General features: G+C 52.5%; 51 protein-coding genes, 1 tRNA gene, 1 pseudogene and 1 riboswitch (1 of these 54 running past the window's edge). Of the genes and pseudogenes, 18 read left to right on the top strand and 35 right to left on the bottom strand.

Going from position 1 to position 52,729, the window contains the following annotated elements; genetic code table 11:
• Positions 1 to 162 (bottom strand): annotated as a pseudogene (locus tag WNY38_RS11980) (cupin domain-containing protein); the annotation flags it as partial.
• A gap of 117 nt (positions 163 to 279) precedes the next feature.
• Positions 280 to 957: a sugar transferase gene (locus WNY38_RS11975; protein WP_342857570.1), complete on the bottom strand. Its 678-nt coding sequence runs from the start codon at positions 955 to 957 to the stop codon at positions 280 to 282.
• A gap of 670 nt (positions 958 to 1,627) precedes the next feature.
• On the opposite strand from WNY38_RS11975, the gene WNY38_RS11970 reads away from it, so the two are divergent.
• Complete coding sequence (locus WNY38_RS11970) at positions 1,628 to 2,560, top strand: aldehyde dehydrogenase family protein (RefSeq protein ID WP_342857569.1); 933 nt, start codon at positions 1,628 to 1,630, stop codon at positions 2,558 to 2,560.
• 836 nt (positions 2,561 to 3,396) lie between these two features.
• Here WNY38_RS11970 and ychF read toward each other — a convergent pair.
• Positions 3,397 to 4,494 (bottom strand): redox-regulated ATPase YchF, encoded by a 1,098-nt coding sequence (gene ychF, locus WNY38_RS11965; protein WP_342857568.1) that lies wholly within the window; start codon positions 4,492 to 4,494, stop codon positions 3,397 to 3,399.
• A gap of 139 nt (positions 4,495 to 4,633) precedes the next feature.
• Here ychF and trpA point away from each other — a divergent pair, with 139 nt between their 5' ends.
• Positions 4,634 to 5,425 carry a tryptophan synthase subunit alpha gene (gene trpA / locus WNY38_RS11960; RefSeq protein ID WP_342857567.1) on the top strand — a complete coding sequence of 264 codons (792 nt, stop codon included), beginning with the start codon at positions 4,634 to 4,636 and terminating at the stop codon, positions 5,423 to 5,425.
• Between the two features lie 64 nt (positions 5,426 to 5,489).
• Here trpA and WNY38_RS11955 read toward each other — a convergent pair whose 3' ends face one another.
• Positions 5,490 to 6,395, bottom strand: coding sequence for an alpha/beta hydrolase fold domain-containing protein (locus tag WNY38_RS11955; protein WP_342857566.1), 906 nt, complete (start codon positions 6,393 to 6,395; stop codon positions 5,490 to 5,492).
• A 157-nt stretch (positions 6,396 to 6,552) separates the two neighbouring features.
• Between WNY38_RS11955 and WNY38_RS11950 the strand changes: the two genes are divergently transcribed.
• The 3 genes from WNY38_RS11950 to WNY38_RS11940 all read left to right on the top strand — a co-directional run bounded on the left by WNY38_RS11950 (position 6,553) and on the right by WNY38_RS11940 (position 10,278).
• Entirely contained in the window at positions 6,553 to 7,659 is a 1,107-nt protein-coding gene (locus WNY38_RS11950) for a carboxynorspermidine decarboxylase (RefSeq protein ID WP_342857574.1), read from the top strand.
• Between the two features lie 47 nt (positions 7,660 to 7,706).
• A complete protein-coding gene (locus tag WNY38_RS11945) occupies positions 7,707 to 8,954 on the top strand; it encodes a saccharopine dehydrogenase family protein (protein ID WP_342857565.1) in 1,248 nt (415 codons plus the stop codon).
• Between the two features lie 160 nt (positions 8,955 to 9,114).
• Positions 9,115 to 10,278: an alpha-hydroxy acid oxidase gene (locus WNY38_RS11940; RefSeq protein ID WP_342857564.1), complete on the top strand. Its 1,164-nt coding sequence runs from the start codon at positions 9,115 to 9,117 to the stop codon at positions 10,276 to 10,278.
• A 92-nt stretch (positions 10,279 to 10,370) separates the two neighbouring features.
• On the opposite strand, the gene WNY38_RS11935 is transcribed toward WNY38_RS11940, so the two are convergent.
• Positions 10,371 to 11,525 carry an MFS transporter gene (locus WNY38_RS11935; RefSeq protein WP_342857563.1) on the bottom strand — a complete coding sequence of 385 codons (1,155 nt, stop codon included), beginning with the start codon at positions 11,523 to 11,525 and terminating at the stop codon, positions 10,371 to 10,373.
• 249 nt (positions 11,526 to 11,774) lie between these two features.
• On the opposite strand from WNY38_RS11935, the gene WNY38_RS11930 reads away from it, so the two are divergent.
• The 3 genes from WNY38_RS11930 (at position 11,775) to WNY38_RS11920 (ending at position 13,617) form a co-directional block, all read left to right on the top strand.
• Positions 11,775 to 12,395 (top strand): 50S ribosomal protein L25/general stress protein Ctc, encoded by a 621-nt coding sequence (locus WNY38_RS11930; RefSeq protein WP_342857562.1) that lies wholly within the window; start codon positions 11,775 to 11,777, stop codon positions 12,393 to 12,395.
• Positions 12,396 to 12,523: 128 nt separating this feature from the next.
• Entirely contained in the window at positions 12,524 to 13,240 is a 717-nt protein-coding gene (gene pth, locus WNY38_RS11925) for an aminoacyl-tRNA hydrolase (RefSeq protein WP_342857561.1), read from the top strand.
• Complete coding sequence (locus WNY38_RS11920) at positions 13,237 to 13,617, top strand: DUF2237 domain-containing protein (RefSeq protein WP_342857560.1); 381 nt, start codon at positions 13,237 to 13,239, stop codon at positions 13,615 to 13,617. Before pth ends, WNY38_RS11920 begins: the two co-directional genes overlap by 4 nt.
• A gap of 91 nt (positions 13,618 to 13,708) precedes the next feature.
• Here the strand turns inward: WNY38_RS11920 and trpB are convergent, their stop codons facing one another.
• The 19 genes from trpB to miaB form a co-directional block, all read right to left on the bottom strand.
• On the bottom strand, positions 13,709 to 14,956 hold the full coding sequence (gene trpB, locus WNY38_RS11915; protein WP_342857559.1) for a tryptophan synthase subunit beta: 1,248 nt from the start codon (positions 14,954 to 14,956) through the stop codon (positions 13,709 to 13,711).
• Between the two features lies 1 nt (position 14,957).
• Positions 14,958 to 15,200, bottom strand: coding sequence for a hypothetical protein (locus tag WNY38_RS11910; protein WP_342857558.1), 243 nt, complete (start codon positions 15,198 to 15,200; stop codon positions 14,958 to 14,960).
• A gap of 112 nt (positions 15,201 to 15,312) precedes the next feature.
• Positions 15,313 to 15,954, bottom strand: coding sequence for a phosphoribosylanthranilate isomerase (locus WNY38_RS11905; protein WP_342857557.1), 642 nt, complete (start codon positions 15,952 to 15,954; stop codon positions 15,313 to 15,315).
• 11 nt (positions 15,955 to 15,965) lie between these two features.
• Positions 15,966 to 16,313, bottom strand: coding sequence for a LapA family protein (locus WNY38_RS11900; protein WP_342857556.1), 348 nt, complete (start codon positions 16,311 to 16,313; stop codon positions 15,966 to 15,968).
• Between the two features lie 10 nt (positions 16,314 to 16,323).
• Positions 16,324 to 16,605, bottom strand: a complete 282-nt coding sequence (gene ihfB / locus WNY38_RS11895; protein WP_085848881.1) for an integration host factor subunit beta — start codon at positions 16,603 to 16,605, stop codon at positions 16,324 to 16,326.
• 373 nt (positions 16,606 to 16,978) lie between these two features.
• Complete coding sequence (rpsA, locus tag WNY38_RS11890) at positions 16,979 to 18,655, bottom strand: 30S ribosomal protein S1 (protein WP_342857555.1); 1,677 nt, start codon at positions 18,653 to 18,655, stop codon at positions 16,979 to 16,981.
• Positions 18,656 to 18,911: 256 nt separating this feature from the next.
• Entirely contained in the window at positions 18,912 to 19,520 is a 609-nt protein-coding gene (locus tag WNY38_RS11885) for a d(CMP) kinase (protein ID WP_342857553.1), read from the bottom strand.
• A 67-nt stretch (positions 19,521 to 19,587) separates the two neighbouring features.
• Positions 19,588 to 20,937 carry a 3-phosphoshikimate 1-carboxyvinyltransferase gene (gene aroA, locus WNY38_RS11880; protein ID WP_342857552.1) on the bottom strand — a complete coding sequence of 450 codons (1,350 nt, stop codon included), beginning with the start codon at positions 20,935 to 20,937 and terminating at the stop codon, positions 19,588 to 19,590.
• A gap of 128 nt (positions 20,938 to 21,065) precedes the next feature.
• Positions 21,066 to 21,803 carry a tRNA (guanine(46)-N(7))-methyltransferase TrmB gene (locus WNY38_RS11875; protein WP_342857551.1) on the bottom strand — a complete coding sequence of 246 codons (738 nt, stop codon included), beginning with the start codon at positions 21,801 to 21,803 and terminating at the stop codon, positions 21,066 to 21,068.
• A gap of 73 nt (positions 21,804 to 21,876) precedes the next feature.
• Complete coding sequence (locus WNY38_RS11870; protein WP_342857550.1) at positions 21,877 to 22,323, bottom strand: DMT family transporter; 447 nt, start codon at positions 22,321 to 22,323, stop codon at positions 21,877 to 21,879.
• Positions 22,324 to 22,421: 98 nt separating this feature from the next.
• Positions 22,422 to 22,886, bottom strand: a complete 465-nt coding sequence (queF, locus tag WNY38_RS11865) for a preQ(1) synthase (protein ID WP_342857549.1) — start codon at positions 22,884 to 22,886, stop codon at positions 22,422 to 22,424.
• 99 nt (positions 22,887 to 22,985) lie between these two features.
• On the bottom strand, positions 22,986 to 24,167 hold the full coding sequence (gene metK / locus WNY38_RS11860; RefSeq protein WP_342857548.1) for a methionine adenosyltransferase: 1,182 nt from the start codon (positions 24,165 to 24,167) through the stop codon (positions 22,986 to 22,988).
• Between the two features lie 7 nt (positions 24,168 to 24,174).
• Positions 24,175 to 24,226, bottom strand: a riboswitch (SAM-SAH riboswitch).
• A gap of 37 nt (positions 24,227 to 24,263) precedes the next feature.
• Positions 24,264 to 25,763, bottom strand: a complete 1,500-nt coding sequence (lnt, locus tag WNY38_RS11855; RefSeq protein WP_342857547.1) for an apolipoprotein N-acyltransferase — start codon at positions 25,761 to 25,763, stop codon at positions 24,264 to 24,266.
• Position 25,764: 1 nt separating this feature from the next.
• Entirely contained in the window at positions 25,765 to 26,757 is a 993-nt protein-coding gene (locus WNY38_RS11850) for a transporter associated domain-containing protein (protein ID WP_342857546.1), read from the bottom strand.
• A 42-nt stretch (positions 26,758 to 26,799) separates the two neighbouring features.
• Positions 26,800 to 27,294, bottom strand: coding sequence for an rRNA maturation RNase YbeY (ybeY, locus tag WNY38_RS11845; RefSeq protein ID WP_342857545.1), 495 nt, complete (start codon positions 27,292 to 27,294; stop codon positions 26,800 to 26,802).
• 79 nt (positions 27,295 to 27,373) lie between these two features.
• Positions 27,374 to 28,417, bottom strand: a complete 1,044-nt coding sequence (locus tag WNY38_RS11840) for a PhoH family protein (protein ID WP_342857544.1) — start codon at positions 28,415 to 28,417, stop codon at positions 27,374 to 27,376.
• 199 nt (positions 28,418 to 28,616) lie between these two features.
• The gene (locus WNY38_RS11835) at positions 28,617 to 28,943 is read right to left on the bottom strand and encodes a hypothetical protein (protein ID WP_342857543.1); all 327 of its coding nucleotides are present in this window, start codon (positions 28,941 to 28,943) and stop codon (positions 28,617 to 28,619) included.
• Between the two features lie 11 nt (positions 28,944 to 28,954).
• Positions 28,955 to 29,527 (bottom strand): OmpA family protein, encoded by a 573-nt coding sequence (locus tag WNY38_RS11830; protein ID WP_342857542.1) that lies wholly within the window; start codon positions 29,525 to 29,527, stop codon positions 28,955 to 28,957.
• A gap of 258 nt (positions 29,528 to 29,785) precedes the next feature.
• Positions 29,786 to 31,147: a tRNA (N6-isopentenyl adenosine(37)-C2)-methylthiotransferase MiaB gene (miaB, locus tag WNY38_RS11825; protein WP_342857541.1), complete on the bottom strand. Its 1,362-nt coding sequence runs from the start codon at positions 31,145 to 31,147 to the stop codon at positions 29,786 to 29,788.
• A 238-nt stretch (positions 31,148 to 31,385) separates the two neighbouring features.
• Between miaB and WNY38_RS11820 the strand changes: the two genes are divergently transcribed.
• Positions 31,386 to 32,246 carry a hypothetical protein gene (locus WNY38_RS11820; RefSeq protein WP_342857573.1) on the top strand — a complete coding sequence of 287 codons (861 nt, stop codon included), beginning with the start codon at positions 31,386 to 31,388 and terminating at the stop codon, positions 32,244 to 32,246.
• A gap of 285 nt (positions 32,247 to 32,531) precedes the next feature.
• Here WNY38_RS11820 and WNY38_RS11815 read toward each other — a convergent pair.
• Together WNY38_RS11815 and WNY38_RS11810 are read right to left on the bottom strand one after the other, a co-directional pair.
• A tRNA-Arg gene (locus tag WNY38_RS11815) sits at positions 32,532 to 32,608 on the bottom strand.
• A gap of 197 nt (positions 32,609 to 32,805) precedes the next feature.
• Positions 32,806 to 33,117 carry an ETC complex I subunit gene (locus WNY38_RS11810; protein WP_342857540.1) on the bottom strand — a complete coding sequence of 104 codons (312 nt, stop codon included), beginning with the start codon at positions 33,115 to 33,117 and terminating at the stop codon, positions 32,806 to 32,808.
• A 538-nt stretch (positions 33,118 to 33,655) separates the two neighbouring features.
• On the opposite strand from WNY38_RS11810, the gene uvrB reads away from it, so the two are divergent.
• Both uvrB and WNY38_RS11800 read left to right on the top strand, forming a co-directional pair.
• Positions 33,656 to 35,869, top strand: coding sequence for an excinuclease ABC subunit UvrB (uvrB, locus tag WNY38_RS11805; protein ID WP_342857539.1), 2,214 nt, complete (start codon positions 33,656 to 33,658; stop codon positions 35,867 to 35,869).
• Positions 35,869 to 36,411 (top strand): hypothetical protein, encoded by a 543-nt coding sequence (locus WNY38_RS11800; RefSeq protein ID WP_342857538.1) that lies wholly within the window; start codon positions 35,869 to 35,871, stop codon positions 36,409 to 36,411. Before uvrB ends, WNY38_RS11800 begins: the two co-directional genes overlap by 1 nt.
• Before the next feature lie 15 nt (positions 36,412 to 36,426).
• On the opposite strand, the gene WNY38_RS11795 is transcribed toward WNY38_RS11800, so the two are convergent.
• Complete coding sequence (locus tag WNY38_RS11795) at positions 36,427 to 36,930, bottom strand: rhodanese-like domain-containing protein (protein WP_342857572.1); 504 nt, start codon at positions 36,928 to 36,930, stop codon at positions 36,427 to 36,429.
• Positions 36,931 to 37,500: 570 nt separating this feature from the next.
• On the opposite strand from WNY38_RS11795, the gene WNY38_RS11790 reads away from it, so the two are divergent.
• Together WNY38_RS11790 and WNY38_RS11785 are read left to right on the top strand one after the other, a co-directional pair.
• The gene (locus WNY38_RS11790; RefSeq protein WP_342857537.1) at positions 37,501 to 38,193 is read left to right on the top strand and encodes a response regulator transcription factor; all 693 of its coding nucleotides are present in this window, start codon (positions 37,501 to 37,503) and stop codon (positions 38,191 to 38,193) included.
• Between the two features lie 75 nt (positions 38,194 to 38,268).
• The gene (locus WNY38_RS11785; protein ID WP_342857536.1) at positions 38,269 to 38,766 is read left to right on the top strand and encodes a pyridoxamine 5'-phosphate oxidase family protein; all 498 of its coding nucleotides are present in this window, start codon (positions 38,269 to 38,271) and stop codon (positions 38,764 to 38,766) included.
• 53 nt (positions 38,767 to 38,819) lie between these two features.
• On the opposite strand, the gene WNY38_RS11780 is transcribed toward WNY38_RS11785, so the two are convergent.
• The 3 genes from WNY38_RS11780 to WNY38_RS11770 all read right to left on the bottom strand — a co-directional run bounded on the left by WNY38_RS11780 (position 38,820) and on the right by WNY38_RS11770 (position 43,443).
• A complete protein-coding gene (locus tag WNY38_RS11780; RefSeq protein WP_342857535.1) occupies positions 38,820 to 41,111 on the bottom strand; it encodes a glycosyl hydrolase family 28-related protein in 2,292 nt (763 codons plus the stop codon).
• Between the two features lie 212 nt (positions 41,112 to 41,323).
• The gene (locus tag WNY38_RS11775; RefSeq protein WP_342857534.1) at positions 41,324 to 41,722 is read right to left on the bottom strand and encodes a DUF4864 domain-containing protein; all 399 of its coding nucleotides are present in this window, start codon (positions 41,720 to 41,722) and stop codon (positions 41,324 to 41,326) included.
• A gap of 77 nt (positions 41,723 to 41,799) precedes the next feature.
• Positions 41,800 to 43,443, bottom strand: coding sequence for a lysine--tRNA ligase (locus tag WNY38_RS11770; RefSeq protein WP_342857533.1), 1,644 nt, complete (start codon positions 43,441 to 43,443; stop codon positions 41,800 to 41,802).
• Positions 43,444 to 43,649: 206 nt separating this feature from the next.
• Between WNY38_RS11770 and WNY38_RS11765 the strand changes: the two genes are divergently transcribed.
• On the top strand, positions 43,650 to 44,072 hold the full coding sequence (locus tag WNY38_RS11765) for a tellurite resistance TerB family protein (protein ID WP_342857532.1): 423 nt from the start codon (positions 43,650 to 43,652) through the stop codon (positions 44,070 to 44,072).
• A 12-nt stretch (positions 44,073 to 44,084) separates the two neighbouring features.
• On the opposite strand, the gene dacB is transcribed toward WNY38_RS11765, so the two are convergent.
• The 3 genes from dacB to WNY38_RS11750 form a co-directional block, all read right to left on the bottom strand.
• The gene (dacB, locus tag WNY38_RS11760; RefSeq protein ID WP_342857531.1) at positions 44,085 to 45,614 is read right to left on the bottom strand and encodes a D-alanyl-D-alanine carboxypeptidase/D-alanyl-D-alanine-endopeptidase; all 1,530 of its coding nucleotides are present in this window, start codon (positions 45,612 to 45,614) and stop codon (positions 44,085 to 44,087) included.
• Between the two features lie 106 nt (positions 45,615 to 45,720).
• Positions 45,721 to 46,326: a nicotinate-nucleotide adenylyltransferase gene (locus WNY38_RS11755; protein ID WP_342857530.1), complete on the bottom strand. Its 606-nt coding sequence runs from the start codon at positions 46,324 to 46,326 to the stop codon at positions 45,721 to 45,723.
• 471 nt (positions 46,327 to 46,797) lie between these two features.
• Positions 46,798 to 47,958: a HupE/UreJ family protein gene (locus WNY38_RS11750; RefSeq protein WP_342857529.1), complete on the bottom strand. Its 1,161-nt coding sequence runs from the start codon at positions 47,956 to 47,958 to the stop codon at positions 46,798 to 46,800.
• A gap of 377 nt (positions 47,959 to 48,335) precedes the next feature.
• Between WNY38_RS11750 and ettA the strand changes: the two genes are divergently transcribed.
• The 3 genes from ettA to WNY38_RS11735 all read left to right on the top strand — a co-directional run bounded on the left by ettA (position 48,336) and on the right by WNY38_RS11735 (position 50,896).
• A complete protein-coding gene (ettA, locus tag WNY38_RS11745) occupies positions 48,336 to 49,991 on the top strand; it encodes an energy-dependent translational throttle protein EttA (RefSeq protein WP_342857528.1) in 1,656 nt (551 codons plus the stop codon).
• Between the two features lie 183 nt (positions 49,992 to 50,174).
• The gene (locus WNY38_RS11740; RefSeq protein WP_342857527.1) at positions 50,175 to 50,687 is read left to right on the top strand and encodes a hypothetical protein; all 513 of its coding nucleotides are present in this window, start codon (positions 50,175 to 50,177) and stop codon (positions 50,685 to 50,687) included.
• A gap of 65 nt (positions 50,688 to 50,752) precedes the next feature.
• Complete coding sequence (locus WNY38_RS11735; RefSeq protein WP_342857526.1) at positions 50,753 to 50,896, top strand: hypothetical protein; 144 nt, start codon at positions 50,753 to 50,755, stop codon at positions 50,894 to 50,896.
• A 221-nt stretch (positions 50,897 to 51,117) separates the two neighbouring features.
• On the opposite strand, the gene WNY38_RS11730 is transcribed toward WNY38_RS11735, so the two are convergent.
• Positions 51,118 to 51,468: a hypothetical protein gene (locus WNY38_RS11730; RefSeq protein ID WP_342857525.1), complete on the bottom strand. Its 351-nt coding sequence runs from the start codon at positions 51,466 to 51,468 to the stop codon at positions 51,118 to 51,120.
• A 167-nt stretch (positions 51,469 to 51,635) separates the two neighbouring features.
• On the opposite strand from WNY38_RS11730, the gene WNY38_RS11725 reads away from it, so the two are divergent.
• Positions 51,636 to 52,019 (top strand): hypothetical protein, encoded by a 384-nt coding sequence (locus tag WNY38_RS11725; protein WP_342857524.1) that lies wholly within the window; start codon positions 51,636 to 51,638, stop codon positions 52,017 to 52,019.
• A gap of 2 nt (positions 52,020 to 52,021) precedes the next feature.
• Here WNY38_RS11725 and WNY38_RS11720 read toward each other — a convergent pair whose 3' ends face one another.
• Positions 52,022 to 52,729 carry the 3' portion of a DUF1353 domain-containing protein gene (locus tag WNY38_RS11720; protein ID WP_342857523.1) on the bottom strand. The gene runs 99 nt beyond the window's last position, so the window shows 708 of its 807 coding nt (coding positions 100-807); its start codon lies off the right edge, out of view — the gene reads right to left on this strand; it ends in the stop codon at positions 52,022 to 52,024.

The following is a 52,729-nucleotide window of genomic DNA, read 5'->3' as shown; positions in this document are numbered from 1 at the left end:
AACCATAGGCACTTTGCCTGGGTTCTCCATACGGTGCACGCAGCCCAAAGGCAGATAGACCGATTGGTTTTCTGTCATGAGACACAACTTGTCGTCCACTGTCATCTCTACCCTACCTTCAATCACAATCCAATCTGCCGAGCAGTGAAAATGGATTTTTAAAAGACCGCGATCAGCAAGTCATAGCAATGGACGGATCAAAAATAGACAGGTTCAAAACCTCCATAGACAAATGCTCTTTCAGGGAGCATTTGTCAGAACGCACCCTGCATGATCTGATCACTTACCTTTGCGTTGGATGACCACAGCGAAGGTTTTCCAAAGCAACGTAATGTCTGTCAAAAAGGACATTTCTTTGTAGTAGGCTTCGTCATACTCAACGCGTTCAATAAATGTAGATTCATTGCGCGTCGAAACTTGCCAAGCTCCAGAAATACCAGGGTTCATCTTAAAATATGCTTCGCCACCGGCGTTCAAATACAATGCACTTTGACTTGGAAGAAATGGGCGCGGACCAAAATAGCTCATATCGCCGAACAAAACGTTTAAAAACTGTGGAAGTTCATCAAGGCTTGTCTTGCGCAAAATGTTACCAATTTTGGTGATGCGCGGATCCTTATCAAGTTTTTGATAAAGCTCCCATTCTTTTCGAATTTCTGGGTCGATGCGACACATTTCGAGCAAGTATTCTTCAGCATCAACACGCATGGTACGCAACTTCAGACACTTAAAGTGCCGTCCATTCTTGCCGACACGTGTTTGGCTAAAAAATGCCGATCCGCCATCTTTGCGAATCAGAAGACCGATAATCGCAATCACCGGCAGCGCAATAGGCGCCAGCGCGAGGCAAATCAAAATATCGAAAAGACGCTTGCCGAATAAGCGGTAAACTAAGGCCTTACGCGGAGTGGCCTTGCTTCTAACGCTCGGCAGTACTTCTGTTGATGTATGCGTCATTTGATATCTCCTAAACTCACAAAGTCGCCTTGTCTAACATTCACAAAGAAGGATTGCGAACCTAAATTAAGATAGGCCTTAAATTCGCACCACTGTTAGCAAATTATTAACTTATGAAGTGTCTTTTTTTGCGAAACTTTTTTATGATTTACGTTAAGGCACTGAAAAATAACAACAGACAATCATTGCCGACCAACAACTAAAAGGCGAGTCGCTCAATTATTAGGCTCAATTGGAACTTTATCCTTTTATTAAACAAAGTTACCCTCGATTCGTTTTGACTTTATATCGCGCAGAGCGCTCTCTTCAGCTCTGGGAATCCCGCATTGACTGCGCAACTTATAGAAATCCTTAATACTTTTCGCCTAACCGACACGGACCTCAGCAAAATGCGCAGCGGCCCTAGATCACTTAATGCGTTTTCGATAAGTTCTATACAACTGCGCAGGCAGCCCCCAGAATAAAGTCAGATTTGATGAAGAGCGTTTCCCCGTCTCCCCCTAATCTGCGCGCAGTTTCAAACTCTTAAGGCCGCGAAAAATACATCACCCCCTGCAGATTTTGACACGCGACGCATGTTGCTAGATCGCTTAGAGGCTTTCCTCACGGATTTCGCGTCACAGTTGATTGCTGCAATGCAAACCGATTCCACCTATCGCAGTCGCGAAGAATGTTTGTCGCTCGATTTGGGCACGTCGATAAGCAATGTGCGATACCAAAAACGTCACCTGAAATATTGGATGCGAAAGCGTTACGTGCTTACACCTTTTACCTTGTAGCTTACCTTCTCGCCGGCGCGCGCCCATATATAGGCGCAACCACGCGGCGTTGTTGGCGCTATTTCGACGCCGAGGTTGTTCAAGTGGTTTTGGGCGACACAGAGGTGGCCGCCGCGTTTTCGAACCTGCCCTTTGATCATTTACTTTTCACCGACTCCACCGCCGTGGGGCGCAAAGTGGCCATGGCTGCGGCGCAAAATCTGACGCTCGTGACTTTAGAACTGGGGGGGCAAATCCCCAACCGTGGTCATGCCATCTGCAGATTTGGATCGGGCCGCGCGCCGGATCATCTGGGGCATTACAGCCAATCCGGGGCAAGTTTGCGTGGCCCCCGATTATGCCTTGGTGCCGCGTGCTCAGATGGAAACCTTCGTGACAATCAGCGCAAGTACGCGCCTGCACTGGTGATTGATCCGCCGCTGGATTGCGCGATTATGAGAGACGAAATCTTTGGGCCAGTTTTGCCAATCCTTCCTTATGACACGGCGGAACAGGCACTGAGTTTCGTGAACGAGCGAGACCGCCCGCTGGCGCTTTATGTCTTTGCCCAAGACAAAAGCGAACAAGACCTTTGGCTTGAGCGCTCGATGTCCGGCGGGGTGACAGTGAATGACACCGTGATCCATGTGGCTGTGGACAGCCTTCTCTTTGGCGGCGTTGGCGCGTCAGGCTATGGCGTCTATCACGGCAAGGCGGGTTTCGAGACCTTCAGCCATATGAAACCCGTGCTGCGCCAAGCCAAATGGAACGCTATGAGCCTGACAGAGCCGCCTATGACGGGGGTGAAAAAACGATTGATGAAACTGGTCCGTAAACTGATGTGATATTATGTCGACTGAAGGCGTTTATTCGCTCTGCGGACAAAAAATCCCAGCCGCACCTCTGCCGCTTCCCGGTGCAGGTGCGCGGCTTTCACATCATACCGAAATAAAAAGTGCACCCGCATGCGACGGAAATGCAAGCGCGCGCCGTTCACTAGAGTACGATCGTTTCAACAATCTCTCACCAGACTGGTCGCTTTTGGCATATTTTCGACCCGATTGCCGACTTATACGGCATCACTGCCAACACGCAGCTGCTCCCTCGGGTTTTCTGCATCTTGAAGCGATTTGGCGGCACAGTTTTGTGACGATTTAAATGGTACGCGCAACCACGCGCTATGAAAGTATGATCAAATGAATAGACTAAAGACCACAACGACTGCTGCTGCGATATTGGTATCGCTGGCTTCTCAATCTGTTGCACAAACACAAAGCAGACCAGAAAGCGCGCCCCGTGCAAACAACGGCGTGCAGTGCGGCGCACAGAGCAAATCGCAGAACTGCGTAAAGAGGAGCGCTGCAAGTGTTCTCCCGATTCTCCAAATACAAACAGATCTCCAACGTCATTGCAAAGGTCTGCCCGCGGGTTTCGCGGACGGTGTTTGGGGCCCTTTCACGCAGCAGACTTTTGTTCGCTTCCAGCGGGCTTACGGTCTTGTGCCAGATGGTGTGTATGGGCCCGCAAGCGCCCAAGCCCTTGCGGGCAGCCCAAATGGTCGCTGCTAGTTAGACTTACGACACCGCAGAACTGGGCGCGCAATCGACATGCGCGGCATTGCATAAACGAAACGCAAAAGGCCGCCCTCATGAGGCGGCCTTTTATGTGGTTTTTAAAAGGTTTACGTGTTGAACAAGAAGTGCATCACATCGCCGTCTTTGACGATATAGCCCTTGCCCTCGGCGCGCATTTTGCCGGTTTCTTTGGATTTAGTTTCGCCTTTGCATTCGATGTAATCATCATAGGCAATGGTCTCTGCACGGATAAAGCCGCGTTCGAAATCACCGTGAATAACCCCAGCCGCCGCCGGTGCGCTTGTGCCCGCTGGGATTGTCCAAGCGCGCGCTTCTTTTGGGCCGACTGTAAAGTAGGTTTCCAATTTCAACAGCTCGTAACCTTCGCGGATCAGGCGGTCAAGACCGGCCTCTTCCAAGCCCATCTCGCCCAAAAACATCTCGGCTTCCTCGGCATCAAGCTGGGAAATTTCTTCTTCGATCTTGGCGGAAATCACCACAGCGCCCGCACCTTGTGCAGCGGCCATTTCAGCAACAGCCGCAGAATGCGCGTTGCCTTTTGAGGCGTTTTCTTCTTCGACGTTACACACATACAAGATCGGCTTTTGCGACAAAAGCTGCAGCAAACGCCACGCTTTTGCATCGTCTTCGTCGACTTCGACGGTGCGCGCTGGTTTGTCGTTTTCAATCGCGTCTTGAGCGGCAGCCAAAAGACGCTCTTGTTGGATCGCGTCTTTGTCGTTGCCTTTGATTTTACGCACGAGACCGGAACGGCGTTTGATGATGCTTTCCAAGTCAGCCAGCATCAATTCGGTTTCGATCACGGAGGCATCATCAACGGGATCAACCCGGCCTTCAACGTGGGTCACATCGCCATCTTCAAAACAGCGCACCACATGGGCAATCGCGTCACATTCGCGGATGTTGGCCAAAAACTGATTGCCAAGGCCTTCGCCTTTGGACGCGCCTTTGACCAGACCCGCGATATCGACAAATGTCATGCGTGTTGGGATGATCTGCTTAGAGCCTGCGATATCTGCCAAAGCGTCAAGGCGCGCGTCTGGCACGGCCACCTCGCCCACATTGGGCTCAATGGTACAAAACGGAAAGTTCGCGGCCTGCGCGGCAGCGGTCTTCGTCAAAGCGTTAAAAAGCGTCGACTTGCCTACGTTTGGCAGTCCAACGATACCCATCTTAAAACCCATGTCGCGTCCTTTTCCGTGTCGATTCCACGCGTGTCTATGCGGCAATTCGCAATCGCGCAAGACCAACAGGCACGCTTGCCCATTGCACTTGGGCCAAAGATCGGCGAAACCTGAGCGCAAACGCAGAACGGAGCCTGATATGACACGGATCGACGATAAATTTGCCGCGCTGAAAGCCGCAGGGAAAAAAGCCTTCGTGGCCTATGTTATGGCGGGCGATCCCGACGAGGAAAAAGCGCTCGACATCATCAAGGCGCTGCCTGCTGCTGGTGTCGATATTATCGAACTGGGCATACCGTTCACTGATCCGATGGCCGATGGATCTACTATCCAACTTGCAGGCCAACGTGCGCTTGCTGCGGGTATGACCTTGCAAAAGACGCTGGATATGGCTGCAGCTTTTCGCGCATTTGACGATACGACACCGATTGTGATGATGGGCTATTACAACCCGATCTATTCGCGTGGCGTGGATAAGTTTTTGGTCGATGCAAAAGCGGCGGGCGTTGACGGCTTGATCGTTGTCGATCTGCCCCCTGAAGAAGACGACGAACTGTGCATTCCGGCGCAAGCTGCAGGTCTGAACTTTATTCGCCTTGCGACACCGACCACAGACGCGAAACGCTTGCCCAAGGTTTTGACCAACACCTCTGGCTTTGTATACTATGTGTCTGTGAACGGCGTGACCGGTGCGGCAGAAGCTTCTGGCGACAGTGTTGGGCCTGAAGTTGCGCGAATCAAATCGCACACGGATCTGCCCGTTATCGTTGGCTTTGGTGTGAACACACCAGAGAAAGCGCGTGAGATCGCATCGATTGCAGATGGTACTGTAGTTGGCTCTGCGATTGTGAACCAAATCGCGCAAGGCAAATCTGTTGAAGAGGTCGCTGCTTTTGTGAAGACTTTGGCCGATGGCGCACATAGCGCCTAAGCACACAGACAGACATATATCTATTCAAAGGGGGCCTCGCGGCTCCCTTTTTTTCATCGCCAGACTAAAGTTGGCCCTTTAAAAAATGCTCGGCCTGTTCCAGAGCATTGAACGACGGAGCATAAAACTGGCCAAAATGCGCAAAGCCATGGGGCACATCTTTGACCTGCGTGTAAGTGTATGGCACGCCCGCTTGCGCCAGTGCCCCTGCCAACCATGCGGAGTCTGAGGCCAAACAATCCAACTCGGCTTCACACAAGTATGCTGGCGGCAGATCGTGCAAGGCAGCTTTGGTCAAATCGCCATACTTGGGATCATTGTGATCGCCAAGATACCAATCCCACATGCGTGCCATGGCATCAGTCGTCAGCCCATGATCGCCTGCGCCAAAGGATTTGTGCGACGGAGTGTCAAACAGGCGCCGGTAACAGCCATACCACAACAACATGGCAGAAATCACATCGCCGCGCCCGTCGTCGCGCAGACGCAAAGCCGCAGCCAAAGCCAGATTGGCCCCTGCACTGTCGCCAGCCAAAATGATCTTGGCATTGGGTTTGGCCGCGATTGTATCATCGATCAATTGCATCAAATGATCCAAACCCGCTGGATATGGGTTTTCAGGCGCAAGCGGATATTCAGGCCCCAAGACCTCATAACCCGTCAGCGCCGCCAAATCCGTCATAAGGCCACCATGGGTGACCGTATCACCCGTCACCCACCCCCCGCCATGGGCGTAAATGATGATCGCAGACCGATCCGCAGGTTTGGGCACAAACCGGCGCAAAACGCCAAGATCCATCACCTCAACCTGATCCGCCATACGCCCGACAAGCCCTGTGCGTGCTTTACGGGCAGCTTGGCGGATCATCGGCATATCTTCTTTGACCTCGCCCACAAGGTTCGGGGCAGAAAAGCGCTGTGATATTTCAAGCAAAGCAGGATCGGGGCGTTTGGGACTTGGGCCAGTCATCTGAATGTCTCCTTTAAGAAATAGTTTTTGCCACAGGCACACCGCGACGCAAGCGAAATCGGCCTGTGTCAAAACGAGTTTCTCTTGCTGCGCGGAGCAAAAACCACTACCTGAGCCCTTCATATATTTTTTGAGTACAGCCGCGAGACCACTGATGATCCAGACACCATATTACCTCATCGACAAAGCCCGTCTTTTGCCAAATATGGAAAAGATCGCGCGGCTACGTGAGCTGTCTGGGGCGAAAGCCTTGTTGGCGCTCAAATGTTTTGCCAGCTGGCCGGTGTTTGATTTCATGTCCGACTATATGGATGGCACGACATCGTCATCATTGTATGAGGTTAAATTGGGTCGTGAAAAGTTTGGGCCCACCAAAGGCAAAGAGACCCACGCCTATTCTGTTGCTTGGGCGGATCATGAAATTGACGAAGTTCTGAACGTCTCTGACAAAGTGATTTTCAACACCGCAGCGCAGCTTTTGCGTTTTGAAGGCCAGTCCCGCGACCACACACGTGGCCTGCGCGTCAATCCAGGTGTGTCGACATCCGATTTTGATCTGGCCGACCCTGCGCGGCCCTTCTCGCGGTTGGGCGAACACACTGTCGAGGGCATCGCTCCTGTCGCAGATTTGATCTCGGGCTTTATGTTTCACAACAACTGTGAGAACGACGATTTTGATCGCTTCGATGAAATGCTGGGCCATATCGAAGATCGCTTTGGCGCGTTGATTAAGCAAATGAAATGGGTCTCTCTGGGTGGCGGTATTCATTTCACTGGCGATGACTATCCTTTGGCGCGCTTTGCCGAGCGCCTCAAACGTTTCGCTGGCGAGAACGAAGTGCAAGTCTATCTGGAACCTGGCGAGGCGGCGATCACCGGATCGACCACATTGGAAGTCTCGGTGCTTGACACCCTGCACAACGGCAAAAACTTGGCCATCGTCGACAGCTCCATCGAGGCGCATATGCTGGACCTCTTGATCTATCGCGAAACTGCAAAGATCAGCCCCGACACCGGTGCGTATGATTGGATGGTCTGCGGAAAATCTTGCTTGGCAGGGGATATTTTTGGCGAATTTAAGTTCGAAAAACCACTTCAAACCGGTGACCGTCTGTCCTTTCAGGACGCAGGCGGCTACACAATGGTCAAGAAGAACTGGTTTAATGGCGTCAGAATGCCTGCCATCGCCGTGCGCGAACTGGACGGCTCGGTCAATCTTGTGCGCGATTTTGACTATTCCGATTTCGTTGCGGCACTGGGGTAACCCGGCTTCCGCTCACTCACCCAACCCACCAAAGGGGGTCTTTTGAATTGACTAAGAACGTACTCATCATCGGCGCTGGCGGCGTCGCTCAGGTCGTCTTGCACAAATGTGCACAAAACAACGATGTGTTTGGCGAAATTCACATCGCCAGCCGCACGCTTTCCAAATGCGAAAGCTTGCTTGAGACTGTCGCAGAGAAAAACGCGATGAAACAAGAGGGCGTTCTTGCGGCGCACCAAGTCGATGCGATGGACACAATCGCAGTTGCCGCCCTGATTAGTAAAGTCGACGCGCAAATCGTGATCAACGTGGGCTCTGCCTTCGTCAACATGACGGTTCTGGACGCTTGTATCGAAACGGGTGCTGCCTATATCGACACGGCCATTCATGAAGATCCGAAAAAGATCTGCGAAACACCGCCTTGGTACGCCAATTATGAATGGAAAAAGCGCGATCTATGCGCCGAGAAGGGCATCACCGCCATCTTGGGCGCAGGCTTTGATCCAGGCGTTGTAAATGCCTTTGCCCGTTTTGCGATTGATGAATTCATGGATGAGGTCACATCGATCGACATCGTCGACATCAACGCAGGCGACCATGGCAAATATTTCGCCACCAACTTTGATCCTGAAATCAACTTCCGTGAATTCACCGGCGTTGTCTATTCATGGCAGCAAGGCGCATGGCAGAGCAATGAAATGTTCGAAGTTGACAAGGTCTGGGACTTGCCTGTTGTCGGCCCCTCACAGGCTTACATGTCTGGCCACGACGAGGTGCACTCGCTGTCGGCCAACTATCCGCAAGCCGATGTGCGGTTTTGGATGGGCTTTGGTGACCACTACATCAACGTCTTTACTGTGTTGAAAAATCTTGGCCTTTTGTCTGAACAGCCAGTCATGACCGCCGAAGGGCAAGAAGTTGTGCCGCTTAAAGTTGTTAAAGCTGTGCTGCCTGATCCGTCTTCATTGGCGCCGAACTACACCGGCAAAACCTGTATCGGCGATTTGGTCAAAGGTACGAAAGACGGCAAAGACGTCGAGGTGTTCGTCTACAACGTAGCAGACCACAAAGAGGCCTATAATGAAACCGGGTCTCAAGGAATTTCGTTCACTGCAGGCGTGCCGCCCGTGGCAGCAGCACTGTTGGTTGCAAGCGGCGCATGGGACGTGAAAACCATGCGCAATGTGGAAGAGCTCGATCCCAAACCGTTTTTCACCATCATGGACCGCATCGGCCTGCCGACACGTGTTCAGATCGGTGGATTGGGTGGAAAAGACCAAGCCTGGAACGCTTAGATCCGCACAAAAAACACTCAAAGGCCCGCACCTCGTGCGGGCCTTTTGCATTTCGGACCTTCCTGTGCGCAACAGAGACACGAAAGATGAGAAATGGGATTGCACGATATAGCCTAAATTGGTAACTGAACATAACCAATTTAGACCAAAAGGACATCTCATGGCCGTAATCACCAACATTGCTGACCTTAAACGTCAACACAAACGACGTACGCCAAAGATGTTCTACGACTACTGCGAAAGCGGGTCTTGGACCGAACAAACCTTTCGCGAGAACACCTCTGACTTTGATCAAATCCGGTTTCGTCAACGCATAGCCGTCGACATGACAGGACGCTCAACCGAGACCAAGATGATCGGCCAAGACGTCGCCATGCCTGTGGCACTTGCCCCTGTTGGGTTGACTGGCATGCAATGCGCTGACGGCGAAATCAAAGCCGCGAAGGCAGCAGAAAAGTTCGGCGTGCCGTTCACTCTGTCCACAATGTCTGTGTGCTCAATCGAAGAAGTCGCCAAACACACAACCAAGCCCTTTTGGTTCCAGCTTTATGTGATGCGCGATCAAGAGTTTTTGGAAGGTATCATCCAGCGCGCCAAAGACGCCAAGTGTTCAGCACTCGTTCTGACGCTCGATTTGCAAATCTTGGGCCAACGCCACAAAGATTTGAAAAATGGACTGTCTGTTCCTTTGCGCCCGACGGTTGGCAATATGTTGGATCTCGCGACCAAATGGCGCTGGGGTATGGGCATGCTTGGCACAAAGAACAAATCCTTTGGCAATATAGTCGGCCATGCGCGCGGCGTCAGCAACATGGGGTCTTTGATGACATGGACGGCCGAGCAATTCGACCCACGTCTCGATTGGGAAAAAATCGCGAAGATCAAAGAAATGTGGGGCGGCAAACTTATCCTCAAAGGCATTATGGAACCCGAGGATGCGCTCAAAGCCGTCGAAGTGGGCGCGGACGCCATCATCGTTTCAAACCACGGTGGCCGTCAGCTCGATGGCGCTTTGTCGTCGATCAAAATGCTGCCAGCGATTATTGACGCCGTAGGCGACCAAATTGAAGTGCATCTCGATAGTGGTATTCGCTCTGGTCAAGACGTGCTCAAAGCCATCGCGATGGGGGCCAAGGGCACCTATATTGGCCGTGCGTTCATCCACGGGCTTGGGGCCAATGGCGAAGCAGGCGTCACAAAAGCGCTCGAAGTGATCCACAAAGAAATGGACCTCACCATGGCGCTGTGCGGACGTAAACATATTGAAAAAATGGATCGCGAGACTGTTCTTGTACCGAAGAACTTTGCGGGTGAGTGGGACTGACACGCCTAAAATTTAAAGTCTCCGCGCCCAACGACAGCTGGGCGCGGAAATCATGCATTATTCTAAAAGGGCAAAATCAACGCCCTTGATTGCTATCCGGCGGCTCGTTTTGATTTAACCATCAACACTGCTGGAATGATCGTCGCGACCAGACCTGCCACGATGACAAAGGCCACGCGTAAACCCCAGTGCTGAGACACAAACCCGATCAGTGCAGGTCCGATAAAGAAGCCCGAAAACCCAAACATCCAAGCGCGCGAAATCGCGATGGCGCGTTGTTCACGGTGTACAAGCTTGCCCAACAACGAATTGGCCGTCGGCACAATCACAGCCATACCTATCGCCGAAATACCGATCCCCAAAAGCGCAATCTCTTGGGTCGGCGCAAGGGCCATCACCAAAGACCCAATCACCCCAAAAACACCAGACCACAGTACAATACGTTCTTCACCAAGTTTTTCAGTGAACACTTGCCCCATCAGGCGGAAAACAAACATCACCAAACCAAGTGTCGTCGGGCCGAAACTGCCATGCCCGACAGCGCCGCCCAGCTCGCGTTCAATGAACAAGGCTGACCAAGATTCGGTTGCGTTTTCTCCCACAAAAGACACGAACAGCATCACAGACACTGTTAGAATAAAGAACCACGGCAATGATGCTGGCACAGCAGCAGCCCCCTCTTCTTTTTGCACAGGCTGCCAGTCTTTTTCCCAAGTTAGCACAGAGGCGAGTAACAGCACCGCGCCCATAAGCGGAAAGACTTGCGCGATTCCCATACCCGATTGGCGCATCCAACCAACGGCAAGTGCAGAGAGACCAAAACACAGCGAAAACATCGCATGATTGACGTTCATCAAATGCAAGCCATGGCGTTCCTCAAGTTCGGACAAACGCATGTTAGAGGTGATGTCAAAGCCAGACACCGCTGCGCCCAAGACCACCATCATGACAAACATAAACGGCAGTGAATGCGCAAATACAGGTAGTTGCGTCAAAAGCGCTAAAATTACAGCCAGCACGGGCAACTGATATTTCCCAAGCGCCAATGCCACCTTTGGTGCCAAAAACATAGCCGCCATACCACCAATCGCTGCCGTCATCAGCGCCCACCCGAGTTGCGCGTCAGAGGCACCAACTTGGGCTTTGAGGTCTGGCACCATAGCCGAAAACGTCCCCCAGTATAAGCCAACAATCCCGAGGCCAAAAAACGGCGCCCGTGACACTTTCACAGCCCTCAGAATAGACATAGTACTCTCCCTAGCGCGGCCTATGATGGGCCTTAAGTCGACGATCGACCACAGGCCCTCAAAGCGCTTTGGTTAAACTATGGCAAAGCGAGAATTCACACAAGACGGCATCGCAGTCTTTGAGTTCACTCTTTGTGACCTTGGATTACAAAAACCTCTTTCAATTATAGGGAATATCGCCTATACGCGCGACTTCACGCGGGTCTACAGCCTTGGAGGAGGCCCGCCCTAAAATATTGGAGATTTATTATGGCTGGTGAGATTCCTGATCTTGTTGCCACGGAACGTACGGGGACAGGCAAGGGCGCCGCTCGTCAAGCACGTCGCGACGGCTTGGTTCCAGGTATCGTTTACGGTGGTGAAGCTGATCCTTTGCCGATCAACATCCCGTTCAACGTTCTTTTGAAACGCCTTAAGCAAGGCCGCTTCTTGTCCACTTTGTTCAACCTCAAAGTTGAAGGCCAAGAAGACGTTCGCGTCATCTGCCGCGGCGTACAGCGCCACGTGGTCAAAGACCTTCCAACGCACGTTGACTTCATGCGCCTTAAGCGCACTTCACTCATCAATCTCTTCATCCCTGTTGAGATCATTGGCGAAGAAGAAGCACCTGGCATGAAAAAGGGCGGCGTTGTTACGCACGTTCGCACAGAGGTCGAGCTTATCGTGACAGCTGGCGACATTCCTGAGAAAATCACTCTGGACGTGTCTACAGGCAACCTCGGTGATGTGTACCACATCTCTGACATCGCGCTTCCTGCAGGCGCGAAATCTGTGATCGATCGTGATTTCGTGATCGCGAACATCACTGCACCAGCTGGTCTGGGGTCTTCTGATGATGAAGATGCGACAGAAGAAGCCGCAGAAGCATAAGCTTTTCCGCTCTTTAGACTGAATTAAAACGCGGGCCCTCACGGTCCGCGTTTTTTTGTGCATATCGCCAATCTGCCATAGCGCGGCGCGGCCTGTTCCCGTAAATTACACCAAACAGGAGACCCCACATGAAGCTTTTCGTCGGCCTCGGCAATCCCGGTGCAAAATACGCAGGCAATCGCCACAACATCGGCTTTATGGTTGTCGACCGTATCGCCGAAGAGGCAGGGTTCGCGCCATGGCGAGCAAAATTTCAGGGCAAAGTGTCTGAAGGCAAGCTGGGCAGCGAAAAGGTTGTCTTGCTCAAGCCCGAGACCTTTATGAACCTATCCGGTCAATCCGTCGGCGAGGCCATGCGGTTTTACAAACTCGACCCCGCAGACGTGGTGGTCTTTCACGACGAATTGGATTTGGCCCCCGGCAAAGCCCGCGTCAAAACCGGCGGCGGCCATGCAGGGCACAACGGGTTGAGATCAATGCACCAACACATCGGCGCCGATTATGACCGTGTGCGTTTGGGTATTGGGCACCCCGGACACAAAGACCGCGTAGCGGGATATGTGCTGTCTGATTTCGCCAAAGCCGATCAAGACTGGCTGGATGATTTAATCCGTGGTTGCGTTGATGGCGCGGCAGCCTTGGCTGCAGGAGACAGTGCTAAGTTTGGCAACGCTGTGGGCCTGCGTGTAAACCCACCGCGTTCTGGTGGCGGTGGCGGCAAACCGAACGCAAAGCACACCGAGACTGCTGCGCCTGTGACGCCCAAGCCCACAGCACCGAAACAAGACAGCGTGCAACCAGACACACGCAGCCCTTTTGAGAAGCTCAAGGATAAGTTCAAATGATCAACCCGGACACGAGCATGAATGTTCTAGGCGGCCCTTTGGGGCTATGTTCAACAACGCCACTGACAGGCTACTTTCGCGATGGGGCTTGCAACACCTGCACTGAGGATACCGGTTCTCATACAATCTGCGCTGTGATGACGGACGAATTTTTGGCCTATTCCAAGTATGTTGGAAACGACCTGTCGACGCCTCATCCAGAGTTTGGGTTTGCAGGCCTGAAAGCGGGTGATGCCTGGTGCTTGTGCGCGGGGCGTTTTTTGCAAGCCCATGACGAGGGCTGTGCACCCAAGGTCAACCTGGCAGCCACACATTTGCGTGCGCTCGACATCGTGCCCCTAGCGGTCCTGAAATTGCACGCTGCGGACACTGCTTAGCCCCACGACGTCTTCAACAAACTGACGAAACGCAAAACGCAGGGCACCAGAAATACCCTGCGTTTTGTAAATTCAGACCTGTCGAAATACTTTATTCGACGTCGCGCCCTTCGGCACCCATTTTCATGCCAAGGTGACGTGCAACGGTGAAGATGTCTTTGTCCCCACGTCCACACATGTTCATGACGATCACGTGGTCTTTCGGCAATGTTGGCGCGATTTTTATCACATGCGCCAAAGCGTGAGAGGGCTCAAGCGCAGGAATGATACCTTCGGTGCGACACGAGAATTGGAACGCCTCAAGCGCCTCTTTGTCGGTTATCGACACATATTCAGCGCGTTTGGTGTCGTGCAACCATGCATGCTCAGGTCCGATACCAGGGTAATCAAGGCCAGCTGAAATCGAGAATCCTTCCAAGATTTGACCATCGTCATCTTGCAACAAATACGTCCGGTTGCCATGCAGAACGCCAGGGCGTCCGCCCGTCAAAGACGCGCAATGTTCCATCTTGGAATTCACGCCTTTGCCGCCCGCTTCCACGCCGATGATACGTACGCTTTTGTCATCCAAGAACGGGTAGAACAGCCCCATGGCGTTAGACCCACCACCGATGGAGGCAATCACTGTATCAGGCAAACGCCCTTCGCCTTCGTGCTCAGGCAACTGCCAGCGCACTTCTTTGCCGATGATCGCTTGGAAATCGCGCACCATTTCAGGGTAAGGGTGTGGACCAGCCACTGTGCCGATGCAGTAGAACGTGTTGTGGACGTTGGTGACCCAATCGCGCAAACCATCGTTCATCGCGTCTTTCAGCGTGCCACGGCCAGAGGTCACAGGCACCACTTCAGCGCCGAGCAACTTCATACGGAAGACGTTTGGCGCTTGGCGCTCAACATCATGCGCGCCCATGTAGATCACGCATTCAAGACCAAACTTGGCACATACAGTCGCTGTCGCCACGCCGTGCTGACCAGCACCGGTTTCAGCAATAATACGCGTCTTGCCCATACGGCGTGCCAAAATGATTTGGCCTAACACGTTGTTGATTTTATGCGCGCCAGTGTGGTTCAGTTCGTCACGTTTAAGATAAATCTTTGCGCCGCCAAGCTCGTTGGTCATGTTCTCTGCAAAATACAGCGGGCTTGGACGGCCCACGTAGTGCTTCCACAGATAATCCATCTCGGCCCAAAAGCTTGGATCGGTCTTTGCTTTTTCAAACTCTTCCTCAAGACTGAGGATCAAAGGCATCAATGTTTCAGACACAAAGCGTCCGCCATAATTGCCAAAGCGGCCCTTTTCGTCTGGACCATTCATAAAGCTGTTGAAAAGATCGTTCATTTTATCCCTCGAATCCAAACTCAGCTTTTAGCACCTGGAAGAGCTCTTGTGCCGAGTTTTCGTCAAATTGCAGCGTTTGGCTAAGTTTTCCCGGAACATCCCGATCGTCAGAGCCATATGAGTTCAGTTGCAGAATTTTCATTCCATTGCTTTCTGATGCGATATAGCGGCATTCCAAACGTGTCGGATGCAGCGACCTAATTTCCCGGTCCTCATCTTTGCTAATTTTATGTACAAATGCCATCCAAAGTCCCCTTCAAAGAAACAATTAGCGCACAGCTGCCGGGCGGTAAAGCTATGCAGCTTTATCGTGGGGAAAATACTCACATCTTCAGAGGAAAAGTCGAAAGGGATGTTCAAGCTGCGCGGATAGCTTCGATAAAAGCATGGATCTTAGCGGCATTTTTAACACCCGGTGCGCTTTCCACGCCAGAGGACACATCCACCTGCTTGGCACCGGTCAATTGAATGGCCTGCACAACGTTCTCAGGTGTCAAACCACCGGCCAACATCCATGGCGCGTTCCAGCCGCGTTTTGAAATCAGACGCCAGTCAAAGCTCAGCCCATTGCCGCCAGGCAAAGCCGCACTCTTGGGCGCTTTGGCATCTACCAACACCTGATCGCTGACCAACCCGTAGGCATCGAGTGCCTGAATGTCTTGCGGCCCAGCGACACCAACAGCCTTCATCACAGGAAGGCCATAACGCGCACGGATCGCCTTGACCCGTTCTAAGTCTTCCGCGCCGTGTAGCTGCAACATATCGATAGGCACCTCGCCCATCAAATGATCCAGCTCTGCGTCGGTGGCATTCACAACCAAGGCCACTTTGGCCACACCAACAGGCACGTCCAAAGCCAGATCGCGCGCGACAGGCACCGAAACATTGCGGGGAGACTTTTCGAAGAACACAAAACCAAGATATTGCGCGCCCGCTTCAACAGCAGACGCGACGGTTTCGGGCGTTTTCAGCCCGCAAATTTTAACGCGAGTATCCATTTTTTATGACTTTAAGCGTCAAGCAAAGCGAGCACTTCATCGCCTTCAGATTTAGCCTTGGCGACCTTAAGCTTAGACACTTCGCGTGCCAGCTGATCTTTTTCGCGGCGATGTTTGACCGCGGCTGCGCGATGTTTGTATTCGCGCATCCATTCCCAAATGAAACCGATCAACAGCCCCGCGATGATCGCGCCAAAAATAACGATGAACATCGGCAATGAAACTGAATAGCCAATGCCCAAATATTCTGCCAGCTCAGCCGGCAAAAGATCAAGCGTCACAACAGCACGGTTGGCCAAAGCAATAGTGATAAGCGCGACAGCAAGTGCCGCGAGAAAAACATAACGGATGGTGCGCATTGGGCGCTCCTTACTCTTCGTTTAAACGGTCGCGGAGCAACTTGCCGGTTTTGAAAAACGGAACATGTTTTTCATCAACAGGAACACTTTCGCCAGTCCGTGGATTGCGTCCCATTCTGGCATCACGCTTCTTGACTGAAAACGCGCCAAAACCGCGCAGCTCGACACGGTCACCTTTGGCCATAGCTTCGATAATTTCTTCAAAGATCGTATTCACGATCCGCTCGACGTCCCGCTGGTATAGATGCGGGTTGTCGTCTGCGATCTTCTGAATGAGTTCAGATCGGATCATGAAAAGGTCCCCCTAATAAATTGACGCTTCGCCTTCTGAGCATAGCAACCTCCCAAGACTATAGGACGCGAATTTCCATCGTGGAATAGATTCCTTGACTGCTATGTCTGTTTTTTCACCCCTAATGCGCTGATCTTGGGTCAAAATTCTGAAAAAGTACGCATTTTAAGGTACGGGACCACCGATTGGATGCACAAACTTATCCATCCGAACTTTTACGATTCGCTTGCGGGCTACAGATCCAGCACCAATCTGAACAGGCCGTTGCCTGACAATCCTTCGACATTTCGCGATGTGAGCAAAGCTACAAAAAAACGGCCCCGCGCAAAACGCAGGGCCGTCCAATTTTTAAGACTGTATCGCTTGCGCGATATTAGTCTTCAGATTTCAAAGCTGCACCAAGGATATCGCCCAAGGATGCGCCGGAGTCAGAAGACCCGTACTGTTCAACTGCTTCTTTTTCTTCAGCGATTTCACGTGCTTTGATGGACAGGCCAAGACGACGTGTCTTTTGGTCCACATTGGTCACGCGTACGTCAAGCTTGTCGCCAACGTTGAAACGCTCAGGACGCTGGTCAGCGCGATCACGTGCAAGGTCAGAACGACGGATGAAGGATTTCGCGCCTTCATACTCAACTTCAACGCCGCCTTCTTCGATCGCTGTCACAGTGACAGTTACGATAGAGCCGCGTTTCACGCCTTCAACTGCGCCAGAGAAGCTGTCGTCGAGGGCTTTGATGGAGAGAGAAATACGCTCTTTCTCAACGTCAACTTCGGTGACAACCGCTTTAACAACATCCGCTTTGCGGAAGTTCTGGATGGCTTCTTCGCCGCGCTCGTCCCATGACAGGTCGGAGAGGTGAACCATGCCGTCGATGTCGCCTGGGAGACCAACAAACAGACCGAATTCGGTGATGTTTTTGACTTCGCCTTCAACTTGCGTGCCCTCAGGGTGTGTTTCAGCGAACACTTCCCATGGGTTACGTTGAGTCTGTTTGAGACCCAAAGATACGCGACGTTTAGAAGAATCGATTTCCAGAACCATCACTTCTACTTCTTGAGATGTAGAAACGATTTTGCCTGGGTGTACGTTTTTCTTGGTCCAAGACATCTCAGACACGTGTACGAGACCTTCAACACCTGGCTCAAGCTCAACGAATGCGCCGTAGTCAGTGATGTTGGTGACGCGACCCATGTGCACTGTTTCGAGTGCAAATTTGGCTTCAACAGCATCCCAAGGATCATCTTGCAATTGTTTCATGCCCAAGGAGATACGGTGTGTCTCTTTGTTGATTTTGATCACTTGAACGTTGATGCTCTCACCGATTGTGAGGATCTCGGATGGGTGGTTCACACGACGCCATGCCATGTCAGTGACGTGGAGCAAGCCGTCTACGCCGCCAAGGTCAACAAACGCACCATATTCGGTGATGTTCTTAACAACGCCTTCAACAGCTTGACCTTCAGTAAGGTTGCCGATGACTTCAGCGCGCTGTTCTGCACGAGATTCTTCGAGGATAGCACGACGAGAAACAACGATGTTGCCACGACGACGGTCCATTTTAAGAATTTGGAACGGCTGCTTGAGACCCATAAGTGGGCCAGCGTCACGCACGGGGCGTACGTCAACTTGGGAACCTGGCAAGAAGGCCACGGCGCCGCCGAGGTCAACTGTAAAGCCGCCTTTGACGCGACCAAAGATAGCACCGTCAACGCGCTCTTCAGCAGCGTAAGCTTTTTCAAGACGATCCCATGCTTCTTCGCGACGCGCTTTGTCACGAGAAATAACAGCTTCGCCACGTGCGTTTTCAACACGGTCGAGGAACACTTCAACCTCATCGCCAACAGCGATGGAGGGAGCTTCGCCCGGGTTGGAGAATTCTTTAAGGTCAACGCGGCCTTCCATTTTGTAGCCTACATCGATGATGGCTTGGCCAGCTTCGATTGCGATGATTTTACCTTTTACGACAGACCCTTCTTGAGGTGTGTCAATTTCAAAGCTTTCTGCGAGAAGAGCTTCGAAGTCTTCCATAGTGATGTTCTGAGCCATGTGGTCTCAATTTCCTTTTCAAACGTCTATTCGGGCCGTGCGGTTGTCTCCGCAGGTCTTTGGGTTGCATTGGTCATTGAAAACAAAGCGCTTTTGCAAAACAATAAAGGCCAAAGGTTTCCCTTTGGGCCCTGCGTTTCTGCATCTCGCGACTCTTACGGTCTTCTAGACAGGGCAGCACTTAGCCCCGAATCCCCTTAAATGCAAGGGTATTCGGGTAATTTGGGCTCTGGCAAAACGGGTATCGAGGGCGAACTCAGGACGTTCTCAGCTTCACCAAGGCCACCACCTGCGCCACGGCATCTTCGATGCTCATGTTTGAGGTGTCGATGATGGTCGCATCTGCAGCAGGTTTAAGCGGGGCAGCGGCGCGGGCGGAATCGCGCTCGTCGCGTTCGCGCAGGTCGTGCAAAACTTGATCAAGGGTGGTGTCTTCGCCAACAGAAATCAGCTCGGCAAAGCGGCGTGCGGCGCGAACCTCGTCTGAGGCGGTGACGTAGAGTTTCACATCTGCCTCAGGGCAAATCACCGTGCCGATATCGCGCCCATCCAAAACAGCGCCACCAGAGCGGCGCGCGAAAGCCTGTTGAAAGTCGACCAAAGCCTCGCGCACCTCTGCGATGGCAGCCACACGGCTGGCCGCTTGACCTGCATCACCAGAGCGCAGATCGTCGCGTTGCAAATCTTCGGCTGTCAGAGTTTGCGCAGCCTCAAGCGGAGACAGACCTTCAAAGGTTTTGACCCCAGTGGCGCGGTACAAAAGCCCTGTGTCCAAATGCGCAAAGCCAAAGGTTTCGGCCACGGCGCGGGACACTGTCCCCTTGCCTGCCGCAGCAGGTCCATCAATCGCTACACAAAAACTCATGCATTTGTCCTTATTTAGGCGTCAAACATTGCAACCGCTCAGGCAGAGCGCAAGCCAAAGTTTTGCATCAGACGTTTGAACGCGTAACTGATGCGCCAAGATCCGCCATCAGAGCCTCGAACACAGGAAACGACGTCGCAATGGGCGAACCGTCATCAACAGAAACCTTTTCATTTGAGGCCATCCCCATCACAAGAAAGGACATCGCAATGCGGTGATCGATAAAGGTGGCGCATGTCGCGCCGCCTTTGACGCCTTTGGGGCCGCACCCGTGAACGATCAGCGTGTCTTGATCCTCTTCGATTACAACACCGCATTTTTCCAAACCGCGCGCCATGGCATCAATGCGATCGCTTTCCTTCACGCGCAATTCCTTGACGCCTTTCATCACTGTGGTGCCTTCCGCAAAGGATGCGACCACAGACAGAATTGGATATTCGTCGATCATTGACGCTGCACGTGCTGGCGGCACCTCGATGCCTTTAAGCTGAGAGTATTTCACCCGCAGATCGGCCACAGGCTCGCCGCCCTCTTCGCGCTCATTTTCAAATGTGATGTCCGCGCCCATTTCAACAAGCGTGGTGTACAGCCCGTTACGGGTGGTGTTTTGGCTCACGCCAGGCACCATAATGTCAGACCCTTCAACGATCAAAGCCGCACAGACTGGGAAGGCAGCAGAACTTGGATCGCGTGGCACAGCGACGACTTGGGGTTTCAATTCGGGACGACCTGTCAGAGTAATCTTGTAGCCTTCAGCCACTTTTTCACTTACAACCTTAGCCCCAAAACCGCGCAACATGCGCTCGGTGTGGTCCCGCGTGGCTTCCTTTTCGATCACCACGGTTTTACCCGGCGCATTCAGCCCCGCCAAAAGCACGGCAGATTTCACCTGAGCCGATGGCATTGGTGTTGAGTATTCCACAGGCGTTGGATCGCCAGTGCCCACAAGTGTCAGCGGCAAGCGCCCGCCGGAACGGCCTACAGACGTGGTGCCAAACAAGGCCAAAGGATCGGTCACGCGACCCATAGGACGTTTGTTCAAAGAGGCATCGCCGGTAAAGGTCACAGCGAAAGGTGACGTGGCCACACAGCCCATGATCAAGCGTACACCGGTGCCAGAATTGCCGCAATCGATCACATTGTCAGGCTCGGAAAATCCGCCAACACCAACGCCGTGCACTGACCATTCGCCTGCGCCGTGATCCACGACCTCCGCGCCCAGCGCTTGCATGGCTTTGGCGGTGTCTAACACGTCTTGGCCCTCAAGCAGGCCAGTGATCTTTGTCTCACCCACGGCCATCGCGCCGAAAATCAACGCGCGGTGCGAAATGGATTTGTCGCCAGGCACAGAGGCCACGCCAGACAAAGGGCCAGATTTGCGGGACGTCATCGGAATGGGGGTGCCGTGGCCGGACATGGGTCTCTCCTCATACAGCGCGGGCGCTGATACATCATTTGCAGAATTGATAGCGCAAACAGAAAATAGGGTCCATCCGCGTCGTCGTCATAAAGCCAACTTTGGTGGTCAATTTTGGCATCATCCGCTTAGGGGCGGCGGAACGTCATGTAATGCGGCGTGCGGCCTTCGCGCAGCGCTTTTTGCTCATAGCGCGTCGAAATCCAATCCGGCCAAGACACATTCAGATCTTTCGGGTCGCCTTCAAAGACAAACCCTGCCTTTGGCACCTCTTTCATCGTTTGGCGCACATAATCAGGAATGTCTGTGGCCACGCGAAATTCAGTGCCCGGCTTCATCGCTTTGAACAGCGGCACCAAGTGTTCTTGCGTCACGAAACGCCTGCGGTGATGACGCGATTTTGGCCAAGGGTCAGGGTAGTTCAAAAACGCCTTTTCCAAGCTTTCATCAGGCACAACATCAAATAGATCGCGCACATCGCCGGGATGCACCCAGATGTTTTGCGTGCCGAGCTTGCGGATTTTACCCAAAAGCATAGCGACACCGTTTATGAACGGCTCGCAACCGATGATTTCGACCTGCGGATAGGTGTCGCCCATATGCACCAAATGCTCGCCACCGCCGAACCCAATTTCCAGCCACACAGGTTTGCCTTTGAATTTGGATTCCATGTCTATAGGCGTGCGATCAGGATTGACGTCCCACCCCACGCCACCAGGGGCCAGCGCATCTAGATCCTCCACCAGGTAGTCTTTTTGCGCTTGGTTCATCGTCTTGCCATGGATGCGGCCATAGAAATTGCGCCAAGGCGCACCGGATTGGTGCGCACCGGGAGGCCTCTTTTTGGGTGTGTTCTTATCAGTCATGGGCAGCGATTTATCAGGGGTTTAGCGCGGCGGCAACCATTGCCTGACATCACAGCTGACACCTTGGCACGGCTTAGGCCAGTTGGATCACAAATAATCCGCCAATCATCATTGCTATACCAAGCCCGCGCAGCGCTGTGATCTGGTTTTGCACTGCCCCAAAAAGACCAAATTGATCTATCAAGGCCGCCGCAACCATTTGCCCCAAAAGCACAACGAACACAGCATTTCCCACGCCGAATCTTGGCGCAATTGTCGTGATCGAAACAATATAGAAGGCAAACAGCACGCCCCCGAGAAACAGATACCATGGCTGCGCAAAGATATTTGCAAAACCATCTCCTTGCTCGAAAAACACTTTATAAGTCAAAGCAGCCGCACAGGCGACAGATGTCAAGATCGCTGCAGCGATTGCGGGTGATCCTAACCGCGCACCAAGCTGCGCGTTCATCGCCGCAAAAATCGGTATTCCAATACCTGCAAAAAACATCATCACAGGGTCACGCAAACTCTCAGACATAGCTCTTTCCTTAATCACTGCCTCTGCGACTCAATTGCGATATCGTCTGTCGCGTGCTCTTGGCCGTGATCGACACATATAACAGGTGCTTTTGCAAGTCACCCACGCCCGCGATAGGGTGGCACGCCTTGGTCGGGAATCCACAGATCCTTGGGCTCTGGCCCAGAGGCCCAAAACACATCGATCGGAATACCGCCGCGTGGATACCAATATGCTCCAATGCGCAGCCATTCAGGGTCCAACAATTCCGTCAATCTCTTGCCTATATAGACGGAACAATCCTCGTGAAATGCGCCATGATTGCGAAATGACCCCAAAAACAGTTTGAGCGACTTGCTTTCAACCAACCAATCACGCGGCACGTAATCGATCATTAAATGACCAAAATCAGGCTGACCTGTCATGGGGCAAAGAGAGGTAAATTCAGGCGCAGTAAAGCGCACGGCGTAACGCTCGCCTGCATGGGTATGCGGCACCCGTTCGAGTTGGGCATCGTCTGGAGAATTGGGCAATTTTGTTGCGCCACCCAGCTGCGTGAGTTTGCTTGTGTCTGTTTGAACCATGGGTCACCTTTGAAATTTTAGCCTATTCTAACCTTGGCCCAAACAAAGCAAAAGGGCGAGGTTGCCCCCGCCCTTTGAAAATGCCAGATGACGCGACTGTTAGATTGCGTTGATCAGGGCTTGCACCAAATCAGTGCGTTCCCACGAGAAACCACCATCAGCCTCAGGGGCGCGACCAAAGTGACCGTATGCTGCCGTGCGCGCATAGATTGGCTTGTTCAAATCAAGATGGGTGCGAATACCGCGTGGCGTGAGATCCATAACCTTTGGAATGGCCGCCTCGATCAGCGCCGGGTCTGTATCGCCAGTGCCATGCAGATCAGCATAGATCGACAAGGGCGCAGAGACACCAATCGCGTAAGACAATTGGATCGTGCAGCGCTTGGCCAAGCCAGCCGCCACAACGTTTTTCGCCAAATAGCGCGCAGCATAGGCCGCAGAGCGATCCACTTTGGTCGGATCTTTGCCAGAGAACGCGCCACCACCGTGAGGGGCAGCACCGCCGTATGTATCAACAATGATTTTGCGCCCTGTCAGGCCCGCATCACCATCAGGACCGCCGATGACAAATTTACCTGTTGGATTCACGTGCCACACAGTTTCTGGCGTGATCCACCCTTCGGGCAAGACCTCCAAAATATACGGCGTGATCAGATCACGCACATCTGCTGACGACATGGACTCGTCAAGGTGCTGTGTGGATAAAACCAAGGATGAAATGCCGACGGGTTTGCCGTCACGATATTGCACAGACAATTGTGATTTCGCATCCGGCCCCAAGCGTGGCTCGGTACCGTTTTTGCGCACTTCGGCCAAACGACGCAAAATCGCATGGGCGTATTGGATCGGCGCAGGCATAAGCGCTTCGGTCTCATCCGTGGCATAGCCAAACATGATCCCTTGATCGCCTGCGCCTTCGTCTTTATCGCCAGCCGCATCAACACCTTGGGCGATATGTGCTGATTGTTCGTGCAGATAGTTAGACACTTTGAGCGTGTTCCAATGGAACTTATCCTGCTCATAGCCGATGTCACGCACGCAGTCGCGCACGATACCGTCAATTCTCCCCATGTATTCGGTGAGTTTTTCGGGATCAGACAGGCCAACTTCGCCGCCGATCACAACGCGATCTGTGGTCGCAAATGTTTCGGCTGCAACCCGTGCTTCGGGTTCTTCGGTCAAAAATGCATCTAGAACGGCATCGGAGATGCGATCACACACTTTATCGGGGTGGCCTTCGGAAACAGATTCCGAGGTGAAAATATAATCTTTACGAGACATGGGGTGGTGCTCCGTTTTTTCATGTCGCCCATCACGTCAGGAAGCCGTTGTGGCGGGCCGATATGGTAAGTGCGATATAGCGCTGCCTTGGTAGGGTCAAACTGTTTTTCGAGAACGTCGACCAAGTGGCAACAGATATGTACTTAGCGCAAGAAGGCTTAAAAAACCAAAAACGCCCTGTTCGCCAAAGCGCGCATAAAACGTAGGCGGCAGTGCTGCGGGCAGCGCTGCGGTCACAGCCCCCGCCTGCCCCAACGGGATAAATGCTTGAATGCGACCGCGCGCATCAGTGATGGCTGAAATGCCGGTATTGGCCGCGCGCACCATCGGCAGGCCGGTTTCAATGGCTCGGAATCTGGCTTGTGCAAGGCTTTGTTGCGGGCCCGTTAGAGTGCCAAACCAAGCGTCATTGGTGATCTGTAGCAACCAATCGGGCCGCTCAACACTGCGGGCATCACGCGGAAAAATCGCCTCGTAACAGATCAACGGCAACGCTTTGCCCAAAGCGCCAAAGTCGAACAACATCTCGTCTTGGCCTGCTGAGAACCCAAAGCCAGCTTGCGCCGTGAACGTCCGCAAACCGATAGCCGTCATGAGTTTAGGCAAAGGCATATATTCGCCAAATGGCACCAAATGGCGCTTGTCATAAATTGCCTCAACGGTGCCATTCGCGCCAATCACTGCGGCGGAATTATACCCTTGAAAGCCTTCAACACGTTGCAGGCCAACGACAGCTGTTGCGGCCCCAGAGCGCTCAGCCACCAGTTCAAGATAAGTCTCAGCTGCATAAAGAGGAGTCGGTATCGATGTTTCGGGCCAAATGACCAGATCAGCACCTTCTGGAGCCGACAAATCCAAGGCGCGCTCGAAAAAGATAGGAATATAAGCGGGGTCCCATTTGAGGTGTTGTGTCGCATTGGGTTGGACGATGCGCAAACTGTGGGGTGTATCCTGTGGCACAGGTGAATTGAGGTGCCACGCGCCCAAACCAAGCAAAGCCGCAAATCCCAGAACGGGGATAAGCGCCGCGCGCAAGGTGCGCACCAAACAGGCATGAGCAAACAATGCAGCAAGGCCAAAGGTCAACGCCGTGAGGCCATAAGGGCCAACAAAGGCAGCAAGCTGTGCCACGGGGGTGTCGAGCCAAATATAGGCAGGCAAGGCCCAAGGAAAACCGGTAAACAGATAGCCGCGCAGCAGTTCTGCTAGCGACCAAAAGACCGTAAGCGTCAACAGCCCTGCGCCAAAGCGTTTGGAACAATAAAAGGCGGCACTCCAAAAAAGAGCCAAGCCCCCTGCCATCCCAAACAAAGCGAAGGGGATCATCCATCCGTGGCGTGCAGGCTCGACCAAAAACGGTTCTGCGATCCAAAAAATGGAGCTTAAAAACGTGCCAAAGCCAAGCCACCAGCCCAGCGCCGCCGATTCGCGGGGCGTTTTGGCGCCCACAAAAAGGTAGGCGCCAATACTCAACCCGATAAGCGCAATTGGCCAGGCTTGTAGGGGCGCTTGCCCAAGCCCCCCCGTTAAGCCAGCTAGAAAAGCGATGCAACGCTGCGCGCGGACAGCGCCGTAAAGGCGCTGCGCCAACGACATGTTAGGCCTCAGCCGTTTCTGGAGTGACGGGCAAAACCTGTGCTTTAGGGGCCTTGGCTGCGTTGGGTAAGCGCACACGAATGCGTTTTATCCGGCGTGGATCTGCATCGATGATTTCGAACTCAGCCCCTGACTCATGGGGGATCACTTCACCACGTACAGGTACGCGTCCGGTGAGCAAGAACACCAACCCGCCAAGTGTGTCGATCTCTTCTTCGGCGTCTTCTGGCGTGAGACGCATCCCGATTTCATTCTCGAACTCATCCATCGGCGTTTTGGCCTGTGCCACATAGATTCCATCGCCCTGCAGTGTCCAAAGCTCATCTTCATCGACGTCATGTTCGTCTTCGATTTCGCCGATCACCTGTTCGACCAAATCTTCGAGCGTGACCAAACCGTCAACCCCGCCATATTCGTCGATGACCAAAGCCATATGGGTACGATCAGACTGCATCTTCGTCAGCAACACACCGATGGGCATCGACGGCGGAGCAAAGATCAGCGGGCGCAGCATTTTTGACAGATCAAAATCTTCACCCTTGCCGTTAAACCCGTGAGTAAGTGCGAAATCTTTGAGGTGGATAAGCCCAACAGGTGTGTCGAGCGTCCCGTCGTACACTGGTAAACGCGTATTGCCGCTTTCGCGGAAAACTCTCACCAAATCGTCTTTCTTGATGTCAGACGGCACGGCAGTCATATCCGCTTTGGGCACAGCTACATCATCAACCCGCTTAGAGCGCAGGTTCATCATGCCCAAGCGCCGCAATTGAACAGGCTCGCGCTGTTGCGGCACACTTGTGCTGGGCACATCGTTGTCTGATGATGAGAATGAAGACAATGCACGTGTGATCCAGCTCGGTTTAGAAGCTTCTGGCACGGGGCCATACACATCAGGTGTGTCTTGCGTCGGAGAGAGGCTCATTTCTGAGAGTCTCTTGGGGTCTGGGCGCGCGCAATGCGCTGCCGTAGAAGACCCAGGCTCGGTGTCGCCCATGTGTCCTTTCCAAAATTGATAGCCGAAATGCGGCCTAATGTCCTAATATGGGTCAGGTATACCTAAAGTTTCAAGTAGTTCTGACTCAAGTTGTTCCATTAGCGATGCATCTGCATCACTAATATGGTCATAACCCAGCAAATGTAAAATTCCGTGAACAGTCAAATGGGTCACATGGTGCTCAAACGGCTTGCCTGCATCACGCGCTTCTGCATCACATGTGTCGTATGAAATGGCGATATCACCCAACTCAATAGTGCCAAAGACATCTGCTTCAGGCAGCTGTGGCACGCAGCCTTCATCTGCGCCACGTTCCTGCGCAGGCCAAGACAGCACATTGGTGGCTTTATCTTTTTCGCGAAAATCCGCATTCAGCTCTTTGATACGCGCATCGTCGCAAGCCAAAATAGAGACCTCGCAATCGTCTGCATCAAGTTCCAAACGCTTGCATATTGTTCTTAAGGCCACACCTGATATGGCCTCAAGATCGAGGGCATCGTTCCACCGCGCATCGACGATATCTATATCTATATGCATACGCAAAGCGCCTTATGTTCAAGCTTCATCAGCAAAAAAAACGCTGCAAGTCGGATAATTCTACCGCCAGGCCTCCCGCTTATCTTGCCTCATCAGCCTCATAGGCTTCAATGATCGCCGCGACAAGCGGATGACGCACCACGTCTTTAGAGGTGAAGTAATTGAACGAGACCTTTTTAACCCCCGCCAAAACCCGTTCGGCATCCCGCAAGCCTGAGGCCATGCCACGCGGCAAATCGATCTGGGTGCGATCACCCGTGATCACCATACGAGAGCCCTCGCCCAAACGGGTCAGGAACATCTTCATTTGCATCGTCGTGGCATTTTGTGCTTCATCCAAAACCACAAACGCGCGGCTCAAGGTGCGACCACGCATAAAGGCCAGCGGCGCGATTTCGATGGTTTTTTCTTCTTTGAGTTTCGAAATCAACTTGGCAGGCAAAAAATCATCCAGCGCATCATAAAGCGGCTGCATGTAAGGATCGACTTTTTCGCCCATATCACCCGGCAAAAAGCCCAAACGTTCGCCTGCTTCCACAGCAGGGCGCGATAGAATGATTTTGTCCACATGGCCGTTGATGAACATATTCACGCCCACGGCCACAGCCAGATACGTCTTGCCCGTACCCGCAGGCCCAATGCCAAAGGCCAATTCGTTGTTGTACAGGCTTTCTACATAGGTTTTTTGCGCTTGAGTGCGCGGCTCAATCGTTTTCTTACGGGTTTTGATCTCAGAGCCCGTGCCTTTGAACATCTCGATTTGGTCGGCTGGGAACGCACCATCACCACGACGCGCATCCACTTTACCAGACTGAGCTTTGTTGCCTTTGCCCATGCGAATGGTTCCGGCGATCTCGCCTTCGTCGATATCGCGTCCAGCGTCCAATTTCAGGTAAAGTTCTGTCAGGGTCGAGCAAGCCAGTTCGCGTGGCTCTTCTTCGCCCATAACAGCCAAGATATTCCCACGTCGTACAATTTGAACCGAAAGGTTGGTTTCGATCTGCGCCAAATTGCGGTCGTATTCACCGCACAGGTCAATTAGCGATCGGTTATCATCAAACTCAAGCAGAGTTTCAAAACCGTTTTCTTGTGTTCGCGGGGGTGTCAGCGCGCTGGTGGCCAAATGTCTCTCCGACTCTAAAGGGCTATAACCCAATGGTGCCAAGGGATTGTGGTCAGCGCAAGCCATGATACAAAATATTCACACAGTCGTGCAAAATTTGGCGCATCCTTAGTCACCGCGTCAGTTCTACTGTCAGTGCTGATCAACAAAAAAGCCGCCCCCAAAGGAGCGGCTTTTAAACAACTGAATGTTCGAAACCTTAAATCGCGTCACCAAAGACTGATCCTGATTTAAACGGACCAATCGCTGTGTTTGGAGCAGCAGAACCTGAACAAACGGGTTTACCATATTTGTCAACGCGTGGAGACAAATAGCCCTCTACACCATCATCGATGATCCAGTGGTCACACCCAATGGGGTCAATCCAGATACCCGCTTGCAATTGCGACAGATGCTTGGCGTCAAGCCCGCGGTCAATTGTTTTGTCTTGTTTTCCACCAGAGGATACACCTTCGGTTACAACGCTTTCACATGCTGACAAGGAAGCAGCGACACCAAGAATGGCAATGACTTTGATAGCTTTCATTCTTTCGCTCCTTACTTGATACAGATAATTTCAACACGGCGGTTTTTTTGCATGCCTGCAGCCGTCCCGTTGGACGCGATTGGCATACGCTCACCGTACCCACGAACATCCGCGATGCGTGCGCCTGTGCCGGTTGCAATTTTCGCAACGGCATTGGCACGATTGTAGCTCAGACGCATGTTGTATTCGTCTGACGCGCGGCTGTCTGTGTGGCCAATGACAGTGTAAGCTGTGGCACCCGCTTGCGCGAAGAAGTCTGTAAGACGTTTGCGACCCGCCGCAGAAATCGTATACTTATCTGTTGCGAAAAGCTGGTCTGAATTCATAACAGCACAAGCCTGAACGGGGTGACACGTTGGGTTGCCCTGACGATCAACTTTAAGGTCCATGTAGCCCTCAACACCGTCATCCATGACCCAGTGTTCGCATCCATCGGGATCGATCCAAATGGTGGGCGCATAGCGTTCGCCATTCACTGTACCAGAAATCACTTGTGCCTGCGCGGCAGTTCCAACGAAAGCCGTGGCGGCGATCAAAGAGCCCGCAAGTACTGCTCGTCCTTTAGAAAGAAGTTCGTTTACCACGTCTTCAGTCCCCCTTGTTAACGTTTTCGGAGTATTTCACTATACACCCCAACATAAACCACGTTTTGGCGCTCTACTCACAAATATAGGGGTAAGATAGCAAACTTCGTGGCGTTGTGAAGAAAATTCACCACATATTGTGTCGATACAGGCTACTATCCCTAAAATGTGGCCACATTGTCAATTCTAGGGAAATCGCCGTGCCATTTTTTTCAACGCTCCGGCGCAAATCGGTCGCGTTGCAAGCAAGACCTTGGATCAGTCGATCAACTTGCCCTCTAAAGAATTCGTCTTGCTTTGGGTGATTCTCACAGTACGGATATCACCAATTGCGACCACTTCAACGGGGGCGTGAACGGCATGCAGATATTCGGATTTCCCGATCATTTGCCCCTCAAGGCGACCTTTTTTCTCGAACAACACGGACACATCGCGGCCCACCATGCTTTCTTGGAACGCATATTGCTGCTCGGTAATCAACGCTTGCAGGCGGTGAAGACGCTCCATAGCCACATCGTGCTCGACCATTTTATCGTCTTTTTCTGCAGCAGGTGTTCCCGGACGCGGAGAGTATTTGAATGAATAAGCCGAGGCGTAGCCAACCTCACGCACAAGCGCCATCGTGTCTTCGAAATCTTGTTCTGTCTCACCAGGGAAGCCAACAATAAAGTCGCCGGACAAGGCCATGTCAGGACGCGCCTCACGCATGCGCTCCATCAAGCGGATGTACTGTTCGGCCGTGTGCTTACGGTTCATCGCTTTGAGGATTTTGTTCGATCCAGATTGCACGGGCAGGTGCAGGTACGGCATCAATTTTTCGCAATCACCATGCGCTGCGATTAAGTCGTCTTCCATGTCATTAGGATGAGATGTGGTGAAACGGATACGCTCCAACCCATCAACTTTCGCCAAATTACGAATGAGCTTTGCTAAGCCCCAAGTGTCTTTCGAGCCGCCTGACGCCTGACCATGATAGGCATTAACATTCTGGCCCAAAAGCGTAATCTCGCGCACGCCACGTTCGACCAAATCCTGCGCCTCGCGCAGAACGCGGTCCGCTGGACGCGACACTTCGGCACCACGCGTATAGGGCACAACACAAAAGGCGCAGAATTTATCGCAGCCCTCTTGGACTGTTAAAAACGCTGCTGGCGCACGGCGCGCTTTGGGGCGGTTTGGCATGGCTGTGAATTTATCAATCTCTGGAAAATCCGTATCAACAGCCGTAACGCCATTGCCCACTTTGGCTTCCAGTTCGGGCAGACGGTGATAGGCTTGCGAGCCCACAACCAAGTCGACCATGGGTTGGCGTCGGATGATCTCTTCACCCTCGGCTTGCGCCACACAGCCCGCAACGCCAATTTTAAGGTTCGGGTTCGCCAGCTTAATGTCTTTATAGCGTCCAAGATCTGAATAGACCTTTTCGGCCGCTTTTTCGCGGATGTGACACGTGTTGAGCAAAATCATATCAGCCTCTTCGGGGCTGCTGACCTCGGCATATCCCGATCCGCCCAGCGCCTCGACCATACGCTCGGAATCGTAAACGTTCATCTGGCAGCCGTAGGTTTTTACGAACAGCTTTTTAAGTTCAGCTTTTGTATCAGCCTTGGTGTCAGACATGCTATTGATCCGTGCGTTTAGGAGGTGTATTTGCTGTGTCTAGCTACACAAAAGCGAAGCGCCTTGCAATCCACTGTGCACGTGGTCTATTTGGCCATCAGCGCACAATAGCTGGCCAGTGAGATCAATTTGCCAATTCTTCCACCAAAAATTGTTTCCGTAACGCTTGCAATCCAATGTTATTCATGGCTTTTTCACCGAAAGCGGCAACACTACCATGTGGTGTGCAGGAGACATGATGCGTTTTGACAGCTTAGAGACTTTTCTAAAGGACGGCGCGAGCGCTTTGGCCAAGGGGCCAGTGGCGATTGTTTTTGCCGAAGACCTTATCGAGGTCGATACATGCGTGCGTCATCATTTATCGTTGGGATTCAAATCTTTGATCCTGCTTGGCCCTGACACAATAACCCTACCACCAGCAGTCGAATTAAAAGTCCATAGAGTCGTCTATGACACCCGCGCCCCAAATATGCTGACCAACGCGGTCAACGCCTTGATTGCGGCCGCACCCGGCATCTGGATGTACTATTGCTATAATGCTGAATATTTATTCTATCCGTTCTGCGAAAACCGGACGGTTGGCGACATGTTGATTTTCCATACTGAAGAGCGCCGCTTTGGAATGCTCACTTATGTGGTTGATCTGTACGCGGGCGATTTGGGGGATGCCCCTAATGCAGTCTCTTTAGAAGACGCGCATTTGGACAAATCTGGTTACTACGCATTGGGCCGCTCTACCGTTGATGGCCCCAAAGAACGCCAGCTCGACTTTTTCGGCGGGCTGCGGTGGCGGTTTGAAGAACACATGCCCGCCACGCGACGTCGCATTGATCGCATTGCCATTTTCAAATCCCAAAAAGGGCTGGAACTGCGCGAAGACCACACGTTCAACATGGAAGAATACAATACGTTTTCATGCCCGTGGCACCACAACATCACAGCCGCCATTGGCAGTTTTCGAACCGCAAAAGCATTAAAGTCCAATGCTGGGTCGGCCTTTGATATCGAAACGTTCCGCTGGCACAACTCGATCGAGTTTGAATGGCATTCGCAACAGCTGCTTGATCTGGGCCTCATGGAGCCGGGTCAATGGTTTTGAGTGCTAGGCACAGCTGTTTAAAATTGACATGGCGCTGTTTCTACCCAAGCCTCAATTGCAGCCGCGTTACGCTCATTTGAATTAAATTTTTTCCATGTCGCGAGCCTTACCTCCAGCCGAACATCGCTTCCGCGCCTACATGAAGTCGTTCGACCATTTGCAATAGATGCCTTGTAAGATGCCCACACTGTGGCACAGCTCGACGATGCTGTCCTCCCGACACAACCATACCCAGATTACATCAAATTGGTCAGCTTATGCTTGAACGACAATAACATGAAGAATTGGCGATCCCTTGAGGACTCGAACCTCAAACCTGCTGCTTAGAAGGCAGCTGCTCTATCCAGTTGAGCTAAGGGACCACTGTGTGCGTTTTTGCGTGACTGGCGCGGGATTATCAAGCCGAAATCGCAACTATATGCGACTCATATTGGGTCTTGGTGGCGCAAGTGCACATGCCTCAGAACATCGCTGCGCTTGGCGTTTGAAGCTGGCGCGATTTATGCAACAAAAAGGCCCTTTGCAAGCAAGGAGCCTTTCACCGTGGTTGCCATTGGTGTCAGTGCGTCCAAACCGTGCGGCGTGCTGTCGCGAAATTTTCGCCGTAGCCACCTTTGCGAATTTTATGCGCGCGTTTTTGTGGCTCACTCACTGTGAAGGCCATGCCTTTGTCTTCGGCATAAGCAATTGCGGCCTCTTTGCTGTCGAATTTCATGCGCACTTGGGCTTGTGTGTCTGTGCTGGAGGTCCACCCCATCAAAGGATCAATATCGCGCGCACTGGCAGGCGCAAAATCCAAAACCCAGTCTTTGGTCTTGGCTTGACCGGACTGCATTGCATTGCGGGCTGGCTGATAAATACGGGCGCGCATTGGGGACTCCTTGTTTGTTATTCGGGTTATCTCTGTTTCCGAGATGCATTTCAAGTCAAACCACGCTTAGATCATCGGGATAAAGCCTCAAATGACGCCATAAACAGGCCAAAGTATGCCTCATGAGCACGTAAGACAAAAATTTAAGGGGTAAGGGGGTGACTGCCCGACCTTGAATGCGGAGCGAGGGGTGCTGGGGTGTACATTCAATGTCGAGCAGTCTTTTTCGCTGCTTGCCAGATTAAGCTAAAATGCGATCCATTTTTACGCAAGGAAAAATACCGTTAAGATTGTATAATTTTAAATAAAACTCGCCCTAAAGTGGTGATCCTTTATTAACTAATCTAAATTTGGAGGGGTAAGGCACTGACGTTGCCCTAAATACATTAGATCTCAATGACGAAACGTGGGCCCAAAAGGCCTCCTGCCCCGTTTTTCACAGACTCAGTAAGTTATACTGACAGTTCTTGCCAGTCATAGCCTTGAACCTTTGCCGCCGCAGCGCAAGTATAGGGCAACCTCTAAAGGACTTTTCCGCATGGCCTACGCCCACAACGACAAACGCACACTCGACGACAGTGCGGTTCTGTCCAACCCTGCCCCTGACATCGCCGCGCGCCCCAAGCTTGAGGGCGGCAAACGGTTCATCATGCACTCCAATTTTGAACCCGCAGGTGACCAACCTGCCGCGATCAAAGAAATATCTGCGGCGATCAATGCGGGCGAACACGATCAGGTGCTTTTGGGCGCTACAGGCACGGGCAAAACCTTCACCATGGCGAAAGTCATCGAAGAAACCCAGCGCCCCGCCATCATCTTGGCCCCCAACAAAACACTTGCAGCGCAGCTGTACGGCGAATTCAAAGGCTTTTTTCCTGAAAACGCTGTCGAATATTTCGTGTCTTACTACGACTACTACCAACCCGAGGCCTACGTGGCCCGCTCTGATACCTTCATCGAAAAAGAAAGCCAGATTAATGAGCAGATCGACCGCATGCGTCACTCGGCCACGCGGGCTTTGTTGGAACGTGATGATGTGATCATCGTGGCTTCTGTGTCTTGCATCTATGGCATCGGGTCTGCGGAAACCTACGGCGCGATGACGCAAGATCTCAGCGTGGGTGGTGATTACGACCAGCGCCAAGTCATCGCTGATCTCATCGCGCAGCAATACAAACGCAACGATCACGGATTTCAACGCGGTACGTTTCGTGTGCGGGGTGACAGTCTTGAGATTTGGCCCGCTCACTTGGATGACCGTGCTTGGCGCTTGTCATTCTTTGGCGAAGAGCTGGAAAGCATCACCGAATTTGATCCGCTGACCGGCGAGAAAACCGATACGTTCAAACAGGTGCGCGTCTACGCCAACTCGCATTATGTGACACCGCAAAAGACCATCAAGCAGGCCATCGTGAGCATCAAGAAAGAGCTCAAAATGCGGCTTGATCAATTCAACAACGAAGGCAAATTGCTAGAGGCCCAACGCCTTGAGCAGCGCACCAATTTTGACCTTGAGATGCTTGAGGCCACAGGCGTGTGCAACGGTATTGAAAACTATTCGCGATACCTCACGGGGCGCGCGCCGGGCGAGCCGCCCCCCACCCTGTTCGAATTTATTCCAGATCGCGCCATCGTGTTTGCCGATGAATCCCATGTGTCTGTGCCGCAGATCGGCGGCATGTACAAAGGTGACTTTAGACGCAAAACCACACTGGCCGAACATGGCTTTCGCCTGCCCTCGTGCATGGACAACAGGCCTTTGAAGTTTGAGGAATGGGACGCCATGCGCCCGCAATCGGTGTTTGTCTCTGCCACGCCCAAAGATTGGGAACTGGAACTCACGGGCGGGGTGTTCACCGAACAAATCATTCGCCCGACGGGCCTTTTGGACCCCGTGGTGGAAATCCGTCCTGTGGACACACAGGTCGATGATTTGCTGGACGAAGTGCGCAAACAGGCTGCAAACAATTCCCGCGTTTTGGTAACCACGCTGACCAAACGCATGTCCGAAGACCTGACAGAATACCTGCACGAACAAGGCGTGCGGGTGCGCTATATGCACTCGGAAATTGACACCATCGAGCGGATCGAGATTTTGCGCGATCTGCGGCTTGGGGCCTTTGATGTGCTCATTGGCATCAACCTGTTGCGTGAGGGTTTGGACATTCCCGAATGTGGATTGGTGGCGATTTTGGATGCCGATAAAGAAGGCTTTCTACGCTCTGAGACCTCGCTTATCCAAACCATTGGCCGTGCTGCGCGCAATGCCGAAGGCCGCGTGATTTTGTACGCTGATAAAATCACCGGATCAATGGAACGCGCCATGGGCGAAACGACCCGCCGCCGCGCCAAACAGATGGCCTATAACGAGAAACACGGCATCACCCCGATGACGGTAAAAAAGAACGTCGAAGACGTCTTGGCAGGGCTGTACAAAGGCGATGTCGACATGAACCGCGTCACCGCCACCATCGATGCGCCGCTTGCAGGGGGCAATCTGGCCACCGTGCTGGACGGCCTACGCACCGATATGCGCAAAGCCGCCGAGAACCTAGAGTTCGAAGAAGCCGCAAGACTGCGCGACGAAGTTAAACGGTTGGAAGCCGTGGAACTGGCCGTCGCCGATGATCCGCTGGCGAAACAGGCCGATGTTGAGAAGGCAGTCGTGGATGCCAAGACCGCATCAGGAAGATCAACCGGAGGCCGAGGCGGTATGCGTGGCGGGAATGCTGGACGTCGGGGGCGGAAATAATGAGTATATTGCTCAGCTCTAAAAGCCACTGGGCGAATGAATTAAAGGTCAGATCAAGTCGAGCCAAAATCGCAGAGGAGTTCCTTAAAATTGATGACATAGCTACGTTGTCAGACATCTTAATAATCGGCTCAACTATCTCACGCCGTTTACTCGAAGAAGGTAAACATGGGGCTGCCGCAAGAGACCTTGGCGAGTATCATTTTGCGAGCAGTACATGTCTTAAATTGGATAAACTGCGACGAAAGAACGTGAACCTAAAGGGATGCTTGGAACTTAAAGATCCTCAGAAACCTAAAATCGGCCCCAAAAGACCCCAATTCTCGGTCAATGGCCACAAAACCCTGACTTACTACGACTTATTTTCTCAAATTTTGCATTCGGATCCACTGCAACTTTGGAAATCGCCGATCAGCGAAAGTCCGTGTTTTTATGTCGCATCCACAGAACATTCCTCTACGAAGCAACTATTCTATCGAGTTAGCTGGCAGGATTACGCCAATATTCTCGACGAAATTTCAAATACGCTGATCGAAGAGTGAACCATCCAAATGCACCTACTCCGTCACAGTAAGCCCCAGCATCCGCCAGACTTGCATGCCGCCTCTGTAGTAGAAAATCTTCTTTGCTGGGAAACCGGCTTTGATCATGCGGCGGGCGGCGGTGGGGGATTGGCCGCACCATGGTCCGTTGCAGTACAGCGCCACGGATTTGACCGCATCGCCATCACAGATGAACCCATCGAAATCAAGTTCGCAGCCCAGCTCGTCCAAACGGTCAGCGGCTTGGGTGTAGGGAATGTTCACAGCGCCCGGAATTGCGCCGCCTTTGAAATCTGGTTCAACGCGACTGTCGATCACCATTTGGGTCGGGTCTTGCAGCATCGCGATCAGCTCCAATTCGCCAATGGTGGAGACACCCTCGGCTGGGATCATCGGTTGGATGCAGAAATTCGGACAAGGGCGCGAGGTGCGGGCCCATTCACCCGTGACCATATTGGTCTCGTCTTGGATGCGCGAAATGCTTTGGGGGCCTGTGTCCGTTGGCACGTCAAACTGCATGGCATCTGGCGTGATACCGACGGTGCCATCGGCTTGTGTTTGGGCTTGGGTCACAATCATGGATGTGGCCAAAGATGCCACCAGTCCCGCGGCAATCAAGCGTGTCGCTGGTTTTGAAAGTAATGTCATAGCAAACTCCTCCCTTAAGTCGCGCAAAACGTTGTGAGCGATCTAGAAGAGTATGCGACAAATTTGAATTAAAAGCACTACGACTCAGTGGGAGACCCATGTTTTGGGACAGCGTACCTGCGCTTGCAGGATCAAACGCGATGGAGTTTACCATGTTTTTCCAAGCATTTTCCCAAGCATTTTCTTGCCTGTGCCTTAGTGTCGCCACAGTCTACGAAGCGGCACACCAAATTTTACTAAAACTTTATATTTGGGTGGGTTAACCATAATAAAACCTTGCTGAATGCTTGCCGATTTGCGCACTATTTTAGGTAATGCTGCATCAGAGCTTTTAAACTGTGATGCCACAGCACCTAAATCAGCGCGCAAAATGCCGCCCTGCACAGTCCAGAATGGCCAACGTTTCCGATCCGTTTTCGGGATACAAAGTTAGGACATCACATGCGTATTTTACTTGCAGAAACCAACTGGAATTCGATGGCATTGGCCTCAGGCCTCACCAAAGCAGGACTCATCGTGACCCGCGTCGACGACGGGCACGAGCTGTTAGATTTCGCAAAGTTCGGCGCACAGTCGGCAATCGTTTTTGACCTCAACATGGTGGGCGTAAAAGGCACAACGTTGTTGAAAGAATTACGCGCAAGGCACCCCCGCATGCCGATCTATGTGTTGATGGAAAACGCGCACTGGGACACCCAAAAACTGGCGTTTGATCTGGGCGCGGATGACGTTTTCGTCGGGGATCGCAACGTGAATGTCGCAGCAGCACAAATCATGGCCGGCGTGCGCAGAGCATCTGGATACTCCAGTGCGATCATTTCACTTGGCGCATTGACCTTGGACACTTTGAGCAACACCGCATCGATTGACGGCACCATGATGCAGCTGACACGCAAAGAATACGAAATCTTGGAATTGCTGGCGCTCAACCGCGGAACTTTGGTGACACGCGAAGCCTTCATGAACCACCTATACGCTTGGGACGACGAGCCGGATTCACGAATTATCAACGTCTACCTCAGCCGCATTCGCCATCAAATCGAGGCCTGCGGCGGGGACGCAACGACGCTGGAGACGGTTTGGGGCTTGGGCTACCGCATTTTCGAAATCGAACCCACGCGTCAAGTCGCCTAAGCCTATGGGCCACTCATATAGGGAGCATTTACGCCTGACCGTGACAGAGGTCGTGTCGCAGAGTATGATCTGTGCATGACAGACAAACGTCCTTCCCCGATCCGCGAAACCGACGACACTGCGCGTGCAACAGCCCGTGAGCTTCTGGCCAACGCGCGCCATGTTGCCTTAGCGGTTCTAGACGAAACCGGCGCCCCATCGGTGACACGGGTTGCATTTGGGCAGTCAGAAAGTGGTGCCTTGTTGTCGCTTGTCTCGGACCTATCGGCCCACTCAAAGCGTTTGAAAGCCGACCCGCGGTGCAGTTTGTTGATCGGAGATCCCCCTGCTAAGGGCGATCCGCTTGCGTTTGCACGCTTGACTGTCACGGCTGAAGCGCGATTTTTGTCACGCGACGATCTTAATCACGCCGAGCGCCGCACGGCGTGGCTCGTGTCCCATCCAAAATCGGCTCTCTATATTGATTTTGGAGATTTCAATTTCGTGGTTTTCACGCCTTTGCGCGCAGACCTAAATGGCGGATTCGGCAGAGCCTATCAACTGAGTTCTGATGATCTTGTAATGGAAGCATAGAAACACCGAGACACTTTCGCGCCCCGGTGCATTTTATAATTTTTCGGCGTAGATCAAATTGGTTTGTCCATACGCACTGAGATTTGGACCGAGCCTTCTGTCGCCTCAGGGAAACTCAATCGAACTTGGTTTGAGTCGGTCCCGTAATTGTTGGTGACATAGGGCATGGTACTGACATTGTTACCAGAACTATCGGTCAACTGTTCTGTAAAGACCACAGATTCAACGGTGCGCGCCCAGCCGTCAAAGGGCAGATAGGCACTTGGGTCCAAGGTCCAATTGTTGGCCGTCGACGACTGAGTAAACTCAAGCGTTACAGGGTTAAAGCACGGCTCAGTCACCGCGTTATAGCTGTTCCCCGCAAAGACAATATTGCGCATCCGAGAATTGTCCAATGTGGCAAAGGTGGTGTCCACCTTCTCTACCCGATCAATATTACCGTTAAGCGATTTGAACGTATTGCCCTGCACCGAGAGGCCTTGGATGAAGTGACCACTGCCATATGGCTTTACGACAATCCAGCTGAACCAATCGGCGCTGTCATTAACTGTAAAAATGTTACCTGTGATGGTCAAACCCCCAAAGGAATATTCCGATGAGAAATCTGGCTCGGCGTCATGTTCATTCGTCATCTCGATAAACGAGTTATCGATATAGTTGCCTGTGACGACGGACTTCACGTTCGGGTAGGTGAATACCAGGCCGGCCATCCGCGGGCTGTCGGTATCTGTGTCACCTTGGAACCAATGGTTTCCTGTAAACAAATGACCATTTCCGAAAACGATACCTGTGTGACCGAACCGTTGGAAACGATTTTCGCGCACCTTGGAGTCGTTGGCGTTCACATTAAAGGCGATGGATTGACGCGTTTCTGCGCGAATTGACTGTTCGTTCGACACGAAGAAACAGCGATCAATGATCAAATCCTGACAGCCCGCGCCCGATGATGTAATGCCGCGATTAAGTGGTGATTTGAAATGGCAGTCTCGCATCTGAAAGACCGAGCCTGACAACCCAAGCAACACGCCAGAAGCCCGACCGTTACACAAAAACTCAACATCATCGATGACAAGCTGCGACAGTTTTGAGAAGCCGCTGAAGTCGAAAATGTATTTGTAGCGCGTAAAGGTATAGGTCTGGTTCGCGCTTGCTCCATAAAGCGCCTGACTCAGTTCCAACGTTTGGGCGCCTACATTTACAGAGGTCACATAGACTTCACGCCCAACACCGTTGCCTGTGACATGACTGCCCGGCTGAATGTTGGCGATGTTAGATACATTGGTCAGTTGGCGTTTGTTTGACGTGGAATAGGACGCAGAAGACGTCGAAACATCCAAATTCCAATCTGTTGACTCCTGACAATTGAACTGACCGTTACGGATCACACGACGCACCTCAGAGGTGGTTTTGTTGTCCACCGCTGCTTGCATATCGATAGGGCCGTAAATTTCGATGCGACGACCACACAGATCAAGGCTGTCATGATCCGAAAAATTCAAAAGGGCTTGGAACGCCTTTTTAAAGGCCAAGACCTCATCCCCGAAGGCATCGATATAAGAATTCAAATGGAACTCGCGACGCAGGGCAAGCCGAACGTCATCGTCCATAGTCATTGTGCCTTGGAAAATGGCCTCGTGGACCAAGGTCACAGTGTTTTCCAGCAGGTATGTGCCCTCGGGAACTAGAATTTTCCGCCCGTTCGCCGCAGCGTCCGCAGCTTCAAAAGCATCGGAGCAATCGGTAACACCATCGCCAATTGCGCCGTAATCACGCACATCGATGATGCCAATGCTGTCCGCCAGAAAGTACGATGACACATCGTCGATCTGGATGTCATCAATACGAATAGACCCACCGTTTGACCCTGTCAGGTCAATGCCAAAATGCCCGTAAACAGCATCCAAGCCCCACGCCATGTCGACGCCGCCGCGTACGCCTGCGCCAACAATGGCCGAGACTTCGACAACTTCGCCGTAAGTCGTCAATGTCACCTCGGGGCCCGTTTCTGTCACACCTGTCACATGATCAAGCGAGGCGTCACCAGCCCAACCAGCAATCCGAACAGTGGGCAAGTTGCCCGAAACACATTTTACGCGCGCGGTGATCTGCAAATACATTCCCGGCTGCAAGGGCGTCTCGCCCATGTAGCGCAGTTGTGTTGTTGTGTCTTGTTTGACAATCTCAAGCGCACCGCCAAAATCGGCATCAGCGGCAACAAAGGCTGCGTTGGAAGCCCCGTCATAGGTTGCCGAGCCCGGCGTACCGTCTTCGCTGGACCATACGTCCAAACCGCTCGTAAACGCTGATGGCATAAGCACCAGCCCTTCAGTAATGGCCTTGTTCATCCGAACCCCTTTCACACATCTCTTAGGTCACATGCGCAATTGGTCCGGCAAAGCATTTACCGATCCAAGGAACTCACTCTCACTTTGAAAGCTGTGGCAGCGCATGCCCAGACACCAACAGTCCTACCGCAGGGGGATAACGAGGCGCTTAAGGGGGCGTGCGTTCGGGGGCGTGCTTGCGCAACACAGAGATTCATTAAAGGGCGACGCGATTAGACGCTTTCGTCGGACAACGGCATAGGGCGCACGCCGTTGATTTTCCAACCTTCGCCTATGCGGATCATATCGTATGCAAAAGCTGCACGGGCGCCATTTGTCCCTGTGACAATCACAATCTGACGGGCCTGCGGACCTTGTTCAAGGCGCTCTGTGAACAGTTTTGTTTTATTGGACCAAAGGGATGGATAGCCCTGCTCTACCATGGTGGCGAAACGGGCAGGCGAGCCAAACTGGCTTTGGATCATCGGACTGGCGTGAGAAAACGCGCGGTCTGGATCGCGATCGGCAAAGGCGTCGATCTGGTCAGCTATAACGTCAGTGATCGGGTCCGCGAACGCCGCAAAGGTCGCAGTCAAACTCAGCAAGGCGGAAAAAAGAATATGCTTAAACATCAAAAAACCTCCGGTGTGCTGAGTTTAGACCTAGCGCGCCGGAGGCTCTTTTCAAATCGACAGTAGGCGGGCGTGGATCAGACCAGCTCGCCGCTTAGACCTTGGTCGATCAATGCAATGCTCTCATCCACGCCGTAAAGCGCCATGAACCCACCAAAGCGTGGGCCCTGAGAGGCGCCCAAAAGCACTTCGTAAAGCGCTTTGAACCAGTCGCGCAGATTGTCAAAACCGTGATTTTTACCAACGGCAAACACGATGGACTGCAAGAAGTCGCCATCAGCCATGTTGGCTTCGGGAAGCGCATCGTCATTGCCCATCATCGCGTTCTTTTTCGCGATTTCGGCCAAAGCCGCCTCAGGCGAAGACAAAGCCGTTTTAAGATCTGTCAGTGCCGCACGTTCTTGATCGCTCGGCGCGCGGAAGGTTTTCTCAGGTTTCACAAAGTCGTTGTAGTAAGCAACCGCATAGCCCACAGCCGCATCCAAACCAGGATGGGTTTCAGGCGAGGCATCAGGGGCGTAGCGTTGCATAAAGCCCCACATTTGGTCTTTGGCCTCAGCATTGGCCACAGAGGCCAGATTGAGCAACATCGTGAACGGCACAACCATATCAGAGACAGGCACATCTTTGCCGTGAATGTGGAACACAGGGTTCGCAGCTTGTTGATCCGCCGTCTGCGTTGGGTAAGCGCGCAGCTGCTGATGATATTCGTCCATCGCCCGCGGGATCACATCGAAATGCATCCGTTTTGCAGTTTTCGGCTTTTGGAACATGAAGTAGCTCAAGCTTTCGGTCGACGCATAGGTCAGCCATTCATCGATCGTCAGGCCGTTGCCTTTTGTCTTGGAAATCTTTTCACCGTTTACATCCAAGAACAGCTCATAGCTAAAGTTCTCGGGGCGTTTGCCGCCCAAGATGTCACAGATACGCCCGTAGATCGGCGCGTTGGTTGAGTGGTCTTTGCCAAACATTTCAAAGTCCACACCTAAAGCCGCCCAGCGCGCGCCAAAGTCGGGCTTCCACTGCAATTTCACATTGCCGCCAGTGACAGGCACGGTCCATTCTTTGCCGTCTTCATCGTCAAAGGTGATGGTGTAATCTTCGCGGTTCACTGACTTCATCGGCACGTACAACACACGACCCGTTTCAGGATGGATCGGCAAGAAAATCGAATAGCTCGCCGCACGCTCTTCACGCAAGGACTTAAGCATGACTTTCATAACGTCATCGTAGTTGTCGACAGCGCGTTTCAACACCTCATCAAACTTGCCGTTCTTGTAGTAATCCGTCGCAGAATAAAATTCGTAGTCGAATCCAAAGGTGTCCAAGAACCGGCGCAGCATAGCGTTGTTGTGATCGCCAAAGCTCGCGTGGGTGCCAAACGGATCTGGCACAGAGGTCAGCGGCATTTGTTCTGCTTCTTTGAGCATCTCTTGGTTGGGCACATTTGACGGCACTTTGCGCATCCCGTCCATGTCATCCGAGAAACAGATCAAACGGGTTGGAATGTCCGAGATCACCTCAAAGGCGCGGCGGATCATCGTCGTGCGAAGCACTTCGCCAAAGGTACCAAGGTGCGGCAAACCTGAGGGCCCATAGCCTGTCTCGAACAGCACATAGCCTTTCTTGTCCTTGGATTGCTCATACCGTTTCAAAACCTTACGGGCCTCTTCAAAAGGCCAAGCTTTAGAAGTCATACCAGCGGTGCGCAGGTCAGTCATGAGAGCAATCCTTGAATCGATTTAAGAAGGGGCGATCAGAATACGCCCTGTGCAAGCCAGCTACCTATTGCGCGTGGCTCATGGGGTCAAGAAAATGCTCACACAAAAGCAGAAGATCACACGTATTTCGACATGGTGATACTTGTTCTTAAGCCTACCTGCGCTTAGGTTCAAACCTATCACAAGCCAACCGGAGCACCGTGACCATGACTGACACCCCACATTCCCTATCCGCCCAAGATTGCCTTGTGGCTGTCATGATCGCCGTGTCGATGTCAGACGCAAATGTGCGCACTTCCGAGCTTGTGGCGATTGAAACCTTTATCAACCACCTGCCTGTATTTGTCGACTTTGATCCAGACCGGATCAAAACGGTCTCGGCCATCGTGATCGAATTGTTTTCTGAAGAAGACGGCTTGGACGCGCTTTTCGGCTTGATCCGCGATAACTTGCCTGAGCGACTGTTTGAAACCGCTTATGCTTTGGCCTGCGATGTGGCTGCCTCTGACGGCACCATTCGGGAATCCGAGCTGCGCTTGCTCGAAGAAGTTCGTTACGAGTTGGATCTGGACCGCTTGCACGCCGCAGCAATAGAGCGTGGCGCACGGGCGCATTACGTCAAGCTTTAAACAATTTTGACGTCAGCTGCCGTAAACGACAGTCCAACGTCGGATCATCGCTTGCTGCAATCGTTTGGCGCGGGCGTTGAACGTCTTGGCGCCCTTTGGCACCTCATTGCCCTGTGCTTTGGCTGCGGTACGTGCAGGCAGGTCAGCCGCAAATACTGCAAAGGCCAGTCTTTGCCCATCAGGCACCCTAACATAGCCCGCAAGCGTGGACACGAAATCCAATGTACCGGTCTTTGCGTGAATATCAATGTCGGGGGATTTGATCACGTTGTAGTCACCATCACGCGCAGCGATGGGTTTTAGCAGCGGCCCCAAAAGCGGCTCGACCCCCGTTGCTGACAGCAAACGAACCATGTCTGACGTCGACACAATAGACGCCCCGCCCAATCCTGAGTGATCCACAAAGTCCAAATGCCGTGTGCCAAGCCGATCTTTTGTCCAAAGCGACATCGCCTGCGCAGAGCTGTGCAAATCCACAGGGTCAAGCCCGCGTTTGCGACTTGCAGCAAGCCCGATGACCTCTGCCGTAAGATTGGTCGAATATTTCAACATATCGCGCACGATCTTAGTCAAATCGACGCTTTGCAGCTGCGCCAAACGCATCACGTTTGCTGGCAAAACCTCTAAGCGTTCAGGTTTGGGCAATGACACCCCCTGCCCGCGTGCGACTGCGGCAAAGACCTCTCCTGCATAAAGAGCGGGCAAGCGCACAGGCAGCCAACGCGCCCCGCCATTGCCCAGCGCCAAACGCGATACAGTCCAGTCATCACGCCCAATACCAGCAGTATGATCGAACACCGGCAGGCCTCGGTCTGCGATTTTCATTTGCGCGATACGGACTTTGGGCGCAAACCGTTTGGCCCGCGCGTCCATGGTCAAATCAAATTCAGCGCCGCGTTTTTTCCATTCGAAATGCACACGATTGTAATTGACGTTAAGCCCCGTGATTGTTGGGTTATAGCCTGCGTATTCTGTTTGCTGATCGTCGATCTGTTCAATACGCGGCAATGCAGCGCCAAACACATAAAATTTGCCGGTGACACCCGTGACACCCATCACCGCAAGTTGTCCTGCCAAATCGCCAAGGCGGTCTGTGTCGAGCGTCGGATCACCGCTGCCCGCCAAAATCACATCGCCTTGAATGACACCGTTCTCAAGTCCCCCAGTGGCAAAGACGTCCGTGGCAAAGGTGAAATCACCGCCGAGATGCTCTAACGCATAGATCGCCGTGATCACTTTGGCCACCGACGCAGGCGGCAAGCGCAGCACAGGTCCGTGCGCCTCAAGTATCTCGCCCGCCTCATCAGCCACGGCATAAGACACAGCACCAGAGATTTTGGACGCTTTGATCAAGGCTTCGCCCGATAGCGCAGCCAATTTGTGCAGGCCTTCTGGGCGCGGAATTGGATAAGGCGATGAGGTGACGACAGGCACGCCAGCGGTTTGCGCTATAGCGGCACTCGCAGCCCCCCCGAGAAACACCCCAAGGGCTGCGCGGCGGCTGTAGATTGGGGCAGAACGCGTAAAAGCTTTATCAAACATGCGCGGAGTTAACCTTGATCTCACGGCCTCTGCAAGTCACGGGCATGGCAAAAATGTGTAATTCTTCGTGATCAACAACGGGACTGACAGAGCGCTGCAAAACGCCTCAGTCGCGCATCCATGCGCCCGCGTTACGAATTTCCGTGGATGAGGCATCATTCATCGGCACATTCACGAAACACCACGCCGGCGTGCCAATGCGGCCCAAAAGATGCGAGGCCCGCGCGGGCAATCTTGCGCGTTCAAAAATACTCGCCGCCACCGAAGTACGCGCTGCAATCCGTTGACCGGGCCGTGCGATCACACCGATGGGCGTGGTCGCCAAGATGCCTTGCCAATTTTGCCAGCGATGAAACTGCTTCAAATTATCCGCACCCATCAACCACACAAACGTCACACCGGGGTAGATCTGATGCAACTTATCCAGCATCTCAGCCGTATAGGTCGTGCCCAAATGCCGCTCTATGTCTGTGACCTCGACGCGGGGATGCTGCATGACTTGACGCGCGTGCTCCATCCGTTTTTCAATCGGCGCAGGGCCGACTGGTTTGAGCGGATTGGCAGGGCTGACCAGCCACCACACACGATCCAACCCGAACCGTGTGAGCGCGGCCTTGGTAATATGCACATGGCCTTCATGCGCAGGATCAAAAGACCCCCCGAGCAAACCGATCACCTGACCAGCACGAGCATATGGCAAAGCATAACGCATTGAGCCTCAGTGCAGCCAAACAAACGACCTGTCAACAAATTCGCGTCAAAGGTCAGCGCAGACGTTACAAATTTTAGGCAAATTGTTGGCATTAGGCCCGCCACCCTGTGCAACTGGGAACTTCAGCTCACTGTCCCGCTTAAGTAGAATAGAGGCTGCGAGACAATACGAGCCTCAATGACTTAAAAATATGGGACACATGGAAAACGTAACAAATTCTCTTGGCTGGTTTCAAGCCGACATGCTCAACACCCTCTATGTTGCAGTATGTTGCAGTGATCGCCTTCGCAGCGTTTGTGACTCGCGAACCTCGTTAAACGCATCGTGCGCCTGACAAATCACAGCCATCGCTTGATGAAACCTTGTTCCATTTTTCGGCTCCATCGCCCACTAGGGTGTCATGATCGTTGCCAGCCTTGCGCATTGCATCCCCTTTCGTGGTCGCAATCACGCAAGGCCGCGAGGCGCGCGTTAGAGAAAGACGCGTTCAAACGCCCACCATGCACCCATCAAAGCGATCCCGCTCGACGCTGGGATCACGATGAGATTGCGGTACCATGGTTTTTTCCCAAACGGCAGGCCAACCAGAAGAAACGCGACAGATATCACGGCAAGCTGACCCAATTCGACGCCAACGTTAAAGCCCACCAAACCGAACACGAATTGACCTGCAGGCAGGCCGACATCGCTCAGAACCGAGGCAAACCCCAAACCGTGCAGCAGACCGAAACAGAACACGACCCCAATACGCGCAAGCGATATACCGCCCTCTTTGGCGAATAGAATATTCTCCACCGCCACATAAACGATTGAAATCGCAATGAGAGGTTCAACAATACTTGCCGGAAGCGACACGATGTTCAAGCTTGCCAAAGCCAGCGTGACACTGTGGGCAAGGGTAAAGGCGGTCACCTGCGCCAGAATAGGCTTAATGCGCAAGGAAAATAGGAACAGGCCCAAAACGAACAGGATGTGATCGAGGCCTTTTGGCACGATATGCTCAAACCCTGACACCACGAAGCGCACGAAAAGCGCCGCCGCGGATTGTTTCTCTGGAACAGTTCTCACCATTGGTTGGCTTGTCTGCCCGCCTTGCAACAATTCGGTAAAGCCGTCATCATTTCCGCCGGCCTGATGAATGCTAAACGGGCCGAAATCAACACGCCAAGAGAAGCGTACAGGCGTGTCATCCTCAGGCAAATCAGCTGTCATTGTAAACGTGCTGAATCTGAGCTGACTTGGGTCGCCCATGCCGGGCACGTCCACGCTTTTCAAGACCAGATCAAGACGCGTATTTCCAGCATAAACGTCGATATTGTTGGCCAACAGGGGCCAGCTTGCACGCAGTGAAGCTTCCAGATCGTCCGGAATTCTTTGTCGCAACTCTACATAACGGCTGTTCACGAGATCGCCATCCGCGTTGGATTTTGGGTCAATCTCAGAAATGGCGATAAGCGGCTCGATGGCATCGCGTATCGTGATTTCGATATGGTCGTCTTGAACCAGTGCCGTGATGACTGCTGGCTCCAGTTGATGGCTGACGGCGGGACCAGCTAGGCCGAAGCCCATGATGCCGGCAATACACAGAGTGGCCAGCCAGAATAGAATATTACGATAGCTAACGTTTTTCATCACGCTCACATGTCCTTCGATATTAAAAATACAGCAGAATCTAAGATTGTCATATCCGCCATATAACTCAGGCGGCTTAACCATGAAATCACAGATAACCACATACCTTCGTAGCCATAGTTTGTGAAACTATCATGGAGAAAGAAAATTTAACCAGACCCCAACTCAGGCAAACGACAAAATCTCGCCAAAAGATTTTACGGTTTTAAATATGGACCTCAGCTGACCAAATTAATTTTACGCCTTTAGCCTTTGCCTCTTGCTTATCTTTGCCTTTTTAAGGCCCGCTGCGGGATCCCTTCATGCTTGCCCTTCCCCTCCCCGCGCCCCTGCTGTACATAGCTTCAAACCAAATTTTCCTTCGACGGAGCGCTTCAATGGCAGCTAATAAATTCGTTTACTTCATGGACGGCGTGTCCAAGACCTACCCCGGCGGGAAAAAGGTATTTGAAAACATCCGCCTGAACTTCCTCCCCGGCGTGAAAATCGGTGTGGTCGGCGTCAACGGTACGGGTAAATCGTCCTTGATGCGCATCATGGCCGGTCAGGACAAAGAATACCAAGGCGAAGCATGGTTGGCCGAAGGCGCAACCGTTGGCTACTTGCCACAAGAACCAGTGCTTGACGAAACACTCGATGTACGCGGCAACGTGATGCTGGGCGTCGCGGCGAAAAAGGCCATTCTGGATCGCTACAACGAATTGGCGATGAACTATTCCGACGAGACCGCCGACGAGATGGCCAGCCTGCAAGACGAAATCGATGCGCAGAACCTGTGGGATTTGGACAGTCAGGTGGACGTGTCCTTGGAGGCGCTGCGTTGCCCGCCCGATACTTCCGGTGTGGCTGATCTGTCTGGTGGTGAAAAACGCCGCGTTGCTTTGTGTAAATTGCTTCTTGAAGCGCCAGACATGTTGCTGCTCGATGAGCCGACCAACCACTTGGACGCCGAAACAATCGCTTGGTTGCAACAGCACTTGATCGACTACAAAGGCACCATCTTGATCGTCACACACGACCGTTACTTTCTTGACGACATCACGGGTTGGATCTTGGAACTCGACCGTGGCGCGGGTATCCCGTACGAGGGCAACTACACCTCATGGCTTGAGCAAAAATCCAAACGCTTGGAACAAGAAGGCCGCGAAGATAAGTCCAAGCAAAAGACCCTTGAGCGCGAACTTGAATGGATGCGCCAATCGCCGAAAGCGCGTCAAGCCAAGCAAAAAGCACGGATCAATTCCTACAACGAATTGGCTGGGCAATCTGAGCGCGACAAAGTTGGCCGCGCGCAAATCGTCATTCCAAACGGCCCGCGCCTTGGCAACAAAGTGATCGAAGTCGAAGGCTTGAAAAAAGCCATGGGCGATAAGCTTTTGGTCGAAGACCTGTCCTTTTCCTTGCCCCCTGGCGGAATCGTTGGCGTGATCGGCCCGAACGGCGCGGGTAAAACCACCTTGTTCAAAATGCTCACCGGCCAAGTGCAACCGGATGAAGGCACGGTCGAATACGGCGACACAGTGAAACTGTCTTACGTGGATCAGTCGCGCGACGATTTGGACGCAAACGCCAATGTGTTTGAGGCCATTTCTGACGGTCAAGACATCATCATGCTGGGCGATGCCGAAGTGAACGGGCGCGCTTATTGTTCGACGTTCAACTTCAAAGGCGGCGATCAGCAAAAGAAAGTCGGCATCTTGTCTGGCGGCGAACGCAACCGTGTCCACATGGCGCGCTTGCTGCGCTCTGGTGGTAACGTGCTGCTGCTCGATGAGCCGACCAATGACCTTGACGTCGACACATTGCGTGCCTTGGAAGATGCTCTGACGGACTTCTCTGGTTGTGCCGTGGTCATCTCGCACGACCGTTTCTTCCTCGACCGTATATGTACGCACATCCTCGCTTTTGAAGGCGATGCGCATGTGGAATGGTTCGAAGGTAACTTTGAAGACTACGAAGAAGACAAAAAACGCCGTCTTGGACCTGACGCCCTAGAGCCAAAACGCCTGAAACATAAGAAGTTTGCAAGGTAACAAAACGCGAAAGCGTTTTGTTAAGGGAGTGCGAGGCAGCTTGTTTTCAAAGAAAACACGCGTTCGCGCTCCTTTCGTCTTCAGGCGAAAGGGTTGTGTTACACGCGACTGAATGCTCTTATTTAGACGCCTAGCTATTAGAAATAACGCTTTAACAATTCGAATTGCATACTGGAGACGACATTGAACTTTGAACGAATTTCTCGAGAAAACGGCAAGTGGGACGCACTTTGGAAAGAATGGGACCTCGCTTGCTCCGAATACGATGAATCTATTTCTGAATATGCCTCAAGCTCATTGAGTATTTTACACCCGCTGGCAAACGATCCGCAGGTTGCAAGTGCTGGCGTATTTGGTTTGTTTCAAGACGATCAGATTCTTGCGACATGCCAACTTAATGTGTGTGGACTCCCAGGATACACAGGGAAGGTGATTCGCCTTCGGCATTTGGTATTGGCACCCAAATTCGACTTCGATGAAAGCAGTACAATTGAAGATTATGTACAAGTGCTAACTGAAGTATTCGCCGGTACGATTGCCCAAGCGAACAGCGCTATGAAGGCGAAGCACGCTAAATTGCACTTCTGCAGCCCCGCAGATAAACAGTTTTTTAGTGATATAGAGCTAAGTTTGAAAAAGAGTTCAGCGTTTAGCAGTGTAGCATTGAAAGGTTCATGGCTTTATGTAAGCTTATAGTTGACACATTTGACTTGTAGACCAACACTTGATAAACGCGCTTTATATTAATTCTGGAGTCTTCCATGACCAAGCAAGATGAAGTTAAATCCGCTATTGAAACAGCGGTTAGGTTCGCAATTAAGAATATGGGAGTTGATAAATTTAAAAAGACTTCCTTCTTTGGGTCGAATGATTCTGAGCGAACACAGCTTGATCAAGCAGCATAACAAAAAGGCCCAGCAGTTTGCTGGGCCTTTTTGTTAACGATAGAATCTCCCGAATTGAACTACCAAAGTTCTATTTTAAGCGTCGAATGCGTCTGAGAATGGCCGCAAACGCACCAGTCCCAGCGATTACCCAAAAAGGCAAACAGACCAATCGCCCGTTTGCCTCACAGGCTCGCGTATTGCTCTCAAATCTCAGCTTCGAACACCAATCCCAAAACAGCCTATGCTGCGGATGGTTTAACCTCGTCTTTGACTTCAACGGCGTCTTCAATGGCTTCGCCTTTGACCTCTTCGGTCACGTCTTCAGCGACATCTTCCACAACCGCCTCCACGGCCTCTTCAACCACGATCTCTGGTTCAGGTGCCGGCAGGGCGAGGGCTTCATCGGGGAAAGTTTGGGGCAGCGCAAAGCTGACCTCATTGGTCACAGAGTTGATTGTCACGGCAGGCATTTCGGGCAGCGACGCGATGGCCTCGTTCAGCTCGGACACCAGACGTTCAAAGGTTTGGCGCTGCGTCTCAATAGCCGCTTCTGGTTTCTTGCCGCGACCGAATTTTAGAAATTTGAACATCTTTTTCCTCACACGTTTTCGTTTAGAGAGTCCCGCTGAGAGATTCTCTTTGCACTTGCAGCATTATGCAGAACCATCCGTTCACGCACGGTGAATTTCACGTGAGATCACTCACTTTGAGATGCGCAGCGGGATTTCGCCGCATAAGCAGAGAAAAAGGAGAAATCATGCACATAATTTTAGCAACAGCACTGACAGCAATCGTCGCCTTCATCGCGGCAAGCACAGGGGTCCCCACGCAATTGGGCGCACATCCATGGTGGGCGGGCCAAGTCATTATGGTCGGCGCGCCGATCGGGATCGTTTTGGGATTGGCGTTTTGGGGACTGCGCCTGAACCGCGTGCTGCGCCTAATTCTTGGGGTGATCGCGGTGGCAGCGGCGTTTGGCGTGGCCAAATACGGCCAAATCGGTTTTGCCAATTCCTATGCAGAGGATCAGTTGGCCGGAAAGCTATGGTACATGGGCTGGATCGCGACATCGGCAGCGGCCAGCCTTTTGTTGATGGCCGCGGCGCGATCTAGGGCGTCTATTTCTAACGAGACCCCATAGTTCTAACGAGACCCCATAGGGATCGCGCCTAAGAACACAGCAGTAGAGCCGTCTGACAGCGTAAATTCGGTGGGCGGCTCTACATATTCGACACTGGCAGCGGGGGCAGGCCCCGCTCCCGTACGCTTGTTCGCCAAGGCTTGCGGCGCGATCTCGTCACGCAAAGCCTCGTTTGTTTGAGCGGCCTGCATCAACTCATCCAGCTTGGCTTGCGACACCAAAGACTTTTCACAAGCGCCCTTTTGTTTCCAAAGCACGCGCGTCCGCGGCCCAGCCGTAACAGACGCGATCAAGTTGGCATTGTCGTTGTTCGGACCCAGTCCAGCGCCAGCAAGCGAGGTGATGGTTTCGGCCATCACGTAGGCGCTTTCCTCGAATTCCATATTGCCGACTTTGCGCATTTCATCGGTGATCAGATGCGGCGTGATGTCTTTATCGTTGAGACATTTACGGGCAACAAAGATCCAATCGTGGATCACATAGGCGGGACCATAAGCCCAAGCATTGAAGCCATTGAGACTTTGAAACGCACGCGGCACAGACCCGCCGTCGGTGTAGAAGGCTTCGGGCACAATGACTTCGCTGCCCTCAGAACGCCATTTACCAGCACCGCGATTGAAGACCAGCTTATCATTGCCTGTTGGCAGATAGGCAAAAACACCATCGCCAAGCGGGTCGTCTTCGCCGCCGCGAATCCAGACCAAATGCAC

This window comes from Pacificibacter sp. AS14 (assembly GCF_038899935.1).
Lineage (GTDB): Bacteria > Pseudomonadota > Alphaproteobacteria > Rhodobacterales > Rhodobacteraceae > Celeribacter.
Note: the sequence above shows the minus strand (reverse complement) of the source record. Positions and strands in the feature narration are given on the sequence as shown.

Coding starts and splice junctions, on each gene's coding strand:
- WNY38_RS11975 (WP_342857570.1), bottom strand. CDS start 957: ATGACGCATACATCAACAGAAGTACTGCCGAGCGTTAGAAGCAAGGCC.
- WNY38_RS11970 (WP_342857569.1), top strand. CDS start 1,628: ATGTTTGTCGCTCGATTTGGGCACGTCGATAAGCAATGTGCGATACCA.
- ychF (WP_342857568.1), bottom strand. CDS start 4,494: ATGGGTTTTAAGATGGGTATCGTTGGACTGCCAAACGTAGGCAAGTCG.
- trpA (WP_342857567.1), top strand. CDS start 4,634: ATGACACGGATCGACGATAAATTTGCCGCGCTGAAAGCCGCAGGGAAA.
- WNY38_RS11955 (WP_342857566.1), bottom strand. CDS start 6,395: ATGACTGGCCCAAGTCCCAAACGCCCCGATCCTGCTTTGCTTGAAATA.
- WNY38_RS11940 (WP_342857564.1), top strand. CDS start 9,115: ATGGCCGTAATCACCAACATTGCTGACCTTAAACGTCAACACAAACGA.
- WNY38_RS11935 (WP_342857563.1), bottom strand. CDS start 11,525: ATGTCTATTCTGAGGGCTGTGAAAGTGTCACGGGCGCCGTTTTTTGGC.
- WNY38_RS11930 (WP_342857562.1), top strand. CDS start 11,775: ATGGCTGGTGAGATTCCTGATCTTGTTGCCACGGAACGTACGGGGACA.
- pth (WP_342857561.1), top strand. CDS start 12,524: ATGAAGCTTTTCGTCGGCCTCGGCAATCCCGGTGCAAAATACGCAGGC.
- WNY38_RS11920 (WP_342857560.1), top strand. CDS start 13,237: ATGATCAACCCGGACACGAGCATGAATGTTCTAGGCGGCCCTTTGGGG.
- trpB (WP_342857559.1), bottom strand. CDS start 14,956: ATGAACGATCTTTTCAACAGCTTTATGAATGGTCCAGACGAAAAGGGC.
- WNY38_RS11910 (WP_342857558.1), bottom strand. CDS start 15,200: ATGGCATTTGTACATAAAATTAGCAAAGATGAGGACCGGGAAATTAGG.
- WNY38_RS11905 (WP_342857557.1), bottom strand. CDS start 15,954: ATGGATACTCGCGTTAAAATTTGCGGGCTGAAAACGCCCGAAACCGTC.
- WNY38_RS11900 (WP_342857556.1), bottom strand. CDS start 16,313: ATGCGCACCATCCGTTATGTTTTTCTCGCGGCACTTGCTGTCGCGCTT.
- ihfB (WP_085848881.1), bottom strand. CDS start 16,605: ATGATCCGATCTGAACTCATTCAGAAGATCGCAGACGACAACCCGCAT.
- rpsA (WP_342857555.1), bottom strand. CDS start 18,655: ATGGCTCAGAACATCACTATGGAAGACTTCGAAGCTCTTCTCGCAGAA.
- WNY38_RS11885 (WP_342857553.1), bottom strand. CDS start 19,520: ATGAGTTTTTGTGTAGCGATTGATGGACCTGCTGCGGCAGGCAAGGGG.
- aroA (WP_342857552.1), bottom strand. CDS start 20,937: ATGTCCGGCCACGGCACCCCCATTCCGATGACGTCCCGCAAATCTGGC.
- WNY38_RS11875 (WP_342857551.1), bottom strand. CDS start 21,803: ATGACTGATAAGAACACACCCAAAAAGAGGCCTCCCGGTGCGCACCAA.
- WNY38_RS11870 (WP_342857550.1), bottom strand. CDS start 22,323: ATGTCTGAGAGTTTGCGTGACCCTGTGATGATGTTTTTTGCAGGTATT.
- queF (WP_342857549.1), bottom strand. CDS start 22,886: ATGGTTCAAACAGACACAAGCAAACTCACGCAGCTGGGTGGCGCAACA.
- metK (WP_342857548.1), bottom strand. CDS start 24,167: ATGTCTCGTAAAGATTATATTTTCACCTCGGAATCTGTTTCCGAAGGC.
- lnt (WP_342857547.1), bottom strand. CDS start 25,763: ATGTCGTTGGCGCAGCGCCTTTACGGCGCTGTCCGCGCGCAGCGTTGC.
- WNY38_RS11850 (WP_342857546.1), bottom strand. CDS start 26,757: ATGGGCGACACCGAGCCTGGGTCTTCTACGGCAGCGCATTGCGCGCGC.
- ybeY (WP_342857545.1), bottom strand. CDS start 27,294: ATGCATATAGATATAGATATCGTCGATGCGCGGTGGAACGATGCCCTC.
- WNY38_RS11835 (WP_342857543.1), bottom strand. CDS start 28,943: ATGAAAGCTATCAAAGTCATTGCCATTCTTGGTGTCGCTGCTTCCTTG.
- miaB (WP_342857541.1), bottom strand. CDS start 31,147: ATGTCTGACACCAAGGCTGATACAAAAGCTGAACTTAAAAAGCTGTTC.
- WNY38_RS11820 (WP_342857573.1), top strand. CDS start 31,386: ATGCGTTTTGACAGCTTAGAGACTTTTCTAAAGGACGGCGCGAGCGCT.
- WNY38_RS11810 (WP_342857540.1), bottom strand. CDS start 33,117: ATGCGCGCCCGTATTTATCAGCCAGCCCGCAATGCAATGCAGTCCGGT.
- uvrB (WP_342857539.1), top strand. CDS start 33,656: ATGGCCTACGCCCACAACGACAAACGCACACTCGACGACAGTGCGGTT.
- WNY38_RS11800 (WP_342857538.1), top strand. CDS start 35,869: ATGAGTATATTGCTCAGCTCTAAAAGCCACTGGGCGAATGAATTAAAG.
- WNY38_RS11795 (WP_342857572.1), bottom strand. CDS start 36,930: ATGCAGTTTGACGTGCCAACGGACACAGGCCCCCAAAGCATTTCGCGC.
- WNY38_RS11790 (WP_342857537.1), top strand. CDS start 37,501: ATGCGTATTTTACTTGCAGAAACCAACTGGAATTCGATGGCATTGGCC.
- WNY38_RS11785 (WP_342857536.1), top strand. CDS start 38,269: ATGACAGACAAACGTCCTTCCCCGATCCGCGAAACCGACGACACTGCG.
- WNY38_RS11780 (WP_342857535.1), bottom strand. CDS start 41,111: ATGAACAAGGCCATTACTGAAGGGCTGGTGCTTATGCCATCAGCGTTT.
- WNY38_RS11775 (WP_342857534.1), bottom strand. CDS start 41,722: ATGTTTAAGCATATTCTTTTTTCCGCCTTGCTGAGTTTGACTGCGACC.
- WNY38_RS11770 (WP_342857533.1), bottom strand. CDS start 43,443: ATGACTGACCTGCGCACCGCTGGTATGACTTCTAAAGCTTGGCCTTTT.
- WNY38_RS11765 (WP_342857532.1), top strand. CDS start 43,650: ATGACTGACACCCCACATTCCCTATCCGCCCAAGATTGCCTTGTGGCT.
- dacB (WP_342857531.1), bottom strand. CDS start 45,614: ATGTTTGATAAAGCTTTTACGCGTTCTGCCCCAATCTACAGCCGCCGC.
- WNY38_RS11755 (WP_342857530.1), bottom strand. CDS start 46,326: ATGCGTTATGCTTTGCCATATGCTCGTGCTGGTCAGGTGATCGGTTTG.
- WNY38_RS11750 (WP_342857529.1), bottom strand. CDS start 47,958: ATGAAAAACGTTAGCTATCGTAATATTCTATTCTGGCTGGCCACTCTG.
- ettA (WP_342857528.1), top strand. CDS start 48,336: ATGGCAGCTAATAAATTCGTTTACTTCATGGACGGCGTGTCCAAGACC.
- WNY38_RS11735 (WP_342857526.1), top strand. CDS start 50,753: ATGACCAAGCAAGATGAAGTTAAATCCGCTATTGAAACAGCGGTTAGG.
- WNY38_RS11730 (WP_342857525.1), bottom strand. CDS start 51,468: ATGTTCAAATTTCTAAAATTCGGTCGCGGCAAGAAACCAGAAGCGGCT.
- WNY38_RS11725 (WP_342857524.1), top strand. CDS start 51,636: ATGCACATAATTTTAGCAACAGCACTGACAGCAATCGTCGCCTTCATC.